Origin of the sequence: Streptomyces viridochromogenes (genome assembly GCF_001270495.1) — a bacterium.
GTDB classification, from domain to species: domain Bacteria; phylum Actinomycetota; class Actinomycetes; order Streptomycetales; family Streptomycetaceae; genus Streptomyces; species Streptomyces viridochromogenes_A.
Genome location: NZ_LGUR01000233.1, coordinates 1 through 54,627 on the forward strand (window position 1 = coordinate 1; position 54,627 = coordinate 54,627).

General features: G+C 69.7%; 52 protein-coding genes. 22 read left to right on the top strand and 30 right to left on the bottom strand.

Translation table 11 applies throughout. From position 1 onward, the window contains the following. Both ADK36_RS35560 and ADK36_RS35565 read left to right on the top strand, forming a co-directional pair. Positions 1 to 2,460, top strand: a 2,460-nt coding sequence (locus ADK36_RS35560; RefSeq protein WP_053200509.1) for a dolichyl-phosphate beta-glucosyltransferase, incomplete at its 5' end; no start/stop codon positions are given. A gap of 27 nt (positions 2,461 to 2,487) precedes the next feature. Continuing rightward, the gene (locus tag ADK36_RS35565; RefSeq protein WP_048585685.1) at positions 2,488 to 3,138 is read left to right on the top strand and encodes a hypothetical protein; all 651 of its coding nucleotides are present in this window, start codon (positions 2,488 to 2,490) and stop codon (positions 3,136 to 3,138) included. 10 nt (positions 3,139 to 3,148) lie between these two features. On the opposite strand, the gene ADK36_RS35570 is transcribed toward ADK36_RS35565, so the two are convergent. Then, complete coding sequence (locus tag ADK36_RS35570; RefSeq protein WP_048585686.1) at positions 3,149 to 3,439, bottom strand: hypothetical protein; 291 nt, start codon at positions 3,437 to 3,439, stop codon at positions 3,149 to 3,151. Positions 3,440 to 3,578: 139 nt separating this feature from the next. Continuing rightward, a complete protein-coding gene (locus ADK36_RS35575) occupies positions 3,579 to 4,862 on the bottom strand; it encodes an adenylosuccinate synthase (RefSeq protein WP_048585687.1) in 1,284 nt (427 codons plus the stop codon). A gap of 196 nt (positions 4,863 to 5,058) precedes the next feature. Here ADK36_RS35575 and ADK36_RS35580 point away from each other — a divergent pair, with 196 nt between their 5' ends. Further along, positions 5,059 to 5,919 carry a diacylglycerol kinase family protein gene (locus tag ADK36_RS35580; protein ID WP_048585688.1) on the top strand — a complete coding sequence of 287 codons (861 nt, stop codon included), beginning with the start codon at positions 5,059 to 5,061 and terminating at the stop codon, positions 5,917 to 5,919. Positions 5,920 to 6,072: 153 nt separating this feature from the next. On the opposite strand, the gene ADK36_RS35585 is transcribed toward ADK36_RS35580, so the two are convergent. After that, a complete protein-coding gene (locus ADK36_RS35585; protein WP_048585689.1) occupies positions 6,073 to 6,567 on the bottom strand; it encodes a GbsR/MarR family transcriptional regulator in 495 nt (164 codons plus the stop codon). Positions 6,568 to 6,640: 73 nt separating this feature from the next. Between ADK36_RS35585 and ADK36_RS35590 the strand changes: the two genes are divergently transcribed. Both ADK36_RS35590 and ADK36_RS35595 read left to right on the top strand, forming a co-directional pair. Next, on the top strand, positions 6,641 to 7,573 hold the full coding sequence (locus tag ADK36_RS35590) for an ABC transporter ATP-binding protein (protein WP_048585690.1): 933 nt from the start codon (positions 6,641 to 6,643) through the stop codon (positions 7,571 to 7,573). Further along, entirely contained in the window at positions 7,570 to 9,174 is a 1,605-nt protein-coding gene (locus ADK36_RS35595; protein WP_053200511.1) for an ABC transporter permease, read from the top strand. The genes ADK36_RS35590 and ADK36_RS35595 overlap by 4 nt, the downstream gene beginning before the upstream one ends. Positions 9,175 to 9,337: 163 nt before the next feature. Here ADK36_RS35595 and ADK36_RS35600 read toward each other — a convergent pair whose 3' ends face one another. The 9 genes from ADK36_RS35600 to ADK36_RS35640 form a co-directional block, all read right to left on the bottom strand. Continuing rightward, positions 9,338 to 10,543: a cytochrome P450 gene (locus tag ADK36_RS35600; RefSeq protein WP_053200513.1), complete on the bottom strand. Its 1,206-nt coding sequence runs from the start codon at positions 10,541 to 10,543 to the stop codon at positions 9,338 to 9,340. A 140-nt stretch (positions 10,544 to 10,683) separates the two neighbouring features. Beyond that, on the bottom strand, positions 10,684 to 11,217 hold the full coding sequence (locus tag ADK36_RS35605; protein ID WP_234330004.1) for a hypothetical protein: 534 nt from the start codon (positions 11,215 to 11,217) through the stop codon (positions 10,684 to 10,686). A 204-nt stretch (positions 11,218 to 11,421) separates the two neighbouring features. Further along, entirely contained in the window at positions 11,422 to 12,087 is a 666-nt protein-coding gene (locus ADK36_RS35610) for a response regulator (protein ID WP_048585701.1), read from the bottom strand. Next, complete coding sequence (locus tag ADK36_RS35615) at positions 12,084 to 13,418, bottom strand: sensor histidine kinase (RefSeq protein WP_053200515.1); 1,335 nt, start codon at positions 13,416 to 13,418, stop codon at positions 12,084 to 12,086. Before ADK36_RS35615 ends, ADK36_RS35610 begins: the two co-directional genes overlap by 4 nt. Positions 13,419 to 13,542: 124 nt before the next feature. Next, positions 13,543 to 14,217, bottom strand: coding sequence for a response regulator (locus ADK36_RS35620; protein WP_048585703.1), 675 nt, complete (start codon positions 14,215 to 14,217; stop codon positions 13,543 to 13,545). Next, positions 14,214 to 15,581: a sensor histidine kinase gene (locus ADK36_RS35625; protein WP_048585704.1), complete on the bottom strand. Its 1,368-nt coding sequence runs from the start codon at positions 15,579 to 15,581 to the stop codon at positions 14,214 to 14,216. Before ADK36_RS35625 ends, ADK36_RS35620 begins: the two co-directional genes overlap by 4 nt. Further along, positions 15,574 to 16,806: an acyltransferase family protein gene (locus tag ADK36_RS35630; RefSeq protein ID WP_053200516.1), complete on the bottom strand. Its 1,233-nt coding sequence runs from the start codon at positions 16,804 to 16,806 to the stop codon at positions 15,574 to 15,576. The genes ADK36_RS35625 and ADK36_RS35630 overlap by 8 nt, the downstream gene beginning before the upstream one ends. After that, complete coding sequence (locus ADK36_RS35635) at positions 16,799 to 17,833, bottom strand: alpha/beta hydrolase (protein ID WP_078950857.1); 1,035 nt, start codon at positions 17,831 to 17,833, stop codon at positions 16,799 to 16,801. Before ADK36_RS35635 ends, ADK36_RS35630 begins: the two co-directional genes overlap by 8 nt. A gap of 160 nt (positions 17,834 to 17,993) precedes the next feature. Beyond that, positions 17,994 to 18,944 (bottom strand): alpha/beta hydrolase, encoded by a 951-nt coding sequence (locus ADK36_RS35640; protein ID WP_053200518.1) that lies wholly within the window; start codon positions 18,942 to 18,944, stop codon positions 17,994 to 17,996. A 221-nt stretch (positions 18,945 to 19,165) separates the two neighbouring features. Between ADK36_RS35640 and ADK36_RS35645 the strand changes: the two genes are divergently transcribed. Beyond that, complete coding sequence (locus ADK36_RS35645; RefSeq protein ID WP_048585707.1) at positions 19,166 to 19,768, top strand: TetR/AcrR family transcriptional regulator; 603 nt, start codon at positions 19,166 to 19,168, stop codon at positions 19,766 to 19,768. 72 nt (positions 19,769 to 19,840) lie between these two features. Here the strand turns inward: ADK36_RS35645 and kynU are convergent, their stop codons facing one another. From kynU to ADK36_RS47090, 11 genes are all read right to left on the bottom strand, one after another. After that, on the bottom strand, positions 19,841 to 21,025 hold the full coding sequence (gene kynU / locus ADK36_RS35650) for a kynureninase (protein WP_048585708.1): 1,185 nt from the start codon (positions 21,023 to 21,025) through the stop codon (positions 19,841 to 19,843). Then, positions 21,018 to 21,890 (bottom strand): tryptophan 2,3-dioxygenase family protein, encoded by an 873-nt coding sequence (locus ADK36_RS35655; RefSeq protein ID WP_048585709.1) that lies wholly within the window; start codon positions 21,888 to 21,890, stop codon positions 21,018 to 21,020. The genes kynU and ADK36_RS35655 overlap by 8 nt, the downstream gene beginning before the upstream one ends. A 146-nt stretch (positions 21,891 to 22,036) precedes the next feature. Beyond that, complete coding sequence (locus ADK36_RS35660; RefSeq protein ID WP_048585710.1) at positions 22,037 to 22,450, bottom strand: DUF3151 domain-containing protein; 414 nt, start codon at positions 22,448 to 22,450, stop codon at positions 22,037 to 22,039. A 406-nt stretch (positions 22,451 to 22,856) separates the two neighbouring features. Further along, positions 22,857 to 24,329: an MFS transporter gene (locus ADK36_RS35665; RefSeq protein WP_048585711.1), complete on the bottom strand. Its 1,473-nt coding sequence runs from the start codon at positions 24,327 to 24,329 to the stop codon at positions 22,857 to 22,859. 108 nt (positions 24,330 to 24,437) lie between these two features. After that, positions 24,438 to 25,460 carry a class II fructose-bisphosphate aldolase gene (fbaA, locus tag ADK36_RS35670; protein WP_048585712.1) on the bottom strand — a complete coding sequence of 341 codons (1,023 nt, stop codon included), beginning with the start codon at positions 25,458 to 25,460 and terminating at the stop codon, positions 24,438 to 24,440. 173 nt (positions 25,461 to 25,633) lie between these two features. Next, entirely contained in the window at positions 25,634 to 26,182 is a 549-nt protein-coding gene (pyrE, locus tag ADK36_RS35675) for an orotate phosphoribosyltransferase (protein WP_048585713.1), read from the bottom strand. A gap of 22 nt (positions 26,183 to 26,204) precedes the next feature. Next, positions 26,205 to 27,002 carry an aldose epimerase gene (locus tag ADK36_RS35680; protein ID WP_048585714.1) on the bottom strand — a complete coding sequence of 266 codons (798 nt, stop codon included), beginning with the start codon at positions 27,000 to 27,002 and terminating at the stop codon, positions 26,205 to 26,207. Positions 27,003 to 27,150: 148 nt separating this feature from the next. After that, positions 27,151 to 27,993 (bottom strand): SRPBCC domain-containing protein, encoded by an 843-nt coding sequence (locus tag ADK36_RS35685; RefSeq protein ID WP_053200541.1) that lies wholly within the window; start codon positions 27,991 to 27,993, stop codon positions 27,151 to 27,153. Positions 27,994 to 28,099: 106 nt separating this feature from the next. Continuing rightward, the gene (locus ADK36_RS35690; protein ID WP_048585715.1) at positions 28,100 to 29,767 is read right to left on the bottom strand and encodes a polyamine aminopropyltransferase; all 1,668 of its coding nucleotides are present in this window, start codon (positions 29,765 to 29,767) and stop codon (positions 28,100 to 28,102) included. Between the two features lie 87 nt (positions 29,768 to 29,854). Further along, entirely contained in the window at positions 29,855 to 30,412 is a 558-nt protein-coding gene (locus ADK36_RS35695) for a DUF2617 family protein (RefSeq protein ID WP_048585716.1), read from the bottom strand. A 408-nt stretch (positions 30,413 to 30,820) separates the two neighbouring features. Then, positions 30,821 to 31,087 (bottom strand): hypothetical protein, encoded by a 267-nt coding sequence (locus ADK36_RS47090; RefSeq protein WP_078916614.1) that lies wholly within the window; start codon positions 31,085 to 31,087, stop codon positions 30,821 to 30,823. A 1,036-nt stretch (positions 31,088 to 32,123) separates the two neighbouring features. On the opposite strand from ADK36_RS47090, the gene ADK36_RS35700 reads away from it, so the two are divergent. Together ADK36_RS35700 and ADK36_RS35705 are read left to right on the top strand one after the other, a co-directional pair. Next, positions 32,124 to 32,585: a hypothetical protein gene (locus tag ADK36_RS35700; RefSeq protein ID WP_159029299.1), complete on the top strand. Its 462-nt coding sequence runs from the start codon at positions 32,124 to 32,126 to the stop codon at positions 32,583 to 32,585. An 81-nt stretch (positions 32,586 to 32,666) separates the two neighbouring features. After that, positions 32,667 to 33,857, top strand: coding sequence for a pyridoxal phosphate-dependent aminotransferase (locus ADK36_RS35705; RefSeq protein ID WP_048585718.1), 1,191 nt, complete (start codon positions 32,667 to 32,669; stop codon positions 33,855 to 33,857). Positions 33,858 to 34,102: 245 nt separating this feature from the next. Here the strand turns inward: ADK36_RS35705 and ADK36_RS35710 are convergent, their stop codons facing one another. Both ADK36_RS35710 and clpB read right to left on the bottom strand, forming a co-directional pair. Continuing rightward, positions 34,103 to 34,630 (bottom strand): YbjN domain-containing protein, encoded by a 528-nt coding sequence (locus ADK36_RS35710; protein WP_048585719.1) that lies wholly within the window; start codon positions 34,628 to 34,630, stop codon positions 34,103 to 34,105. A gap of 193 nt (positions 34,631 to 34,823) precedes the next feature. Next, positions 34,824 to 37,421, bottom strand: a complete 2,598-nt coding sequence (clpB, locus tag ADK36_RS35715) for an ATP-dependent chaperone ClpB (RefSeq protein ID WP_048585720.1) — start codon at positions 37,419 to 37,421, stop codon at positions 34,824 to 34,826. Positions 37,422 to 37,540: 119 nt separating this feature from the next. Here clpB and ADK36_RS35720 point away from each other — a divergent pair, with 119 nt between their 5' ends. Beyond that, on the top strand, positions 37,541 to 37,954 hold the full coding sequence (locus tag ADK36_RS35720) for a pyridoxamine 5'-phosphate oxidase family protein (RefSeq protein WP_048585721.1): 414 nt from the start codon (positions 37,541 to 37,543) through the stop codon (positions 37,952 to 37,954). 208 nt (positions 37,955 to 38,162) lie between these two features. Here ADK36_RS35720 and ADK36_RS35725 read toward each other — a convergent pair whose 3' ends face one another. Continuing rightward, complete coding sequence (locus tag ADK36_RS35725) at positions 38,163 to 38,498, bottom strand: hypothetical protein (protein ID WP_030053980.1); 336 nt, start codon at positions 38,496 to 38,498, stop codon at positions 38,163 to 38,165. A 289-nt stretch (positions 38,499 to 38,787) separates the two neighbouring features. On the opposite strand from ADK36_RS35725, the gene ADK36_RS35730 reads away from it, so the two are divergent. Both ADK36_RS35730 and ADK36_RS35735 read left to right on the top strand, forming a co-directional pair. Beyond that, positions 38,788 to 39,828, top strand: a complete 1,041-nt coding sequence (locus ADK36_RS35730) for a helix-turn-helix transcriptional regulator (RefSeq protein WP_234330005.1) — start codon at positions 38,788 to 38,790, stop codon at positions 39,826 to 39,828. Positions 39,829 to 40,242: 414 nt separating this feature from the next. Beyond that, positions 40,243 to 41,211: a helix-turn-helix transcriptional regulator gene (locus tag ADK36_RS35735; protein ID WP_053200545.1), complete on the top strand. Its 969-nt coding sequence runs from the start codon at positions 40,243 to 40,245 to the stop codon at positions 41,209 to 41,211. Here the strand turns inward: ADK36_RS35735 and ADK36_RS35740 are convergent. Further along, positions 41,174 to 42,220 (bottom strand): helix-turn-helix transcriptional regulator, encoded by a 1,047-nt coding sequence (locus tag ADK36_RS35740; RefSeq protein ID WP_078942890.1) that lies wholly within the window; start codon positions 42,218 to 42,220, stop codon positions 41,174 to 41,176. The genes ADK36_RS35735 and ADK36_RS35740 overlap by 38 nt on opposite strands. Before the next feature lie 694 nt (positions 42,221 to 42,914). Between ADK36_RS35740 and ADK36_RS47095 the strand changes: the two genes are divergently transcribed. From ADK36_RS47095 to ADK36_RS35760, 5 genes are all read left to right on the top strand, one after another. After that, positions 42,915 to 43,103 (top strand): helix-turn-helix domain-containing protein, encoded by a 189-nt coding sequence (locus ADK36_RS47095; RefSeq protein WP_234330006.1) that lies wholly within the window; start codon positions 42,915 to 42,917, stop codon positions 43,101 to 43,103. A 128-nt stretch (positions 43,104 to 43,231) separates the two neighbouring features. Then, positions 43,232 to 43,657, top strand: a complete 426-nt coding sequence (locus tag ADK36_RS35745) for a hypothetical protein (RefSeq protein WP_053200522.1) — start codon at positions 43,232 to 43,234, stop codon at positions 43,655 to 43,657. A 367-nt stretch (positions 43,658 to 44,024) separates the two neighbouring features. After that, a complete protein-coding gene (locus ADK36_RS35750; RefSeq protein WP_159391241.1) occupies positions 44,025 to 44,897 on the top strand; it encodes an ATP-binding cassette domain-containing protein in 873 nt (290 codons plus the stop codon). Then, positions 44,894 to 45,790 carry an ABC transporter permease gene (locus tag ADK36_RS35755; protein ID WP_053200526.1) on the top strand — a complete coding sequence of 299 codons (897 nt, stop codon included), beginning with the start codon at positions 44,894 to 44,896 and terminating at the stop codon, positions 45,788 to 45,790. The genes ADK36_RS35750 and ADK36_RS35755 overlap by 4 nt, the downstream gene beginning before the upstream one ends. After that, positions 45,787 to 46,968, top strand: coding sequence for a DUF418 domain-containing protein (locus ADK36_RS35760; protein ID WP_053200528.1), 1,182 nt, complete (start codon positions 45,787 to 45,789; stop codon positions 46,966 to 46,968). Before ADK36_RS35755 ends, ADK36_RS35760 begins: the two co-directional genes overlap by 4 nt. 90 nt (positions 46,969 to 47,058) lie before the next feature. On the opposite strand, the gene ADK36_RS35765 is transcribed toward ADK36_RS35760, so the two are convergent. Both ADK36_RS35765 and ADK36_RS35770 read right to left on the bottom strand, forming a co-directional pair. Further along, positions 47,059 to 47,244, bottom strand: coding sequence for a DUF397 domain-containing protein (locus ADK36_RS35765; RefSeq protein ID WP_053200531.1), 186 nt, complete (start codon positions 47,242 to 47,244; stop codon positions 47,059 to 47,061). 5 nt (positions 47,245 to 47,249) lie between these two features. Next, positions 47,250 to 48,131 carry a helix-turn-helix domain-containing protein gene (locus ADK36_RS35770; RefSeq protein WP_053200547.1) on the bottom strand — a complete coding sequence of 294 codons (882 nt, stop codon included), beginning with the start codon at positions 48,129 to 48,131 and terminating at the stop codon, positions 47,250 to 47,252. A 265-nt stretch (positions 48,132 to 48,396) separates the two neighbouring features. On the opposite strand from ADK36_RS35770, the gene ADK36_RS35775 reads away from it, so the two are divergent. The 6 genes from ADK36_RS35775 (at position 48,397) to ADK36_RS35800 (ending at position 53,023) form a co-directional block, all read left to right on the top strand. Then, positions 48,397 to 48,843 carry an ATP-binding protein gene (locus ADK36_RS35775; protein ID WP_053200533.1) on the top strand — a complete coding sequence of 149 codons (447 nt, stop codon included), beginning with the start codon at positions 48,397 to 48,399 and terminating at the stop codon, positions 48,841 to 48,843. A 64-nt stretch (positions 48,844 to 48,907) separates the two neighbouring features. Continuing rightward, positions 48,908 to 49,255 carry a hypothetical protein gene (locus tag ADK36_RS35780; protein ID WP_053200534.1) on the top strand — a complete coding sequence of 116 codons (348 nt, stop codon included), beginning with the start codon at positions 48,908 to 48,910 and terminating at the stop codon, positions 49,253 to 49,255. Next, positions 49,252 to 49,506, top strand: a complete 255-nt coding sequence (locus tag ADK36_RS35785; protein WP_053200536.1) for a type II toxin-antitoxin system RelE family toxin — start codon at positions 49,252 to 49,254, stop codon at positions 49,504 to 49,506. The genes ADK36_RS35780 and ADK36_RS35785 overlap by 4 nt, the downstream gene beginning before the upstream one ends. 187 nt (positions 49,507 to 49,693) lie before the next feature. Further along, positions 49,694 to 51,238 carry a circularly permuted type 2 ATP-grasp protein gene (locus ADK36_RS35790; protein WP_048585723.1) on the top strand — a complete coding sequence of 515 codons (1,545 nt, stop codon included), beginning with the start codon at positions 49,694 to 49,696 and terminating at the stop codon, positions 51,236 to 51,238. Further along, entirely contained in the window at positions 51,235 to 52,167 is a 933-nt protein-coding gene (locus ADK36_RS35795; protein WP_048585724.1) for an alpha-E domain-containing protein, read from the top strand. The genes ADK36_RS35790 and ADK36_RS35795 overlap by 4 nt, the downstream gene beginning before the upstream one ends. Position 52,168: 1 nt before the next feature. Continuing rightward, a complete protein-coding gene (locus tag ADK36_RS35800; protein ID WP_048585725.1) occupies positions 52,169 to 53,023 on the top strand; it encodes a transglutaminase family protein in 855 nt (284 codons plus the stop codon). Positions 53,024 to 53,057: 34 nt separating this feature from the next. Here ADK36_RS35800 and ADK36_RS35805 read toward each other — a convergent pair whose 3' ends face one another. After that, complete coding sequence (locus tag ADK36_RS35805; RefSeq protein WP_199830319.1) at positions 53,058 to 54,191, bottom strand: sugar ABC transporter substrate-binding protein; 1,134 nt, start codon at positions 54,189 to 54,191, stop codon at positions 53,058 to 53,060. Between the last annotated feature and the right edge of the window lie 436 nt (positions 54,192 to 54,627).

Here is a 54,627-nt window from a genome sequence, read left to right on the forward strand (position 1 = left end):
TCTCTCTCCGTAGTCATCCCCGCCTACAACGAGGCACACCGCCTCCCCCGCACCCTCGACGCCCTCACCGACCACCTCGCCGCCGGCACCGGCCGCTGGGGCGAGTGGGAGATCGTCGTCGCCGACGACGGTTCCACCGACGCCACGGGCGATCTCGTCACCGCCCGCCAGGACCCCCGTATCCGCCTGGTCACCGCCCCCCGCAACCGCGGCAAGGGCCACGCCCTCCGGTTGGGTGTCGCCGCCTCCCGCGGGCATCGTGTGCTCGTCACGGACGCCGATCTCGCGACGCCGGTCGAGGAGCTGGAACGGCTCGACAAGGCGCTCTGCGAGGGCAACGCCGCGGCGATCGGCTCCCGTTCGGCGCCCGGCGCCCGGATCGGCGACCGCCAGCACCGGCTGCGCGAACTCCTCGGCCGCGCGGGGAACTTACTCATACGCCGTACGGTCGTCCCGGGCATTCGCGACACCCAGTGCGGCTTCAAGCTCTTCGACGGCGACCCCGCCCGCGCGGCCTACGCCGCCTCCCGCGTCAACGGCTGGGCCATAGACGTGGAGGTGCTACGGCACCTGCGGAGCGCCGGCCTGAGCGTCGCCGAGGTCCCCGTCCGCTGGTCCCACCAGCCCGGCTCGAAGGTCGGACCGCTGGACTACGCCCGCGCTCTCACCGAGTTCACCCGCATCGCCCTGCGTGGCCTCCGCCCCGCCGACGTCTTCGCCCCCTTCCTCTTCCTCCTCATGTCGGTGGCCCTGTACTCCGGCCGTTTCTTCGACCCGGCCCACCGCTACCTCCCCGACTCCCTCCGCGACCAGAACCAGTGGGAGTGGTTCTTCGCGGTCACGGCCGACAACGTCGCCCACTTCCGCAACCCCCTCTTCTCCGAACTCCAGGGCTTTCCCGACGGCGTGAACCTCATGGCCAACACGGTCATGCCGGGCCTGTCCGTCCCCCTCACGCCCCTCACCCTGCTCGCCGGGCCCGCGGTCAGCCTCAGCCTGGTCATGACGCTGGGCCTCGCCGCCACCGCGGCCGCCTGGTACTGGCTGATCGTCCAGCACGTCGTACGGGGCCGGATCGAGGCCTTCCTCGGCGCGTCCCTGGCCGCCTTCGCGCCGCCCATGGTCAGCCATGCCCACGCGCACCCGAACTTCGTGGTCCTGTTCATGATCCCGCTGATCATCGACCGCGCCCTGCGCCTGTGCACGGGTACCCGGGTCGTCCGGGACGGGGTGGTGCTGGGCCTGATGACGGCGTACCAAGTCCTCCTCGGCGAGGAGGCGTTGCTGCTGGCGGCGCTGGGCATGCTGCTGTTCGCCGGCGCCTATGCCGTCGTACGCCCCGATACGGCACGGGAGTCCTGGCGGCCGCTGGTCAAGGGCCTCCTCATCGGTGCCTCGGTCTGCCTCCCCCTGGTCGTGTATCCGCTGGTCTGGCAGTTCTCCGGGCCGCGGAGCTACACGGGCATCGAGCACAACCCGCGCTCGTTCAACAGCCCCCTCGCCCTGCTCTCGTTCGCCGAGCGGTCCTGGCTCGCGGGCGACGCGGAGACGGCGAACGCCCTGTCCTTCAACACCACCGAACAGAACGCCTTCTACGGCTGGCCGCTGGTCCTGCTCGCCTTCGCGATTCTCGTACGGCTGTGGAAGCGGGCCCTGGTCAGGGCGCTGGCGTTCACAGCGGTGGCGGCGGCCTTCCTGTCCCTGGGGCGGGAGTTCCGCATTCCGCTGACGGACATCACACTCCCCGGCCCCTGGAAACTCCTCGCCGACCAGCCGTTGTTCGAGGCGGTCATCGAGAGCCGGGTCGCGATGGTCTGCGCCCCCGCGCTGGGCCTGCTGCTCGCGATCGCCCTGGACCGGCTGCTGGCGGCCCACCGCCTGCGGACGCGCTACGTCGGTCTGCTGGGCGTCGGCCTCGCCCTGCTGCCCCTCGTCCCCGCCCCGCTCAAGGCCGTCGACCGCACCGCCGTGCCCGCCTTCATCGCGGACGGGACCTGGACCTCGTACGTCCGCGAGGGGGAGTCGCTCGTGCCGGTGCCGCTGCCTGATCCCGGCGACGCCGAGGCGCTGCACTGGCAGATCGAGGCCGGCCTCGGCTTCAAGCTCCCCGGCGGCTACTTCAACGGTCCCTACGGCGACGAACGGGTCGGCATCTACGGCGCCGAGCCCCGCTTCACCTCCAACCTGCTGCGGGACGTACGCAACACGGGCGAGGTCCCGCCGGTCAACGCGTCCTGGCGGGACCAGGCCCGGGCCGACCTGGCGTACTGGCGGGCGGGTGTCCTGGTGCTGACCCCGCAGCCGAACGACGGCGCCCTGCGCGAGACCGTGGAGAAGCTGGTGGGCGGACCGGGGAGGTGGGTGGACGGAGTGTGGGTATGGGACCTGCACGAGCGGGGACTTGCCCGAGGTCCGCACGAGGGGGTCCGCCCCCGAGCCGCACCGATTACCCTTCCCTGACCAACGTGCTATGCGAGGAGCCCTCTTTTGGCCTGTGACCTGTGGCTGGTACCGCTTGTCGACGTGTTGTGCCACACCCCCGACAACCCCTTCGCCGAGGAACTCGCGCAATACAACAAGGTGCTCGCCGAGGCCGCGCTGCCGCCGGTGCCGGTGTACCAGTACATGCCGGGCCTGTCCGGTGACGTCGCCCCGGTCGCGGGCTTCGACTACGACGCGCTGCACTTCCTGCGGCGCGCGTATCTGCTCCAGGTCTGCGGTCTCCCGGTGACCCCGGTCGACGATCTGGGCGGCGACTACGAACAGCTCCTGGAGATGTTCGAGGCCACGGCCAAGCAGTCGCACCTGGTCTGGCACTACGACCACGCGGGGGCCTACGTCCCCGTCGACTTCCCGAGCCCGCTCTCCAACGACGAACTCCTGGCGGGCGGCGGCCCGTTGGGGTCCTCCCAGTCACTCCTGCGCGAGCTGGAGTTCGTGGCCCCGGTCATCGGCATCGACCCGGCGAACCCCCCGGCGGCCCCCCAGGCCCCGCTCGCCCCCACCGCCCTGGAGGAGCCGGCGGTCCCCGCCCCCTTCGACCCGAGCCCCTTCGCCCGTGAACGGCACGTGTGGCTGGGACTGCACGCGGCGGCGACGCGAAGCCTGGCGCAGGGCTCGATGATCGTCTTCAGCTGAGCCCTCCGCCCTACTTCAGCTGGGACAGGCCCTTCTGGACGTCGTCCAGGTTCATCACCGGCGTGTAGTTCACCTCGGCACCGAACCTCTCGAAGAGCGGCTCGGTGAGCGGCGGCATCTGGGAGGAGTCCTGCATGTCGAAGACCAGGAACATCGTGCGGACGCCGGCGTCGGCCGTGAAGTAGGAGGACTCCGGCTTGAATGCCCCGACGATCTCCTGCATCACCTGGGGCATCTTGCCGCTGCGGATGATGTCGTTCGTCTTCTCGGTGTCGAGATGGGCCTGGAGCAGCACACGCATGACGCACCTTCTTCTGATCGCTGCCGAACCGTACGGCTCCACGCTATGAGCGGCGCAGGCACTTCGCCCGCTCACTGATCCATCAGAAGGAAGGGCGCCCCTGGCAGGGGCGCCCTTCTCGGCTCTCAGGTACCTCGGCTCACAGGAACGAGTTGATCTCGATCGTCTCGTCCCGGCCCGGACCCACGCCGATCGCGGAGATCGGCGCGCCGGACATCTCCTCCAGCGCCTTGACGTACGCCTGGGCGTTCTTCGGCAGGTCGGAGAAGGACTTGGCCTTGCTGATGTCCTCGCTCCAGCCCGGCAGCATCTCGTAGACCGGCTTCGCGTGGTGGAAGTCGGTCTGGGAGTACGGGAGCTCCTCGACGCGCTTGCCGTCGATCTCGTACGCCACGCAGACCGGGATCTGCTCCCAGCCGGTCAGGACGTCCAGCTTGGTGAGGAAGAAGTCGGTCAGGCCGTTCACGCGGGTCGCGTACCGGGCGATCACCGCGTCGAACCAGCCGCAGCGGCGGTCACGGCCGGTCGTCACACCCCGCTCGCCGCCGATACGGCGCAGCGCCTCGCCGTCCTCGTCGAAGAGCTCGGTCGGGAACGGGCCGGCGCCGACACGGGTCGTGTACGCCTTCAGGATGCCGATGACCCGGCTGATCTTCGTCGGGCCGACGCCGGCACCCGTGCACGCACCGCCCGCGGTGGGGTTGGAGGACGTGACGAAGGGATAGGTCCCGTGGTCGATGTCGAGCAGAGTCCCCTGGCCGCCCTCGAAGAGGACCACCTTGTCGTCCTCCAGCGCCTGGTTGAGGACCAGGACCGTGTCGGCGACGTAGGGCTTGATCTTCTCGGCGTAGCCCAGCAGCTCCTCGACGACCTGCTCGACGGCGATCGCGCGCCGGTTGTAGAGCTTGGTGAGGATCTGGTTCTTGGCGTCGAGGGCCGCCTCGACCTTCTGGGTGAGGATCGACTCGTCGTAGAGGTCCTGGACTCGGATGCCGACGCGGTTGATCTTGTCGGCGTAGGTCGGGCCGATGCCGCGACCGGTCGTCCCGATCTTCCTCTTCCCGAGGAAGCGTTCCGTCACCTTGTCCACCGTCACGTTGTAAGGCGTGATGATGTGCGCGTTTCCGCTGATGAGGAGCTTGGACGTGTCGACGCCGCGCTCGTTCAGACCGCTCAGCTCGGAGAGCAGGACCGACGGGTCGACGACGACACCGTTGCCGATGACCGGGGTACACCCCGGGGACAGGATTCCGGAAGGGAGCAGGTGGAGGGCGTACTTCTGATCACCCACGACTACCGTGTGGCCGGCGTTGTTGCCGCCCTGGTAGCGCACCACATAGTCGACGGATCCGCCTAGCAGGTCCGTCGCCTTTCCCTTGCCTTCGTCACCCCACTGAGCACCGAGCAGCACAAGTGCGGGCACGCGCGTACACCCCTTCCGGGCGGGGCATGTCCAAGGTCAGGGGTGTACACGGAGGGTCTCCACCATGTACACCACGACAGGTCGCGACCGTCGTTGGCCGTGAACCGTCGGACCGGATGGCCCCGGAATAGACGAAGCCCCTGGCGCAATAGCGCAAGGGGCTCTTGCACAAAGATGCTACCCGAGGAAGCGAGGCATGGCCGAGGTGGCGACTTTCGCGATGTCCGATCAGCTGCTGGTGGTGATCGATCCGGCTGCCCGGCGGACGGACGGGGAGTCCGTCAGGATCGCGAAAGACGTGCTCAGCGCGGGTGCGGCGACGAAGGTCTGCCTGCCGGACGATCCGGACGAGTTCGCCCGCGCGCTGACCCGCAGGGGGTCGCGGCGGCCCGTGGTCATCGGCGACGACCGGGCGCTGACCCGTGCGGTGACCCTGCTGCACCGGCAGCGGGAGCTGGCCGAATGCGTGCTGTCGGTGGTGCCGGTGGGCGCTGCCCTGTCGCTGGCCGAATCCCTGGGGGTGCCGACGGGGGCGGTGGCGGCGGCCCGGGCGGTGCTGGACGGCGTGGAGCGGCGCCTGGATCTCCTCGTGGACGACAGTGACGGCGTGGTGCTGGGCGGGCTGCGGATCCCGCCGATACGGGACCCCGCCGCGCCGGACGGGGCCACCGCGGTGGGGGCGGGTGCGGGGCGGCCCTGGTTGCGGACCTGCCAGTCGCTCGTACGGACGCTGGTGCCGGCCCGGGGGGCCTCCCCGACCGCATCGGGGCCGTCCCGGCTGCGTGTCGAGGTCGACGGGGCGACCCTGGTGGACCTGGACCAGCCGGTGGAGGCGGTGTCGGTGGCGCCGGGCGCCGACGGGGTGGCCGAGGTGGAGGTCCGCCCGCTCTCGGTGGGCGCGGAGGCCACGCCACTGCTGGCCGCGGGGCGGACCGTGACCGTGTCGGGGGCGCATTTCCGGTACCGGGCGGACACGGAGGTGTCGGGGCCGGTGCGGACGCGGACGTGGGTGGTTCGGGAGGGGGCTTGGGGGCTTACGGTGCCGAGTTCTTCGTAGTGGGGCCCTCGGGGGCCTGGAAGCCGCTGGTGACGAGAGCGAAGCCGAACGGATCAGGGATGCAGAGCTTCTCGCCGAACGGCTTGGTGAGGCTTTCCTCGTATCCGCGGGTTGCTCACGCTGCCGTAGTCGATCTCTTCAGACCCAGCGGCGTCATGCGCCGAACATCTTTTCCCGGCGCTCCCGCCACCGCTCCATCATCGCCGCGACCTCCCCCTCGACGAACTCGAAGAAGGCCAGCGTCTCGGCCATGCGCCGACCCGCCGGGGTGTCGGCGCCGAGGCTGCTGACGCCCTCGCGCAGAGCCGCCTCCCACCGCTTGAGGACGGCCTCGCGGTTGGTCAGGGCCTCGTACCACTGGTCGCCGCGCACCCGGTAGCGCTCGCGGCGTGAGCCGGGCTCCCGTTCCCGGGACACCATGTGCGTCTGGGCCAGGTAGCGCACCGCTCCGGAGACCGCCGCGGGACTGATCTGCAGCTGTTCGCCCAGTTCGGCGGAGGTCATCACGCCCTTGTCGGAGGAGAGGAGCGCGGCGAAGACCCGGGCGGCCATACGCTGCATCCCGGCCTCGACGAGCTGCGCCGCGAAGGACTCGACGAACTTCGACACGGACTCGGCGTCCCGCCCACCACCTGCTGCTTCCGTCATGGGCTCATCCTATCCGCGCTTCATACGCTTCCTTAACTTCACAAATTTCTGAAAGAAGCGTACGTTCTGAAGAATGACGAAGGCAATCACCGTCTCCGGACTGCACAAGTCGTTCGGCAGGACGCATGCGCTCGACGGCCTCGACCTGGACGTCGAGACCGGCGAGGTCCACGGTTTCCTCGGCCCCAACGGCGCCGGCAAGTCCACCACCATCCGCGTCCTGCTCGGCCTGCTGCGCGCCGACTCGGGCGGCGCGCGGGTACTCGGGCGCGACCCCTGGACGGACGCGGTGGAGGTGCACCGGCGTATCGCCTACGTGCCGGGCGACGTGACCCTGTGGCGGAACCTGTCCGGCGGCGAGGTCATCGACCTCTACGGCCGGTTGCGCGGCGGCCTCGACACGGGGCGGCGGGCGGAGCTGATCGAACGCTTCGAACTGGACCCCACCAAGAAGGGCCGCACCTACTCCAAGGGCAACCGGCAGAAGGTCGCCCTCGTCGCCGCGTTCGCCTCCGACGTCGACCTGCTGATCCTCGACGAACCGACCTCCGGTCTGGACCCGCTGATGGAGGAGGTCTTCCAGCGCTGCGTGGAGGAGGAGCGCGACCGAGGCCGCACGATCCTCCTCTCCTCCCACATCCTCAGCGAGGTCGAGGAACTCTGCGACCGGGTCAGCATCATCCGCAAGGGCCGGACGGTCGAGAGCGGTTCGCTCGCCGACCTGCGCCATCTGACGCGGACGAGCGTCACCGCCGAACTGGCGGGCCCGCCCAACGGGTTGTCGCACCTGCCCGGGGTCCACGACCTCGCCGTTCAGTCGGTCGAGCGGGGTCAGGGCAGCCGCGTCCGCCTCCAGGTCGACACCGACGAACTCGACGCCGTGCTCCGCTCGCTCAGCGAGTCCGGCGTACGGTCGCTGACCTCGACGCCGCCGACGCTGGAGGAGCTGTTCCTGCGGCACTACCAGGCCGACGCGAGCGAGGACATGAGCGAGGTGGCCAGGTGACGGCCACGGCTTTCGCGGTACGCCGGGGAGGCACCCGCCAACTGGCCGGCACCGCAACCCTGTTGCGCTTCGCCCTGCGCCGCGACCGGGTGATGATCCCGGTCTGGGTGGCGGTGAACGCGCTGATGATCCTCTCCATGCCGAACACGCTGGAGAACCTGTACGACACCCCCGCCGACCGCGCCAACCTCGTCCAGGACACCGCGGCGAACGCCTCCTTCCGCGCCCTGATCGGCCCGGTCTTCGACGACTCGATCGGCGCCCTGACGGCCTGGCGGGTCGGCGTGTACGCGGGTGCGGTCGCTGCGGTGCTGAGCATGCTCCTCGTCGTACGGCACACCCGGGACGAGGAGGAGAGCGGGCGCCAGGAGCTGGTGGCGTCCGGGATGGTGGGCCGCAGGGCCTCCCTGACGGCGGCACTGCTGACAGCGGCGGTCGCGAATGCCGTACTGGCACTGCTGGTTGCCGCCGGCCTCACGGCCCACGGCGCCCCCGGCGCACTCGCCCTCGGGCTGGGCCTCGCCGGAGTCGGCATGGTCTTCGCCACGCTGGCGGCGATCGTCGCCCAGTTCACGGAGAGTGCACGGTTGGCGCGAGGGCTGACGGCGGGGCTGGTGGGCGCCGCGTTCGTGCTGCGCGCGGCGGGCGACTCGGCGAGCGATGACGGTTCCTCGGCGCTGACCTGGGTGTCGCCGCTGGGGTGGCTGGAGAACCTGCGGGCCTTCGCGGGCGAACGGTGGTGGGTGCTGTCGCTGTTCGTGGCGGCCGCTTTGGTACAGGGAGTGGTGGCATACGAACTGGCCGGGCGCCGGGACGTCGGCATGAGCTTCCTGCCCGCCCGGCCCGGGCCCGCTCTCGGCCGCCTCGGCTCGGCGGGCGCGCTGGCCTGGCGGCTGCAGCGCGGCAGCGTCCTCGGCTGGAGCATCGGCTTCTTCCTCGCCGGGGTCGTCTACGGCGGGCTGACCGACGGGGTGGCCGACCTGGTCGGGGACAACGCGAACGCGCGGGAGATCTTCGAGCGGATGGGCGGGCGGTCCGGGATCACGGACGCCTTCCTGGCATCGATGGTCGGCATGCTCGGCCTGATCGCCGCGCTGTATGTCGTGGGTTCGGTGCTGCGGCTGCACGGCGAGGAGACCTCGATGCGCGCGGAGCCTGTGCTGGCGAACGCGGTGGGCCGCCTGCGCTGGGCCGCGGGCCACCTGGTCATCGCCTTCGCCGGCTCCGCCCTGATCATGCTGCTGGCCGGCCTGGGCTTCGCCGTCGGCTACGGCAAGGAGGTCGGACCGATCCTGGGTGCGTGCCTGGTCCAGCTCCCGGCGGTGTGGGTCGTCGGCGGACTGGCGGTCCTGCTGTACGGGGTGCTGCCGCGGGCAGCGATGGGGGCGTGGGGTGTCGCCGGGGCGGTGCTGCTGATCGGCTGGGTCGGGCCCGCGCTGGATGCTCCGCAGGTGGTGCTGGATCTGTCGCCGTTCGGGCATCTGCCGAAGTTGCCGGGTGGGGGGATGGAGTGGGGGTCGGTGGTGGTGCTCACCGGGCTCGCGGTGCTGCTGGTGGCCGGGGGGCTGGTGGGGTTGCGGCGGCGGGATGTGACGACGTGACGGGTCGGCGGGGGTGACGTGGGGGTGTCTCGCCCCCGCCCCCCTACCCGCCCATCCCTTGAAGGGGCTCCGCCCTTCGACCCCGCCAGAGGGCTCCGCCCCCTGGCCCGACCCGAAGGGCCTCGTCCTCAAGCGCCGGACGGGCTGAAAATGCCTGGGCCGGCTATGCTGGCTCGACCCTCAGGCCCTCCAGCCCCCGGATCACAAAGTTCGGCTTCCGCTCCGGCTCCGCCGTCAACCGTAGGGTCGGGGCCTGTTCCAGCAGGGCTGTCATGGAGGCCGCCAGTTCGATGCGGGCCAGCGGTGCGCCGATGCAGTAATGGATCCCGGCGCTGAAGGAGATGTGCGGGTTCTCCTTGCGGGTGAGGTCCAGCCGGTCGGGGTTCTGGAACACCCCGGGGTCGTGGTTCGCGGAGCCGAAGAGCATCGCGATCTCCGCACCCCGCGGGATCGTCGTGCCGTCGATCTCGATCTCGTCCAGGACCCAGCGTTCGAAGAGCTGGAGCGGGGTGTCGTAGCGCATCAGCTCCTCGATCGCGGAGGGGATCAGGGAGTGGTCGGCGCGCAGGGCCGCCAGCTGGTCGGGGTTGCGGAACAGGGCCCACCAGCCGTTGACCGTGGCGTTCACCGTGGCCTCGTGGCCGGCGTTCAGGAGGAGGACGGCCGTCGAGATCATCTCCTGCTCGGTCAGACGGTCGCCCTCGTCGTACGCGGCGATCAGGCCGGAGATCAGGTCGTCGCCGGGTTCCTCGCGGCGGGCGGCGATCAGCTCCAGGAGGTACTCCGAGAACTCCACCGACGCGCGGACCGCCTTCGTCGCCGTGTCCTCCGACGGGTTCAGCTCGTACATCCCGCAGATGTCCGCCGACCAGGGCCGCAGCTGCGCCCGGTCCGACTCCGGGATGCCCAGCATCTCGGCGATCACCGCGACCGGCAGCGGCTCGGCCACGTCCGTCAGCAGGTCGCCGCCGCCCGCCTCCACCAGGCCGGACACCAGATCGCCCGCCAGTTGCCGCACATACGGCTTCAGCTGCTCCACCGTGCGCGGGGTGAACGCCTTCGACACCAGCCGGCGGATCCGGGTGTGGTCCGGCGGCTCCAGGTCGAGCATCCCGTGGTCGTTGAGGACGTGGAACGGCTCGTGCTCCGCCGGCGGCGCCGTCCGCCCGAAGTCCTCGTGCGTGAACCGGTGCTGGTACGTCCGCCCCAGCCGGCGGTCACGCAGCAGCGCCGAGACGTCGGCGTGGTGCGGGATGAGCCACTGACCGGTGGGCTCGAAGTGGTGCACGCGGCCCTTGGCACGCAGCTCGGCATAGGCGGGGTAGGGGTCGGCGAGGAACGCCGGGTCCCAGGGGTCGAAGGCTGCCATGAACGGACGCTAGCCCGGGGGTGGGGGGTCTGACCAGGGGTGTCTCGACGCCGCATGAGGCGCTGAGGCCCGGCAAGGGCAACGCGGCCGGCACTACCCTCCCCCGGCGACACCGACCGCGCCCTTGGAAATGCACCCGCTCAGACGACCGGCGATGCCTTGAACGGGTAGGTCTTGTCGCCTGCGCCGTCGTTGTTCCAGTTGAGGTGCAACTCACCGTCGCCCAGTCCCTTGCTGGAACCGATCCGGTAGCTGATGGTGCCCGTGGTGTACGAGCCCTTGTAGTCGCCGCTGGAGTTGCTGTTCTCCATCTTGGCCTCGATGGCCCCGTAGTTCCCCGACTTCTTCACCGGGTCGGTGCCGGACTGCGACTTCTTGATCTGGACCTTGAAGTAGGCGTCGTCGAAGATCGAGGTGTCGTCGACCGTGGCACGCTCCGCCCCGGACCAGGTGATCTTGGCGTAGCTGTAGACAGTGGAGCCGGAGCGCTTCGCGCACACGGACACGGTGACGTTCCAGTTGTCGGGCCAGGGACCCGAGTACGACGGGTCGTCGATCGACTGGTCGCTGCTGGTGCACTTGTAGGAGGCGGCGGCCGCCGGGGTGGCGGTCGCGACGGCCGCGGTGCCGGCCAGGGCGGCGACGATGACCGCGGCGGAAGCGGAGCGCTTCATGCGCATGCTGTGCCCTTCGCTGAGAAGTGGGGTTCCGGGCTGCAGATGGCTGTGGTGGGGGACCCGACGGGTCAGGGACGACCACTGACGAACAATGGTTCGCGTCCCGTGCAGCACTCATGATCTAACTGGGTCCCACCAACAAACCGCCAACAGATCACACCGCAGAGCACACCGCCGAGCACACCGCGCCCGGAGCACCCCCTACCCCGGCGTCACAAGCCGCGCCTCGTACGCGAACACCGCCGCCTGCGTACGGTCCCGCAGCCCCAGCTTCACCAGGATCCGGCTGACGTGGGTCTTGATCGTCGACTCGGCGACCACCAGCCGCTCGGCTATCTCCGCGTTCGACAGGCCCTGCGCGATCAGCACCAGCACCTCCGTCTCCCGCTCCGTCAGTTCCCCGTACGCGGCGTGCGCGGAGGACATCAGACGCGGGGAGTCGGACAGCTTCGAGAACTCCGTGATCAGCCGCCGGGTGACGGAGGGCGCGAGGAGGGCCTCACCGGCCGCCACCACCCTGACCCCGTCGGCGAGCTGGCGGGCCGAGGCGTCCTTCAGCAGGAAGCCCGAGGCTCCCGCGCGCAGCGCCTGGTACACGTACTCGTCGAGGTCGAAGGTGGTCAGCACCAGCACCTTGGACGTGGTGTCGGCCGCGACGATCTCCCGGGTCGCCTCGATGCCGTTCAGCTCCGGCATGCGGATGTCCATCAGCACGACGTCGGGGGCGAGCTCACGGACCCGGTCCACCGCTTCGCGTCCGTTGACCGCCTCGCCGACGACCTCGATGTCCGGCATCGCGTTCAGCAGGACCGAGAAGCCCTCGCGCACCATCATCTGGTCGTCCGCGATCAGTACGCGGATGGTCATGAGCCGTCCTCTGCCGTCGTGGCGACCGGCAGGAACACGGCCACCTCGTAGCCGCCGTCCTCCGTCCGGCCCGCCGTCATCTCGCCGCCCAGCATGCTGACGCGCTCCCGCATCCCGGTGATGCCGTGTCCGGCGCCCGGTGAGGGCTTCAGCAGGGCCGACGCGGGCGGCGGGCCGTTGACTATGCGCAGGCCGAGGCCGCCGAGGACGTACCCGATCTCCACCCGGGCGCTCGCGCCGGGCGCGTGCCGCAGGCTGTTGCTGAGTGCCTCCTGCACGATCCGGTACGCCGACAGCTCCACGCCGGGCGGCAGTTCGCGCACCGCGCCGATCGTCGCCTTCTCGACGCTCAGTCCCGCGTCCCGCACGTTCGCCAGCAGCCCTTCCAGGTCGGCGAGGGTGGGCTGCGGGGCGTCCGGGGCCTCGTAGTCCTCGGCGCGGACGACGCCCAGGATGCGGCGCAGTTCGGTGAGCGCCGCCACCGCGTTCTCCCGGATGGTGGCGAAGGCCCGCTCCAGCTCCGGCGGCGGGTTCTCCACCCGGTAGGGGGCGGCCTCCGCCTGGATGGCGACCACCGACATGTGGTGGGCGACCACGTCGTGCAGCTCACGCGCGATGGTGGTGCGCTCCTCCAGCAAGGTGCGCCTGGAGCGCTCCTGCGCGGTCACGGTCTGCTGGGCGGTGACCTCCTGCCTCGCTTCCCTGCGTATGTGCCACAGGGCGACGCAGAGCAGGGCCATCGCGGAGACGACCATCATGGGGCCGGTGTTCGTGCCGTAGTAGCCACCGCCGACACCGGCGTCCGCCAGGAGGCCGTACGCCCCCGTCACCCCCCACATCCATGCCGCTGTGCGGGGCCTGGTGCGAACGGCCACGACTGTCAGCACGGTCAGATGGCAGACGAGGCTGCCCGGCATCCACGGCCACTCGCCCGCGCCGCCGATCACCGCGACGACCGGGGTGGCGGCCATGGACAGCCAGAACGCTCCGACGGGCCGCGCCATGGTCAGCAGAATCGGGATCGCACAGAGCGGACCTACCAGCAGGGCCGGCCCAGTGGTGTCGACACTGCCTATGAACAGGGCGAACAGTGCCGCCGTGGCGATCACGGCGTGCGGTGTCCAGGCCGCGTGCTCCCGCAGACGGCCGGGCAGCCGGCGAGTCAGCGGGCCGTCGACCCGCATGCGGGGCATCGGACGGTAGGCGAAGGCGTCGTGGAGCAGGTCCTGCCGCAGCCCTTGCAGGGCGTCCGCGGCGAGCCGGAACTCCGGGCTGCGCGGCTTGGCACCGTCGCCCGGTGGCGGCTTCTGCGTGTGAGTCGTCTCGGTCACGTACAGAACGGTAGGCGCAAGGCGCTGTCGAGGTCGTCCCCAGTGAGAGGGGTTCCGGCAGGTCCGTCTCAGGTACTACGGGTATCGACGCTGGTGGCGCCGGGCCTGGCGGCCCTGCCCGCGTTCAGCGTCCCGACGGCCGCACCAGACCCGACTCGTACGCGAACACCGCCGCCTGCGTCCGGTCCCGCAGCCCCAGCTTCACCAGGATGCGGCCCACATGGGTCTTCACGGTCTGCTCGGCCACGACGAGCCGCTCGGCGATCTCCGCGTTCGACAGCCCCTGCGCGATCAGGGCGAGGACCTCCGTCTCGCGCTCGGTCAGGTCGCCGACGCGTTGCTTGAGCGGAGCACGGGGCCGCTTGACCAGACGGGAGAACTCGGCGATCAGCCGCCGGGTGATGCCCGGCGCGAGCAGCGCGTCGCCGGCCGCCACGACCCGTACCGCCTCGGCCAGCTGGTCGGCGGAGGCGTCCTTCAGCAGGAAGCCCGAGGCGCCCGCGTGCAGCGCCTCGTACACGTACTCGTCGAGGTCGAAGGTGGTCAGCACCAGCACCTTGATCTCCGGTGTGGCCGTGGTGATGCGGCGGGTGGCCTCGATGCCGCCGAGCTCGGGCATGCGGATGTCCATCAGGACGACGTCGGGGGAGAGCTCGGCGACCTTCGCGATCGCGTCCAGGCCGTCGACCGCCTGGCCGATCACGTCGATGTCGGGCTTGGTGTTGAGCAGCACGGAGAATCCCTGCCGGACCATCTGCTGGTCGTCGGCGATGAGTACGCGGATGGGGCTGCTCGTCATGCGGTCGGTTCTCCTGTCATGGATGGGACAGTCGGCGGGGTCTCGCCGCGCGGGAGGAAGGCCGAGACCGCGAAACCGCCCTGCTGGGTGGGGGCCGCGGTGAGGTGGCCACCGAGCATCATCGCTCGCTCGCGCATGCCTAGCAGGCCGTGTCCCGCGCCGGGGGAGGGCGGAACGGTCTGCTGTGGACGGGAGTTGACGACACCCAGGTGCAGTCCGTGGAAGTCATGGGATATCTCGACGCGCACCTCCGAGCCCGGTGCGTGCCGCAGGGCGTTGCTGAGCGCCTCCTGGATGATCCGGTACGCGGACAACTCCACTCCCGTGGGGTACTGGTGAACCTCACCCCTGATGTCGGTGACCACGTCCAGTCCGGCGGCACGGGTGTTCTCGATGAGGACGTCGAGCCGGTCGAGGGTGGGCTGCGGAGTGTGCGGGGCGGCGCCCGTGCCGGCCTCGTCGAGCGAGCCGGGCCCGTCGGGGTGCTCGGAGCGCAGGACGCCGAGCACCCGGCGCAGCTCGGTCAGCGCCTCCAGCGCGTTCTGCCGGATGCCCTCAAGGTTCTCCTTGAGCTCCTGGGGCGGATTCTCGACCAGATGAGGGGCGACCTGCGCCTGGATGGAGATGACGGACATGTGGTGGGCGACCACGTCGTGCAGCTCGCGAGCGATACGGCTGCGCTCCTCCAGTACGGTGCGCCGGGCCCGCTCCTCGGCGGTGATGGTGGACTGTCTGCCGAGTTCGGCACGGGCTTCCCGGCGTCCGCGCAGCGCCATGCCGAGCACCACGGCGATCGCGAACAGCGAGACCGCGAGCACCCCCGTACGCACACTCCCCGGCGCGCCCAGCAGGCCCTGAAGGACGTAGGTGACCAGCACGGACAGGGCGAGCGCCTCCGCGGACACCCGGGTGGGCACCCGAAGGGCGAGCAGCAGCAGCACGAGCAGGTGCGCGATGAGCCCCGCCGACGTCCACGGCCAGGTGAAGTCCTGCGCGTCACCGGACAGCAGCCGTTGACGCACAGCGAGGGCCCCGACCACGGTGGCCGCCATCGACAGCCACCACGCCGGGACCGGCCGCCACATGGCGAGTACCACCGCGCCTCCCTGCGCGATGGCGACCGGGAAGGCGAGCCCGAGGACCAGCCCTCCGTTGTCCTGGAGTTGTGCGGTCTCGCCGAGCGTGATGCCGAGCGCGGCCAGGCACAGCACGCCGTGCGGCAGCCAGCGCAACCACACGGAGGGGGGCAGCGGGTCCGCCCTGAGGGTCCACAGGTCGTCGCGCAGCACCCGCAGCCAGCGCCGTACTCGGCTCGCGAACGCGTGCTGGGTCCCCGTCTCCGTCACATGACCAACCCTAGGCATGGTGTCGTGCCTCCGTTCCACTTCCTTGAGCAGCCGGGTGGGATCGGACGACCTTGGACGGACGGCCGGTCGGGCGGCGAGGGCCCTGTTCGTACGGGCGGAATGCCGTCCAGCAAAGGGCCAGCGCCAGGGTGAACAGGGGGAGCCAAGCCAAACGGGCCGCCACCCAGCCCAGGTTGTCGGGAACGGTGTGCAGGCCGGGGAGGTGGCCCGCCGGCAGGAGCGTGGCCGTGGCCGCCATCAGGGCCGTCTGGTGCCAGAGGAAGATCGTCATCGCGGAGAGGTTGAGCAGCGCCACCACCGCCCAGGCCAGGGGGCGGCGCATCGCGCGGCGCAGGGGCTCGCGCAGGAGCAGCGCCAGGCCGCACTGGGCCAGGCCGAAGGAGACGGCGGCCAGGGTCGGTGGGTTGAGGTTGGAGACGTCGGCGCCGGAGACGCCGACCATCGACGCCGGGTAGCCCGCCAAGGCGACCAGCCCGGCCGTCGCCACGGCGCCGCCCGTCAGCAGGACCCAGCCCGCGCGGCGGCGCTCCAACTCCCCCCGGGTCCAGGCCGCGCCCAGGGTGTACGGCACCAGCCAGCCGGCCGCCACGTTCACCCAGCCGAGCCAGGCGGGGGCGCCCAGGCCGAAGCGGAGGAGGTCCACATGGAGGACGACGGCCAGGGGCCACAGGGGGTTGAGGCGGAGGAGAAGGGGCGTGGCCGCTGTCAGCGCCGCGAAGGCCAGGAGGAACCACAGCGGGGACAGGGCCAGTTTGACCAGGGTGCGGACCGTGTCGATGTCCGTGCCCGAGAGGAGCAGCAGGGCCGACACCACTGTCCACAGGGTGAGGAAGGCCGCCACCGGCTTGAACAGGCGGGACATTCGGGACCTCAGCCACTGCCCGTACGTCGTGCCGCGTGCCCGCGCCGAGGTGTAGCCACGGGTCGCCACATGACCGCCGACCAGGAAGAACACAGCGAGGGTCTGTAAGACCCAGGAGATCGGGGCCAGCCAGGGCATGTGCTGGAGCGGGCTCGCGGTGTGCAGTGCCGCTCCGCCGCCTTCCGCCACCAAGGCCGTGACCAGCCAGTGGCCGAGCAGGACGCCGAGGACGGCGAAGGCGCGCAGGGCGTCGACGGCCCGGTCCCGGTCGGCGGGGGTGGCGGCATCGACCTGCTCGGCGCCCTGGCGCACGCCCTGCCATGTGCCTCGGAGGCGCGCTACCGCCGTCGGCTCAGCCATGGGTCGCCTCCGGAGTCTCGCCCAGCACGATGCGGGTCAGGTTGGCCAGGGATGTCGAGCCCGGCCTGAAGTAGTCGCTGTGGCCGCCGTCGCCCGCGGCGAAGACGCGGGCCGCCCAGACGCGTGCCGGGGTGTGCAGGGCCGCGGCGGTGTCCGCACCGGTGCCGGGGCTGCCGACCAGGGCGATGTCGTCGACGTCCAGGTGGGAGGCCGCACGCCCGCAGACCACCGAGCCGTAGGAGTGGCAGAGGAGGGAGATGTCCGGCCGTTTGCCGGCCGTCCCGGCGCGCTGCCCGGCCGACCCGGTGTGCTCGTCGGCCGGGTCGGCGGCCGTGAGGGCGCGCAGCTGCCGTATGAACTCCCGCAGCTTCGGGGCCGCCTCGTCGGCTCGGTCGGTCGTCGTGACCGTGGTGCTGACCGTGGCCGGTGTTTCGTAGCCGAGCCAGGCCACCACCGCGGTGCGAGTGCCGTGCGGTGCCTCCCGGGTGAGCCGTTCGTGCAGGGCACCGGCGGCGTCGCGGAAACGGTCGTACGTGTCGATGGAGGTGTCGGAGCCCGGGACCAGGACCGCGATGCGGTCGGCGTGCGCCAAGTCGCCGAAGACCTCCGTCGCCAGGCCGGAGCCACGGCCGTCGAAGGAGAGGAATCGGCGGGACGGGTCGGCCATCGCACGGTCCGCGGTGGCGCGTTCGCGGTCGCCGTGGGCCGCGGCCATGCGGGACGCCTCGGCGGCGTTGGCGCGGTTGGCCGCGTACGTGTAGTCCAGCGTCGCCGCCGTCACCGGCGTGGCGAAGGCGGCCGGGGCCGGGGCGGGTATCTCGGGGCGGACCGCACCGGACAGCGGGACGACCACGGCGCCGGTGATCAGGGTGGCGAGGAGGGCTCGGCGCAGTCTGTGACCGCGGCGGGCCTTCCTCGACCGGCTCGGCCCGCCCGGCTCGTGCGCCTTGCCCAGAGCATTCGCGCTACGCGGCGCATTCGCCCTGCCCGGCACCTCAGCCTCGGCTGCCCCCGTGTTACGCCCCATGGTCGTCTTCCCTCCCAGTCCGCCCGGCCATCGGGCTTGTCTGGATGGGAAATTACGGATCCGGCGTCGTCGTCCGCGTCACGCCAGGGAGCTCACCTGCGACGTAGCTCTCAGGTATTACGGGTATGCAGGGGGCCACCCCCGCGCCTACCGCCCCACCTCACCACGCCAACTGGGCGATCTCCTCCACCACCACCGCGCACGCGTCCGCCGCCGGATCGATCAGCGGAAAGTGACCGACGTCCTCCAGCAATGTCAGACCGACCACCTCCCCCGCCTTCGCCGCCTCGTCCGCGTACGACTCGGCGACGGCCTGCGGGACGACGGTGTCCGTGCGGCCCTGGACGAGGGTCGTCGCGATGCCGGTCGGGAGCAGGAGCGCCGGGTCGGCGTACGGCTGACGTTCGGCGAGCTCCACTTCCCCGCCCAGGAGTTGGCGCACGGCGCCCCCGCAGACGTCCAGCTTGTCGGCGACCGTGAAGTCGGCGATCGGGGCCAGGGCGACCACACCGCGTAGCGGCGCGGGGCGGTCGGTGCGCCAGGCGGCGCCGACGGGGAGGACATGGCGGGCCGCCGCCCAGAGGGCCAGGTGGCCGCCGGCCGAGTGGCCGGTGAGCACGGTCCGGCGCGGATCGGCCTGTGGAAGGGCTTCCCGTACGAGTGCGGGCAGCGCGTCCAGCGCGGCGGCGATGTCGTCGAAGGTGTCCGGCCAGCGTCCGGCGACCGGACCGCCGCCCGCACTCGAATCCGCCCCACCCTCCACACTGCCTGCGTCACCCGCGCTCGTACGGGAAGCCCCCACGCCTCCCACGCCTTCCGCGGCGCCCCGCCGGTACTCCACATTCGCCACGGCGAACCCCCGCCGCGCGAGGAAGTCCGCGAACGGCGTGACATGCCGCCGGTCGTACGGCGCCCGCCACGCCCCGCCGTGCAGGACGACGACCAGCGGGACCTGCTCGCCCGGAGCGACCTCGCCGCGCGGTGCGTAGAAGTCGATCACCTGGTCGGGATGGTCGCCGTAGGAGGCGATGGCGTCGGGATCGACGGGCGGGTGCGAGAAGGCGGACTCCTCCTCGGCGGCGGCCCGGGCTGCTGCGACGTCGTCGGGCATGCTCCAACCTCTCAGCGGCGAAACGGTTTTGGAGGAAAGCGGGGGTGGCGGACCAGGTGGGGATTCGGCCGTTGGCGGGGACGGTACCAGGCGGGTGACGTGCGTGGACACGCGGATGTCACGCTGGGTGAGGGGTAAACGGTTCTACTGTTTCGTTACGCTGGAAGCCGCACTTCAGGTGCGCACCCCACCCCACCCCCACATGCACCAAGGAGGCCGATATGTCCGCCGAACCCGGCACCGTACGTCCCGGAGGGCGCACCGCGCGTGTCCGTGCGGCCGTGCTGCGAGCGGCCGGGGACGTCCTGGTGGAGCAGGGTTTCGACGGTCTCGACCTCGCGGACGTCGCCCGCCGTGCCGAGGTCGGCAAGACGACCGTGTACCGGCGCTGGGGCTCGGTGACCGGACTGGTGGCCGACCTGCTCGCCGACATGGCCGAGCAGTCCCTGCCGCGCGAGGAGACCGGGTCCGCGCTGGGGGACCTCCGGGCCAACGCCGCACTGGTGCGACGGACGTTGGCGGACCCCCGGCAGGGCGCGCTGTTCCGAGCCGTCATCGCCGCGGCGACCTGCGACGAACGTACGGCGCAGGCGCTCCGCCGGTTCTATGAGGTACGGGTGGCGGAGTGGGCGCCCTGCGTGGAACAGGGCGTGGCGCGAGGGGAGCTGCCCGTCGGGACGGACGCCGACGCCGTCGTACGAGCGGTGTCGGCGCCCCTCTACTACCAGTTGCTGACGACCGGGGTGATCCCCGACGCCCCCGCCGCGGAACGCGCCGCGCGGGCGGCACATGCGGCTGCCGTGGCGGGGGTGTACGTCGGTTAGCGGGCGCCCACCGGATGCCCCCGCCTCGGATGGGCCCACCGGGTGCGCCCCCGGGCCCCCTGGGCCCCCGGGCTACAGCACCTGCGCCAACACCCGCGCCGCCCGCTCCACGTCCGCGAACCCGACGTACAACGGCGTGAACCCGAAGCGCAGCACGTCAGGGCGGCGGAAGTCGCCGACCACGCCCCGCTCGATGAGCGCCTTCATCACATCCCCGGCGCCCTCGCACCGAAGCGCCACCTGGCTGCCGCGCTCCGCGTGGGCCACCGGAGTCACCGACTCCACGCGCCCTTCGGGCACATAGGCCGCGACGCACTCCAGGAAGAAGTCCGTCAGCGCGAGCGACTTGGCGCGCACTGCCTTGATCGACACACCGTCCCAGACCTCCAGCGCCGCCTCCAGGGCGAGCATGGAGAGGATGTCCGGCGTGCCGACGCGGCCGCGCAGCGCGCCCTGTGCCGGTGCGAAGTCGCCGCGCATGCCGAAGGGGTCGGCGTGGGAGTTCCAGCCGGGGAGCGGGGAGTCGAAGCGGTCCTGAAGGCCCTGGCGTACGTACAGGTACGCCGGTGAACCGGGGCCGCCGTTGAGGTACTTGTACGTGCAGCCGACCGCCAGGTCGACCCCGTGCTCGTCCAGCCCCACCGGCAGCGCGCCCGCGCTGTGGCAGAGGTCCCAGACGACGTACGCCCCCGCCGCGTGCACGGCGGCGGTGAGGGACGGCAGGTCGTGCAGCCGGCCGGTGCGGTAGTCGACGTGGTTCAGCAGGACGGCCGCCGTACGGTCACCCAGCGCCCCCGGCACCTCGGCCGGCGTCACCGGCCGCAGCGTCCGGCCGGTCATCCGGGCCGCCGACTCGGCGATGTACCCGTCGGTGGGGAAGGTGGTCGCGTCGACGAGGATCTCGTCGCGGTCGTCTCCGGCGAGGCGCACGGCCGCCACAAGTGCCTTGAAAACATTGACACTTGTCGAGTCGCCCACCACGATCCGGCCCGGCGCCGCCCCGACCAGCGGGGCGATCCGGTCGCCGATCCGCTCGGGCGCGGTCCACCAGCCGCTCTCGTCCCAGGAGCGGATGCGCAGCTCGCCCCACTGCCTGCGGACGACGTCCTCGACACGGCCGGGGACGTTCACGGGGAGGGCGCCCAGGGAGTTCCCGTCGAGGTAGACCACCTCGTCGTCGAGCACGAACTGCTTGCGGGCCGCGGCCAGTTCGTCGGCCGCGTCCAGCGCGTCCGCCTTGGACACGAGCTCAGACATGGGACCTCGCCGTCCACAGCTCCGGGAAGACGTTCTTCCGCGCGCGCTTCTCCAGCCAGGCCACCCCGGCCGAGCCGCCCGTGCCGGACTTGGCGCCCATCGCGCGCCGGGTGGCGACGAGGTGGTCGTTGCGCCAGCGCCACACCAGCTCGGCAACGTCTGTCAACGCCTCGCCGAGGCGGGCGAGTTCGGCGTTCTGGTCACCGGCGTAGATGTCGGTCCAGACGGCTTCCACCGCCTCCGACGGCTCGTACCGCTGCGACACGTCGCGCTTCAGCACGCTCTCCGGGATCGCGTGGCCGCGCCGGGCGAGGAAGCGCAGCACCTCGTCGTAGAGGCTCGGCTCGTGCAGGGCCTTCTCCAGTTCCGCGTGGACGCGCGGGGCGCCGCGGTGCGGGACCAGCATGGACGCGGACTTCTCGGCGAGCAGGAACTCCATGCGGCGGTACATCGCCGACTGGAAGCCGGAGCCCTCACCAAGGGCGCTGCGGTACGCGTTGAACTGGGCCGGCGTGAGCTGGCCGAGCGGCTTCCAGGAGGCGTTCAGGGCGTCCAGTTCCCGTACGGAACGCTTCAGGGCGTCGATCGCCACGCCCGGCCGGTCCTCGCGCAGGGCGCGTGCCGCGGTCTCCCACTCATGGACGATGACCGTGAACCACAGCTCCATGACCTGGGTCGTCACCAGGAAGACCATCTCTCCGGGGTCGTCGGAGAGGGTGTGCTGGAGGTGGGTGAGCACGTCCGCCTTGACGTAGTCCTCGTACGGCGTCGTACCCGCGAAGTCGAGATTCGGGGTCTCGGGCTCCTGAGTCTCCGTCGACGTCTCCACGGACGTCTCCACGGGCTTGTGAGCCTGCTGGGACATTGCTGTCTCCTGTGTAACTCCGGGTAGCGGTCCGCCCTGCCGTTATCGGCAAAGGGGCCCCGGTCCCCACCCGGCAATCCTCAGGTATCCCCTGGGACGGCGCAAGGCCCGCCTGTGTCACACCGGCGGGCCTTGGACCGGACCGGCTAGCCCAGGGTCTGGGCCGCCGTCGGCGAGGAGTCCTTCAGGAACTGCGTGCAGCGCTCGTACTCCTCCTGCTCACCGATCGATCCGGCGGCGCGGGCGAGGGCGTGCAGGGCGCGCAGGAAGCCGCGGTTCGGCTCGTGCTCCCAGGGGACCGGGCCGTGGCCCTTCCAGCCGCTGCGGCGCAGGGAGTCCAGACCGCGGTGGTAGCCCGTACGGGCGTAGGCGTACGACTCCACGACGCTGCCCCGCTCGAACGCCTCGTCGGCCAGCTGGGCCCAGGCCAGCGAGGAGGTCGGGTACTTCGCGGCGACGTCCGCGGGGGCGGTGCCGCCGGCGAGGAGCTCGCGCGGCTCGGGGTCGTCGGGGAGGTGGGTCGGGGGCGGGCCCCCGAGGAGGTTTTCGTGAATGGCCATGGGTTCAAGTGTGAGCCATCACCGGGGCCCCCGTGCGCCGTGTCCACGCCCCCGCTGCCCCTACCCGTCCCATCCCAGGGGCTCCGCCCCTTCGACCCCGGTTGTCTTTCGGGTGCGGGCGGCAGGGGGCCGGTCGCGCCCACGCGGCGGAGCCGCACATCGATACAGTCCCGCGCCCCTTCTGGGGCTCCGGCTCCGCCCCAGACCCCGCTCCTCAAACGCCGGAGGGGCTGGATTCGCAGGGAGCTTCGCCCTCACGGGCGCCAGGGGTCACTTCTCGGCGCCGGTCCAGGCATCTTCAGCCCGTCCGGCGTTTGAGGACGAGGCCCGCAGGGCCGACAGCGGGGGTCTGGGGGCGCAGCCCTCAGGGACGGGACGGGTAGGGGCGGCGGGGGCGAAGAACCGCCTATCCGCCCAGCCGTCCCTTACTCCGCACCCCCTCCAGCGGCGGCGCCGTGATCGACCCGTGGTGGAGGCACTCCGGCTTGCGGCAGTCCGGCGGCAGCGGCCGCACCGTCGCGAAGGCCACCGCGGCCCCGACGACCAGCGCGCCCGCACACCACACCATCGCCAGCTCGAACGAGTCGTCGAAGGCGGCCGGCGAACGGTACGCCTCCTCCCCCATCCCGGCGAGCAACGGCAGCGCCGCGACCGCGACCAGCCCCGCCGCTCGGGCCGCCGCGTTGTTGACGCCGCTGGCCAGGCCCGCACGGGCGGTGCCGACGGAGGCCAGGACCGTGGCGGTCAAGGGCGCCACCAGGGTGACCATGCCGAGGCCGAGGACCAGCAGGGCTGGCAGCACGTCGAGGAGGTACGAGGCGTCCGGGCCCACCCGCAGCATCAGCAGCATCCCGGCCGCGCACAACAGCGGCCCCACCGTCAGCGGGATGCGCGGACCGATCCGGTCGGCGAGGGCGCCCGAGCGGGCCGAGAACAGCAGCATCAGGGCGGTCGTCGGCAGCAGGGCCGTACCGGCGCCGAGAGCCGAGTAGCCGACGACGACCTGGAGCTGGAGGGCGCCGAGGAAGAAGAAGCCGCCGAAAGCCGCGTAGACGCACAGGGTGACGAGGTTGACCGCCGTGAACTGGCGGGATCTGAAGATGTCGAGCGGCATCATCGGGTCGGGGCGACGCCGCTCGACGGACACGAAGGCGACCCCGGCCGCCACGCCCGCGACCGCCGTGAGGGTCACGACCAGCGAGCCCTCCTGGGCCTCGATCAGCGCGTAGGTCACCAGGGCGAGGGACAGTGCGCCCAGCACCGCGCCCAGTACGTCGAAGCGGGCGCCGTGCGCGCGGCCGTCCCCGGACTCGGGGACATGTCGTACGGCGATCGGCACGCACAACAGCGCCACCGGCACATTGAGCAGGAACACCCAGCGCCAGCCGGGCCCGTCCACCAGCCAGCCGCCCAGGAACGGGCCCACCGCGGCGCCGATGCCCCCGAAACCGGACCACAGGCCCACGGCCCGCCCCCGGTCGTCGGGATGGAAGGACGCCTGGATGAGCGCGAGCGAACCCGGCGTGAGGAGCGCCCCGCCGATCCCCTGCAACGCCCTGGCGGCGACGAGCGTCCCGGCGTTCGGGGCGATCCCGCACAGCAGCGAGGCCGCCGCGAACCACACGACACCCACGACGAAGATCTTGCGGCGCCCGTACCGGTCCCCCAGCGAGCCGCCCAGCAGGATCAGCCCGGCCAGCGTGAGCATGTACGCGTTGACCGTCCACTGGAGCGCCGCGAGGTCGGCGTCGAGGTCACGGCCGATGCGCGGAAGGGCGACGTTGACGACGGTCGAGTCCAGCATCGCCATGCTGGAGCCGAGAACGGTGGTGAGCAGGATCCACCTGCCCCGCGGTGAGGCCAGCCGGACGTCGGGCATGCCCCCAGGTATACAGCGAGCCCGGCGCCGCAGACAGGCGCCGGGCTCGGAAGTTCCCGAGAGGTCCCGAGAGAGACCCGGAGAACTACTCGATCTACTACTGATCCACTACTTGATCTTCGTGCCCGTCGAGCGCAGGTTCGAGCAGGCCTCCGTCACGCGGGCGGCCATGCTCGCCTCGGCGAGCTTGCCCCAGGTCCGCGGGTCGTAGGTCTTCTTGTTGCCGACCTCGCCGTCGACCTTCAGGACACCGTCGTAGTTCTGGAACATGTGGGCCGCCACCGGACGCGTGAAGGCGTACTGCGTGTCGGTGTCGATGTTCATCTTGACGACGCCGTTCTCCAGCGCGGTCGCGATCTCCTCGGCGGAGGAGCCGGAGCCGCCGTGGAAGACGAAGTCGAACGGGGACGCCTTGCCGTACTTGGCGGCGACGCCGTCGTTCAGCTCCTTCAGCAGCTCGGGGCGGAGCACGACGTTGCCCGGCTTGTACACACCGTGGACGTTGCCGAAGGAGGCGGCGAGCAGGTAGCGCCCCTTCTCACCGAGGCCGAGGGCCTCGACGGTCCGGATCGCGTCGTCGACGGTCGTGTACAGCGAGTCGTTGATCTCGTGCGAGACGCCGTCCTCCTCGCCACCGGTCGGGGTGATCTCGACCTCAAGGATGATCTTCGCGGCGCGGGCGCGCTCCAGCAGTTCCTGCGCGATGGACAGGTTGTCGGCGAGGGTCTCGGCGGAACCGTCCCACATGTGCGACTGGAACAGCGGGTTCTCGCCGCGCGCGACGCGCTCCTCGGACACGGCGAGCAGCGGCCGTACGTACCCGTCGAGCTTGTCCTTCGGGCAGTGGTCCGTGTGCAGGGCGACGGTGATGTCGTACTTCTTGGCGACGATGTGCGCGAACTCGGCCAGGGCGACCGCGCCGGTGACCATGTCCTTGCTGTGCTGGCCGCCGAGGAACTCCGCACCACCCGTGGAAATCTGGATGATGCCGTCGCTCTCCGCCTCCGCGAAGCCGCGCAGGGCCGCGTGCAGGGTCTGGGAGGAGGTCACGTTGATGGCCGGGTAGGCGAACTTGCCTGCCTTCGCCCGGTCGAGCATCTCGTTGTAGACCTCGGGGGTTGCGATGGGCATCTGTCCGCTCCTTGGAGTGTGCGGGTTGACGTACTGCGTTACTGCTTGCTTCTTACGGCCCTGACCTAGACCTTGGGGGGTGCGACGTCATCGTCGGCCCCATCTTTCCAGACGAACCGGGATGCTCCGAGCGCCTGTCACCAGCCGAGACGGCCGCCGGTTCGGGATCTCGGTCAGTCCAGGCCGAGTTCGTCCTTGGAGTAGGCGAAGAGATAAGGCACTTGGGCCCCCTCCTGGATCTTCTCCGCGGCGCCGGTGGCCCGGTCGACGATCGTCGCGACGCCGACGACCTCGGCGCCCGCCTCCCGCACGGCCTCCACGGCGGTGAGCGGGGAGCCCCCGGTGGTGGAGGTGTCCTCGACGACGAGCACGCGCCGCCCCGCGATGTCGGGCCCCTCGACCCGCCGCTGGAGCCCGTGCGCCTTGGCGGCCTTCCGTACGACGAAGGCGTCCAGCCGCTTTCCGCGCGCGGCGGCGGCGTGCAGCATGGCGGCGGCGACGGGGTCGGCGCCCATGGTGAGCCCGCCGACCGCGTCGAACTCCAGCTCCTCGGTCAGGTCGAGCAGCACCTGCCCGACCAGCGGAGCGGCCTCCCCGTCAAGAGTGATACGCCGGAGATCGACGTAGTAGTCGGCTTCCAGCCCCGAAGACAGGGTCACCTTGCCGTGCACCACGGCCTTGTCCTTGATCTGCTGCAGCAGCTCGCCACGTACGTCAGTCATGCGGCCAGCTTAAGGGCCCCGCTCACAGCCGCCGCCAGCTCCAGACGGTCGTGGCCTCGAGCGGCTCCAGGGGCGTGACCAGGCGAGGCAGGGTGTTGAGCCCGTTGGGCGGCCCGGTCTGCGGCTCGACGCAGACGGCGGCCTCCTGCTCGTCGTACACGACGACCCACTCGTCCCGGCTGGTCACCTTCAGCTCCAGCTGCCCCGGCCAGGTGAGCGTGACGTCGACACCCCCGGGCATCCCGAAGCAGTCGTCCCAGGGCCCGGGGAGGGGGGCGATCCGGTTCCCGGTGGGAAGGTGATCGTCCCCGCGCTCCTCCTGCCACTCCGGGCTGAAGTCGAGACGGACATCCTGCGCCCCCTCCCCGCCGAGGTTCCGGTTGAACCAGGGATGCCAGCCGATCTGGGCCGGGAAGGACGTCTCGTACGTCTCGACGGACATGGTCAGCGTGAGGCTGTCCGCTCCCAGCCGCACGATCTGGGTGACACGGCCGGCGTAGGGCCACGGCTCGACCAGGTCGTACGTGATGACGGCCTCGTCACCGACGACCCGGGCGACCTTCCAGTCACCGTCCCGGGCCGTGCCGTGGATGGCGTGCGGCGGCGCGTTGAGCGGCAGCTGCCGCACGACGGCACCGTCCAGGAACCGTCCCTCCCGGATCCGGCCGCACCAGGGGACCATCGGAAAACACCCGAACCGCTCCCCTTGCCGCAACAGCTCCGTCCCCGCGACCCGCAGCCCCCCGACCCGCCCACCGTTCCCCGGCAGCACGTCCACCTCCGCGTCACCCGCGGTCAGCGTGATGTGTTCGCTACTCACGGGACGACCCTACTGGGGCGATCACGGGGAGGGGCCGGCCATTTCAGCCCGTCCGGTGTTTGAGGACGAGGCCGCAGGCCGATGGGGGTCCAGGGGGCGGAGCCCCTTTCAAGGGATGGGACGGATAGGGGCGGCGGGGGCGAAGAACTCAGCGCCGCCGCCGGATCACCCGACTCACCACGATCGCCGAAGCCAACACCACAGCCGCCGCCGGAGCAGCCCACCGCAACGTTGACCCCGGCACCACCGTCTGCGGCGCGGGAACCGGCGCATACCGCCCCCGCGGCGGCGCATGATCCACTTCCTCCGCACTACGCCCGATCATCGTCCGCCGAGCATGAGCCGCCTCAGCAACGGGAGGCTCACCGGCACCGGCGTCGGCATCCGCGGGGGCGCCCACTTCAGCCTCCGGCTCAGGCGCCGCAGGCCCAGGCGCCGCAGGCCCAGGCACCGCGTCGTCATCCGCATCCGGCGTCGTCTCGAAGTCGCTGGTGACCCGAGTCTCGAACTCCCCGGGAGCCAAGCCCTCCTGGGCGTCGTCAGCGTCCCCCTCCTGGCCCGCCACCACCCCCAGCTGCTCCCCGAAACGGTTCAGCAGCCGCCCCACGGCCGACCCGACCGCTTCCGCAGAGAACTCCGCAACGCGCCCGTCCGCGGAAGCCGACCCCTCGAACCGCACCGTGGCGCCCGGGCCCTCGTCGGCATCGGCCTCCCGAACCCACACCGTGAGCGCGAGCTTCACCGACCCGGTCCCCCGCGCCTCGGTGGCGTCCCCCTCGACGGCGTACGAACCGTCCTCCCGCGCGGACACCCGCGCGGCACCCCGATACGTGATGGTGTGACCACCGACCCGCACCTTCAACCGCCCGGCAACGGGCTCGGCCCCGGCGTCCTGCTGGAGCCCGGGGACCGCCCGGGCCACCCGCACGGGATCGGCCAGCACCTCCCTGAGCCGCTCGGCCGCAACCGGAACGAACACCTCATGCTCCATGAGGCCCGAGCCTACCCAGCATGGCGCGAAGCGCACCCACACATCAGGGGAATCTCCCCGGCCGCCCTCCCGTCGGGCGTATGCTCCCCGCCCCGCCCGCGGCACCTCAGTGCCGCGAATACCGCGGATGCACCAGCGTCGACGCAGGCACCCCCCGGACCCGCGTCTCCTCCGCCGCCCGTGCACCCGCCGCCAGCCCGGCCCGCGAAAGCGTCCCGACCCGCGGCGAACCCTCCCCCGCCCCGAGCCGTAGCGCCGGACGCTCCCCCCGGCCCGCCAGGAGGAACCCCCAGTCGTACGGCGCTCGCGTCGGGCCCGCCGAGCGGTCGGGCCCCGCCGTGAAGCCGGAGTCACGGCCTCCGGTGCTGGAGCCTCTGACGCGGTACACGGCGGTGCGCAGCCCCGCGGCGCGCAGGGTCGTGTCGACCGTCCAGAAGACACGAGGGCGGGAGGAGACCGGCCCGGCGTGGACGGCCAGGCGGCCGGCCGGGGTCAGGACGCGGCGGGCCAGGCCGTAGAACTCCTGCGAGTACAGCTTCGTACTGGCCGTGATGCCAGGGTCGGGCAGGTCCGAGATGACGACGTCGTACGTCTCCGGGGGCGCCACCCGCAGCCAGTGGAAGGCGTCGTCGGTCATGACGTGGACGCGGTCGTCGTCGTACACATGCCCGTTGAGCCGGGACAGCGGAGCGTCCCGGCGCGCCAGCCGCACCACCCCGGGGTCGACCTCGACGACATCGACCCGGTGCACCCCCGGATGACGCAGCACCTCCCGCGCCGCCAGCCCGTCGCCGCCGCCCAGAATCAGCACGCGCGTGTGCTCGCCGCTCATCGCGGGGTGGACCAGCGCCTCGTGGTAGCGGCGTTCGTCGCGGCCGCTGACCCGCAGGCGGCCGTCGAGGAACAGGTCGAGCGGACGGCCGTGGGTGCCGCCGGTGATGACGACCTCCTGGACGTCGGTCTGGACCGCCACGCGCACCTCCCGCCCGTACACCGCGTGCCGTGCCGCCCGTTCGAAGTCGTCGACGAGTACGGCGGCCGAGGCGAGGACGCCGAGCACGGTGACGTTGGCGATCACCAGCAGCCAGCGGGCACGGCGCGTGAGGTCCCGCCGGAACAGGCCGAGGACGAGCGCGCCGCCCACGACGGCGTTGACGGCGCCGGTGATCAGGGCCGAGGTCAACTGGCCCAGCAGGGGCAGGAGAAGGAACGGGAAGGCCAGGCCGCCGACGAGCGCTCCGACGTAGTCCGCGGCGAACAGGTCGGCCACCGCGCCGCCCGGGTCCTGGCGCCGGATGCGCTGGATCAGCTCCATCAGCAGTGGGATCTCGGCGCCGATCAGCAGGCCGATGGTGAGGGAGAAGGCGACGAGGAGACAGCGGGGGCCATTGGCCCACATTCCGCCCCAGCCGCCGGTCCAGGCGAAGACGGCGTACAGGGCCAGCGCGCTGGAGCCGCCGACCAGGGCGAGGACGGCCTCGATGGCGCCGAAGCCGGCCGCCGCGAGCGGGCGCAGGCGCTTCGCGACGAGGGAGCCGACACCCATCGCGAAGACCATGACGGACAGGACGACGGAGGCCTGGGTGACCGAGTCGCCGATCAGGTACGAGGCGAGGGCGACGAGTTCGAGCTCGTACACCAGTCCGCAGGCGGCGCAGACGAAGACGCCCGCGAGCACCAGGAACCGCCCCGTGCCCGGCCGGACCGGGAGCCGCGCGGGGCCGCCCCAGGGCGGCGGGGCACCGGGCGGGGCGGGGGCGTGCGGCTCGATCACGCTGCCGACGGTACGTTACGGCTAGGGCACGCTGGGTCACCCACACGTGTGTTGTTGACGCGGGGGACGTTTGCCTCCGCGCCCTGATCAGATGCCGGACGAGCTGAAGGAACCGGACCGACCCCGAGGCGCACCCGTGACCATCCGCACCCCCACCCTCGTCCGCGTGGCCACCAACTGCCCGTCCTGCGGATACGCGTGCCAGGTCCGCCAGTGCATCTGCCCCTCGTGGTACTGGGCCAGCATCGCGGTGAAGGCGTGCGGGCTGCCGGGGAACACTCCGGCGAGGCCGTGCGGATGGTCGGCGACCAGGGCCAGCAACTCCTGTGCCCGGCCCGCGAACTGACCCGGCGACAGCACCTCCACGCGGGCCGCGAACTCGTACTCCCAGTCCCCCACCCGCTTGGCCACTCCGAGCGGCAGGGGCGTGCTGCTGCCGGGCATACAGGCCACCGTCTCCGAACAGATGCCGCGCTCCTCCTCCAGAAGCACCTGGTGGGACGCGCCGAGCAGTCTCAACTGAAGCTTCGCCCCGGTCAGTTCGAGGTCGAGGGCGGCCAGTGCGGGCAGCGGTTCCCGCCCCAGGGCCCAGGCGAGGTCGGTCGCGCGCGTGTCGGTATAGGCGGTGTTCAGGGTCCTGAGCATGGGTCGGCTCCGCAAGCACGCAAAGAAAGGGAGTGAGGGAGGTGTCGGTCTCCGGCGGCGCACCCCGGCCGACACCGGGAGGACGGCCCGGTCAGCCCAGTCGGCCGGTCAGAAGGGGTGTCCGCGGGACTCCGAGGGGCTGCGTTGGTGAATTTCACTGAATCATGAACTGCGGCGCCGTCACAGCGTTTTTACCCAAGTTCGTAGGGTTTCCATCCCTCAGAGGGCTTATCAGCTCAACTGTTCAACTCCGGCGTACGCCGGGGCGCACCCGCCCTCTGCAAGAGCCGTATGAAAAGCCGTACATGGGGGCGCGCGGAAAGCGGCGAAGCGGGGCCGGTAACCAGATACCGGCCCCGCTCCGTCCGGATGCGGTTCCCCCTTCTCGGGGAGCTCAGCTGCCCCGTGTCAGCTGCCTCCGCCACCACATCCGCCCCCGCCGCCGCCTCCGCAGGACGACCCGCCGCCGCAGGACGACGAGCCGCCTCCGCAGGACGAGCCACCCGAGCCGCCGTCTCCCCCGCCGGCCCACCAGCTGCTGCCGCCCCCGCTGTCGTGCGAGTGCGCCCGGCGACCGTGCGAACGGTGGGCCGGACGTGCGCTGCGGCGCGCGACGGACACGACGATCACGACGAACATCACTGCGACCAGCGCCCCCACGATGATTGTGGCCATGGCGTCAGCCTCCTTCCGATCCCCCGAAGCGGACCGAGGCGTCCCCCCGTGGGCGCCTCCCGCTCGGTGCGTGGGAGGGAGATGCCCGTCCGTCTCGTGACCCAAAGCAGAGTTGAGGAACTTCAGAGGCTTCTTGGCGAGGGTGACCGAGGCAGCTGTCCCAGGCGAAAGAGCCTGTCGGTACGGCCCTGGATTCGCCACCCTTCGCTACCCGTTCGCTAGACTTTGCGCTACCCATGCAACGCGCTGACCTGCGTAAACGGTGAGCGCCAGAAATATTCGCATGGCTTCGCCACTGACCGCCAGGCTTTTGCGCCACCCCGCTGACCTGCGAAAACGTGCATCAGCACAGGTAATCGCAGGCAGGGCGGCTGTAGTATCAAGGTCATATCCGGAGCAACCGCCATGGCTCTCGGACGAACGCTGTGCGCTCTCGAACACCCAAGACTCCCGCGTGATCCACGAGTGCCTGGCCCCGGATCCACCCGGAGCCAGACCTCGCGCGCGGGGCATTGTGAGCCCGGCCGACTAGATCCCGGCCGGGCTCACTCAGCACCCGTCCGAATCGGCCGGAGCGCCCGATCCCTTCACCAGGTCAGTGAAGGAACCGTTCAGCGCACCCCGCGATGGCAGTGACCGCTCCGAGGACCACCACCGCCAACTCGATCCAGTCCCTCTTCGGGCGTCGGCGGCGCTTCCTCTGCTTGGGTCGCCCCATCGTGCCGGCTCCTGTCTGTCGTTACCTCCAACTGAGCGCACAAGCGATCCAGTTGGCTCCTGGCCGAGTCGAGCCAGGGAGCCGTGCGGAGACAGAAGCCGTTCTCGCAACCTACCTGGGGTGTGGGTGACGAGGGACTGTTCGCCACGGTTCGCCAGGGTTCGCCAGATGGTCTGCCACCGAGTAGGGCGCCTTGGCTATGACTTGGTGACCTGCGTGACGAGCCGCCCCGAGAATCGTCGAAGCGACCGGGCAGCCTCGTTACTGGATCTCCGGGCGCGGGTAATGCCCCGGTACTTCCGATCCGGGGGGACCGAAGTGACCGACATATTCGGGCTGATCGCGGCCATCGGGGTTGTGGCGTCCTTGCTCGTGTCGGCGTGGCAGACGCGTGAACTCACACGACAGACAAGAATCAGCAACGGCGTCGCGGGTGCGGCCGCGATCTACAACGGAATGGAACGGCTGCACCACGTCGAGAGCCTGATCGCGGCACAGCCCGAGCTACATGTCTGCTTCTTCGGGGGCGCTGCTCTTCCGAGGCAGGAGGACGCCCGTGCCCGGGTTCTTCTCATCGCCGCGATGCTCGCCGACACGGTGAACTACGGCCTGATGATCAACGCGCTCAACCCCGAGATGAAGGGATACCGGGGGTGGCAGTCCTTCGCCCTGAGGCTGCGCGACTCGGCTCCCGTCCTGGTTCACGTGGTGAACGAGCATCCACACTGGTGGCCGGCGCTCTCCTCCCACTGGGCAGCCCACCCGGCGACGGGCGGCTGACCCGGGCGGGCGGCGCCTCGCAGGCCGGCGCAGCCGTTCCTCGTGAACGTGAGTTGAGGAACTCCAGACCTTGGGCGGAGGATGGCCGGCATGACCTCCACCAGCCGCCCCCTGCTCAACCGCCGCCTCGCCGAGTTCGGGACGACGATCTTCGCCGAGATGTCCGCGCTGGCCCTGAGTACCGGGTCCATCAACCTGGGCCAGGGCTTCCCCGACACCGACGGGCCCGAGGAGGTCCGTGAGGCGGCCGTGCGGGCCCTGCGGGACGGACGCGGGAACCAGTACCCGCCCGGCCCCGGCGTCCCAGAGCTGCGCACCGCGATCGCCGCCCACCAGGAGCGGCGCTACGGACTGTCGTACGACCCCGACACCGAGGTCCTGGTCACCGCGGGCGCCACCGAGGCCATCGCGGCCACGCTGCTCGCGCTGCTGGAGCCGGGCGACGAGGTCATCGCCTTCGAGCCGTACTACGACTCCTACGCGGCCTCGATCGCCATGGCGGGCGGCACGCGCGTGCCGGTCACCCTGCGCCCGCACGAGGGCAGCTTCCGCCTGGACCTCGACGAGCTGCGCGCCGCCGTCACCGACCGCACCCGGCTGCTGCTCGTCAACACCCCGCACAACCCCACCGGCACCGTCCTCACCCGTGCGGAGCTGGCGGCGATCGCCGAGCTGGCGGTCGAGCGGGACCTGCTGGTCGTGACCGACGAGGTGTACGAGCACCTGGTCTTCGACGACTCCGAGCACCTGCCGCTCGCCACCTTCCCGGGGATGCGGGAGCGGACGGTGACCATCGGGTCGGCAGGCAAGACCTTCTCCTTCACGGGCTGGAAGGTCGGCTGGGTGACTTCGACGCCCGGCCTGGTCACAGCGGTGCGCTCGGCGAAGCAGTTCCTGACGTACGTCGCGTCGGGGCCGTTCCAGTACGCGGTCGCCGAGGCGCTCGCCCTCCCCGACAGCTACTTCTCGGCCTTCCGCGAGGACATGCTGGCCAAGCGGGACCTGCTGGCGGCGGGTCTGACGGAGGCGGGCTTCGAGGTCTTCCGGCCCGCGGGCACCTACTTCATCACCACCGACATCCGCCCCCTCGGCGAGAGCGACGGCTTCGCCTTCTGCCGTGCGCTGCCGGAGCGGGCCGGGGTGGTCGCCATTCCCAACGCGGTCTTCTACGACCACCGGGAGGCGGGGGCGCCGTTCGTACGGTTCGCGTTCTGCAAGCGGGCGCAGGTCCTGGAGGAGGCGGTGAAGCGGCTCAAGTCGCTGGCGGGCTGAGTCCACCTCGCCTGGAGAGTTGTCCACAGCCTGTGGACGGGGCGCGCGCATCCGGCGCCTCCATGGCCGCGATGGCGCCGACGGCACCGACAGCACCGACAGCACCGACGGCGAGAGCCCGGCCCGGCACGCGGCCGTGGTGGCCGGTGCCCTGGCCGGGCTCTCCCTCACCCACGGCGCGTGTCCGGTCATGCTCGCCGGTACGCCGCCGTGGGCCACGCCTGCTGTCGCCGCTGGTCGCCGGCTTATTCGTCGTCTTCCTCGGGCTTCTCCGCCTCGTTGATCTCCTGCTCCAGGCCGAGCTGCTCGACGAGCCACTTGTCGAACTCGATCGCGGCCCGCACCCAGCTGACCGTCGACGAGACGAAGTGCTCCAGAGCCACACCCGTGCCGATCAGCATCTGCGCCTCGCCGATCAGGCGGACGGTGCCGTCGTCATGCGTGTGGCTGTAGACCTTGGGCCACAGGGTCCGGCGGTTCCAGTCGTCGATCGACTCCAGAAGCTGGGGCTTCTCGTCGATCTTGTGGGGCCGGTCGTAGAACGTCCGCACCGAGAAGACCTGCTGGTCGTCCTCGCCGCGGAACATGAAGTACGTACGGAACTGCTCCCACGGCGCCGCGAGGTCACCCTCGTCGTCGACGACGTACTTCAGCTCCATCTGGTCGAGGAGCTGCTTCACGAGGTCCTGATCCGGGACAACGGGGCCGGGCGGCGGCCCGGGCTGCGGCTGCTGGCCCCCGAAGTTCGGAATCGAGGACGGGTCGATGCTCACCGTGATTTTCCCTTCGTACGGATTCCGCCATCCTCCCCCATGCGGGGAGGGGCGTGGCAAGCCCCGCCGGGGCTGTCTGCCCTCGGCTGACTCGATCCGGTCACTCCTGTCGGGTACCCGGACCTACCGGGTACCCGCAATCACGGCGTCCTGCCGGGTCACAGCGACTTTCCGGGCCGCGGGGCCTTCCGGGTCACAGGGTCTTTCCGGTCGCCGGCCCGACGATCAGGCCGTCCCCGAACGCGTCCACGCGCACCGTGTCGCCGTCCTTGACCTCGCCCGACAGGATCTCCTTGGCCAGCCGGTCGCCGATGGCGGTCTGGACCAGTCGGCGCAGAGGGCGGGCGCCGTAGGCCGGGTCGTTGCCCTCGTCGGCGAGCCAGGCCAGGGCCTCGTCGGTGATCTCCAGGGTGAGGCGCCGCTCGGCCAGCCGCTTGGCGAGCCGGTCGATCTGGAGCCGGGCGATCCGGCTCAGCTCGTCCTTGGTCAGGGCCGAGAAGACCACGAGGTCGTCGAGCCGGTTGAGGAACTCCGGCTTGAAGGAGGTGCGGACCACCTCCAGCACCTGCTCCTTCTTCTCCGCCTCGCTCGTGACCGGGTCGACCAGGAACTGGCTGCCCAGGTTGGACGTCAGCACCAGGATGGCGTTGCGGAAGTCGACCGTACGGCCCTGGCCGTCCGTCAGCCGTCCGTCGTCCAGCACCTGGAGGAGGATGTCGAAGACCTCGGGGTGCGCCTTCTCGACCTCGTCGAGGAGCACCACGCTGTACGGCCTGCGCCGCACCGCCTCGGTGAGCTGGCCGCCCTCCTCGTAGCCGACGTACCCGGGGGGCGCGCCGACCAGCCGGGCCACGGTGTGCTTCTCGCCGTACTCCGACATGTCGATGCGGACCATCGCCCGCTCGTCGTCGAAGAGGAAGTCGGCGAGGGCCTTGGCGAGCTCGGTCTTGCCGACGCCGGTCGGGCCGAGGAAGAGGAAGGAGCCGGTCGGGCGGTCGGGGTCGGCGATGCCGGCGCGGGTGCGCCGTACGGCGTCGGACACGGTCTGCACGGCCTCCGTCTGCCCGATGAGCCGACGCCCCAGCTCCTCCTCCATGCGCAGGAGTTTCTGGGTCTCGCCCTCCAGGAGACGCCCCGCGGGGATGCCGGTCCAGGCGGCGACGGTGTCGGCGATGTCGTCGGCGCCGACCTCCTCCTTGACCATGGTGTCCTTGGCGGCCTCCTCCTCGGCCTGCGAGGCGGCCTCCAGGTCCCGTTCCAGGGTGGGGATCTCGCCGTAGAGCAGCTTGCTGGCGGTGTCGAAGTCGCCGTCGCGCTGGGCGCGCTCGGCCTGTCCGCGCACCTCGTCGAGCCGTTCCTTGAGCTCACCGACGCGGTTGAGGGACTCCTTCTCCTTCTCCCAGCGGGCGGTCAGACCGCGCAGCTCCTCCTCCTTGTCGGCGAGGTCGCGGCGCAGCTTCTCCAGCCGCTCGCGGGAGGCCGGATCGGTCTCCTTGCCGATCGCCAGCTCCTCCATCTTCAGCCGGTCCACCGACCGCTGGAGTTCGTCGATCTCGACGGGGGAGGAGTCGATCTCCATCCGGAGCCGGGAGGCGGCCTCGTCGACGAGGTCGATGGCCTTGTCGGGCAGGAACCGGGAGGTGATGTACCGGTCGGAGAGCGTCGCGGCCGCCACCAGCGCACTGTCCGCGATCTGCACCTTGTGGTGGGCCTCGTACCGCCCCTTCAGACCGCGCAGGATCGCGATGGTGTCCTCGACGGTCGGCTCGGCGACCAGGACCTGCTGGAACCGCCGCTCCAGGGCGGGGTCCTTCTCGATCCGCTCGCGGTACTCGTCGAGGGTGGTGGCGCCGACCATGCGCAGTTCGCCGCGGGCGAGCATCGGCTTGAGCATGTTCCCGGCGTCCATGGCCGAGTCGCCGCCGGCACCGGCGCCCACGACGGTGTGCAGCTCGTCGATGAAGGTGATGATCTGCCCGTCGGAGTCCTTGATCTCCGCGAGCACGGTCTTCAGCCGCTCCTCGAACTCACCCCGGTACTTGGCCCCGGCGACCATGGCCCCCAGGTCGAGCGCGACCAGCCGCTTGTTCTTGAGGGACTCGGGCACGTCCCCCTTGACGATCCGCTGGGCCAGCCCTTCCACGACGGCGGTCTTGCCCACGCCCGGCTCACCGATGAGGACGGGATTGTTCTTGGTACGGCGGCTGAGCACCTGCACGACCCGCCGGATCTCCTGGTCCCGCCCGATGACGGGATCGAGCTTGCCCTCCCGCGCGGCGGCGGTGAAGTCGGTCCCGAACTTCTCCAGCGCCTTGTACTGCCCCTCGGGGTCGGCGGTGGTCACGCGCCGCCCGCCACGGGCCTTCTGGAAGGCGTCGAGCAGCTTCTTCGCACTGGCGCCCTGCCGGGTGAGCACCTCACCGGCCTGGCCGCCCTTGGCGGCGATACCGATGAGCAGGTGCTCGGTGGAGAGGTACTCGTCCCCGAGCTCCTTGGCCCGTGCCTGGGCGTCCGCGATCACGGCGAGCAGCTCACGGTTGGGCTGCGGGGGCGCGACGGTGGATCCGGTCACGCTGGGCAGCGCGGCGAGCGCCTTGTCCGCGCCGGCCCGGATGGATGCCTGGTCGGCGTCGACGGCCGCCAGCAGATCGACGACGTTCTCGTTGTCCTGCCCCTGGAGCAGAGCGAGGAGCAGATGGGCGGGGGTGAGGTCCGCGTGTCCCTCGGTCAGGGCCCGGTTGCTGGCCGCGTTGATCGCGTCCCGGCTCCTGTTGGTCAGCTCGGCGTCCACGTTGGCGTTCTCCTCCTGGCGTCAGCCTCTCCCAGTACTGACTGAGTCAGCGTACACAAAGTTGAGTCTATTCCGCTCAAGGTAGTCGGGGGAGGTGGACGGCGGCTAGGTTCCGGGTCATGGCCGCACACCCACAGGACCCGGGCGCGCCGGACGCGCCGTACCTCACCTTCTGGCAGGAGAAGCACGTCTGCACCCTGACCACCCTGCGCCCGGACGGCACCCCACATGTCGTACCCGTCGGAGTCACATACGACCCCGAGGCGCGGCTGGCTCGAGTGATCACGAGCAAGTCGAGCGCGAAGGTACGCCATGTACTGGCCGCCGGCCCCGACGGGGCACGGGTCGCGGTCTGCCAGATGGAGGGGCGGCGATGGGCGACGCTGGAGGGCCGGGCTTCCATCCGGACCGAGCCGGAGCAGGTCGCGGACGCGGAGCGGCGGTACGCGGAGCGATACGGGCGGACCCCCAGGCCGAATCCGGAGAGGGTGGTCATCGAGATCGCGCTGACCCGGGCGATGGGGCGGGGGTGACGCCGAGGGCCGCGGACGGGGCGGCTGGACGCCGGACGGCCGCATCCCGGGCGGCCGGATACCGGGCGACCGGTTTCGGCCACCGCCTCAGCAGGCGCATGAAGGGAAATGTCCCCGCAAAACTGCAGCGGCGTCACCGTGTTCAGGTCACGGTGACGCCGCTGCGGGGGGAAGCACCTGAGCGATCTGTTACGACGGGGGAATCGCGTCAGGCACTGCGGGGGGTGGCTGAGATGGTCCTTGGGGCCGGAGCCTCCGGTTCCACCAGACGGTGGTCGCGCTGGTCGAGGTTGACGAAGATCATTCCGTATCGGATGGCACACCGCACAGGCTGCGGCGCCCCCCGAGGCCGCCGCAGACACCGGTACGCCCGCACGTCCTCGTCCTCGTCCCGCGTGACGACGACCGGCTCGCCGAAGACGGTCACCATCAGTGAGTCACCGGCGTGGGGGATCGCGGTGACCAGGTCGATGAAGTGCCAGCCGGAGCGGTAGGCGGTGGCCATTTCTCTACGGAAGGAGCGGTCGTCGGGTGGCGTCGTCATCGCGATCAGTCCCACCTGCTGTCCATGGGGACCGGCGTTTCACCGTCGGCCGCGACGACCACGGACTGCACGCCACCCACCTTGTGCACGTCACTTGTCACACCGGAGAGGCCTGCCACAGTTCCGAAGGCCGCAACGGCGGAGAAGGCGGCAACAAGTACCGAGCGAAGCATTCTCTTACGCATAGTCGGCTTCGTCCTCACTTGAAGGTCCCCTCTTCCCCCGTCGGATAAGACGATGGCTCATTCAGGCACGTCATGGCCACACAATCGATGCATCATGTTCCTGCATGTTCAGGACCCTGGGGGGTGGAGATTTGGCAACAAGTGGGACTAAAGCGACACATCCCCATGCGGTGACCGAGCTGTGTGAGGATGGAAGCCGCCTATATGCGACCGCTCTGCGCAACGGCCGCATTCTGCGGTCGGATGTGGAAGCTGCTCCGTGTCTGACGGAGTTCGCCCTCCTTCACCCTGATCCCGACGACGCGAAGTGGCTGCGCCCCGTTCCCCCCTCCGTCGCCCTGGCCCGGCGGCTCAACCCGATAGAGCGCGAGATCACGGAACAGCGGCGGATGTCGATCGCACTCGCCGAGGTCTTCGAGCCATTCATGAGCCTCGGCGCCCAGGACGCCGCTCCCACTCATTCGATAACAGTGCTGGAGGGTCTGGACCGCATCAACGCGGCGCTCGATCTGGCGACGGTCCAGTGCCGGACCGAGATGCTCACAGTCCAGCCGAGCGGCCGCCGCAGCCCCGAGAACAGGCTCCTTGAGGCGTTGGAGCGCGACAAGCCACTGATCGAACGTGGGGTGCGGATCCGGACTCTGTACCAGCACACAGCCAGATACATACCCGACCGGCTGGCCTACATGGACCAGTTCACCCAGGGCAAAGTGGAGTACCGCACCATCGACGAACTCGTCGAGCGCCTCATCGTGTGCGACGAGAGCGTCGCTTTCATCCCCATCCGTGACGACCGCCAAGTGGCACTGGAACTCCGTCATCCGGGCCTGGTCCGCTACCTGATCAAGGTCTTCGAATTCATGTGGGCACGCGCTGTGCCGCTACAGGCGGGCACACCCTACGAGATCGACCCGGACGGCATCACCGACATCCAGCACTCCATCGCCAAGCTCCTCGTGGAGGGCCACGTCGACGAGGCCATAGCCCGCCGTCTGGGCATGAACGTGCGCACTTGCCGAGCCCACATAGCCAAGTTGGCCACCGCACTGGGGAGCGGCAGCCGCGCCCAGCTCGGCTACCTCATCGCCCAGTCCGGAATTCTGGATGATGATCACTCGGTGCCGAAGAACAGGGACCCCTCGTGACCGAGGCACACCGGCACGGAGCGGAGGAGGTACGTGAGGCATGCCTGCGCTTGCCGGTAGCACCCTTGATCGCCCTGCACCAGATGCTGCGAGCGTGCACGGAAGCTGGGCCGGGGCGGCGACATCCGCACCCTCTACCATGACCCCCTGTGCCACTCGCCCGCCTGATCGCCCGTTACGGACAGTTCGTGGACGATGTCCAGGTTCGCATCCTCGACGAGGTCTCCGAACGACTCCTCGTCATCGACCACACCGTCGCTTTCATCCCTGCGCGCAGGACCGCACCCTGGCCCTGGAAATCCGCCATCCCACGCTGGGCACTACCGCCGCCCTCAGCAGCGAAAGCGGAGCACAACTCCGCTATCTCATCGGCCAGTCCGGAATCCTCGAACAGGAGCAGGCCAGCCAGTGAACATGACGTCGCACCCGGAGCACGGCGCCGAAGACCTTTGTGCTGCCGGCGCAAGCCTGTACGAGCAAGCCCTGCACGACGGACGCATCCCCGCCGAGGACGCCGCGCCAGCCCCATGCCTACTCCAACTCGGTCTGCTGCACCCCGCCCTCGATAGCCTGGACTGGTTGGAACCGGTCTCACCCGTTGTCGCGCTGCACCGACTGCTGAACGCATCCGAACAGCGGATCGCCGACGAGCGCTGTCGGGGGGAACGACTGGCCGAGGCGTTTGAGCCCCTGATGCGAATCAACGGACGCTACACAGCGGCGACGGAAACGCCAACCATTGCCGTGCTCAGCGGGCGACGGATCAACCCGGTGATCGAGCAGGTCATGGCCACCGCCTCCGAGGAACTGCTCGCGATCCAGCCCCACCAAGACACTCCGAAGCTGACGCTCGGGGCGGCCCTGATCCGCGACCAGGCCCTGCTGGACCGGGGCGGCCGTATCCGTACCCTCTACCAGCACACCATGCGCCACGCTCCCACTGTCCTCGCTCGTTACGAGCAACTGCGGGGCAACGCCGAGGCCCGCACCCTCGACGAGGTCACCGAACGCCTGCTCGTCATCGACAGGTCCGTCGCCTTTATTCCGGTCAGCAAGGCACCATCGGTCGCGCTGGAGGTCCGCCATCCAGCCCTTGTCTCCTTCTTCGTGACTACCTTCGACCGCCTCTGGAACCTGGCCACGCCCATGTACCCCAAGGCCGTCCAGCAACCTTCGTTGAACGGCATCACGCCTCGCCAACGCGCCATCGCCAACCTCCTCGTCGAAGGCCACACCGACGCCGCCATAGCCGACCGCCTCGGCCTGAACATCCGCACTGCCCGCGTTCACATAGCCAAACTCGCTGCCACCCTGGGAAGCAAAAGCCGCGCTCAACTCGGCTACCTCATCGGACAGTCCGGGATCCTTGATCAGGCAGGCTGACTGACGGCGTCGGCGCGACGTCTGCGGCCCTCGGCGGCCTGTCCAGGCCTGCCTTCGCGATGCGAACGCCGAGTTGCGTCCGGCTTGCCGCGCCCAGAGTCTCCGAGAGCCGGGCGATGTGGGCACGGCAGGTGCGGACGCTTATGCCGAGCCGTTCCGCGATCACCGCGTCCTGGTGTCCCTCCGCCAGAAGCGCGGCGATGGACTGCTCCCGATGAGAGATGCCCTCAATGCCCGTGTCAGGGAGGGGCGCCGTAAGCGGGATCGCCAGGCGCCAGAAGCGCTCGAAGACCGTCACCAAGTAGTGGACCAGGGCCGGGTGGCGCAGCTCCAGCGCCATCGTGCGGTCCGCATTCGCGGGGATGAAGGCGACCGTACGGTCAAAGACGATCAGCCGGTCGATCACCTCGTCCAGCGTGCGCGCCTCTACCGAATCACCCATCAGCTCCAGGTAATTGAGCAGGCCTTGACCGTGCCGTGCCACGTGCGTGTACAAGTCCCGCATCCGCACGCCGCGTCCGCGCAGCGCCAGGGCCCGGTGCAGGCCCTCCGTCAGCTCGTGCTCGGGGCGGATGCCGCCGGGCTGTACCGTCAACACCTCCGTTGCACACGCCTGAGTCGCCTCGTCCAGCGCGGCCTGGATGCGGGAGGAGCCGTCCAGCACACGGATCGCCATTCTCTCCACGCCGGCCACCTGCGGCTGCAGTCCGAGCCCGGCGTACCACTCGAACGCGGCCACCGCCGAGCCCATCCGCCGCTGGCTCGCGCTGACCTCGTCGTACACCCCGCGCAGCAGCCGGGTCATGACCTCCTGCGGGGACGTCGGCACCAGCCAGTCCATGTCATCCGGGTCCGGATGCAGCAGCGCCAATTCCAACAGACAGGGCACCGCCTCGGCATCCTGACGCGGCACTCGGCCCCGCCGTACGGCCCGGGAATACACGCGATCCCCAGCCTCGCACAGTCGGTCAGCACCGTGTGGATGCTCGTCCCTTCCGCGCTCGGCCATCTCCCACCCCTGGCTACCGTCTCTTGCCGCACACGATCCGTTGTCCCTGTGCAGCACGCTCACAGCGTCAACAGGCAACCGCCTATGACTTCCGCAGCGCAACTATGCGCAGAGGGGCCTGCCACCGCAACACGGCCCGGACCCTGACTCCGCACGGCCTACCCAGCCCCACGAACCAAAGGAGGTCACAGATACAGGGTTATGCACCTTTTAGCCCCCTCCGCTTTAGGCATGTTCATCATCATGAGGCTACCTGCCCATGCGCATGCCATGCATGATGGATCAAGCGGCGGCATACACAAGGTTCACTGGCAAGCCGCACGTTTCTGTAGCGCAGATCAAAGGGAGAACGCGATCCCCAGCCTCGCGCTGTCGGTCGGCGCCGCAAGGACGCTCCGTTCAGCGCAAACTCGGCTCTGCCGGACGCCAGGTTAGGCGCGCAGAGCCTTGATCAGCGCTGCACTTGAAACTGATCCTTTAAGCATCAACGGGGAAGGTGAGCACCACTTTGACCAGGTGGTACAGCAGCCAATTGTCCGACAGGACCGACATCGGATTCCAGACGGAGGGGAGCGAGACCTCGGGGGAGGGAAATATCTCGCCACTCACCTCGCAGGAGATCCGAACCAAAAGAGCTCACCCCTTGTCTTCACGCGTCTCCAATATCGATCAACTGACAGATCGCGAAAGACAGGTGCTCTCACTTCTCGCCGACGGGCCGTCAAATCGAGCACTCGCCCGACAGCTCGACATCGCAGAGCGCACAGTGAAAGCTCACGTGACGAATCTGATGCGAAAGCTCGGAGTCGAATCACGGCTCGAGGCGGCCTTGCTTTCCAATCTACACGCAGACAAGATCAACCCCTCGGGGCAATGCCCTTGAGGGCAATACCCAAAGGGCCAATAGAATAAATCTCTCCCTGCCCGCCACCATGAATCCTGCCAGCCGGAAGGACCGGCGGAAGGCGATGCGAAAGAGCGCGCCTGGAACAGGATTAATAGGGAGGGAATGTGCGCCAGAAGACGCGCATGATCGCTGCTTCGATGGTGGCCGCAGTGGCCCTGGGGATTGCCGCACCTGCGGCGTCGGCTGTCGAAGCCAACCGCACCGTTGCCACCGCGACGTCGCGGTCGGCCGCAGTGACGCCGGCGCCGCAGGCGGAGTCGTTTCCCCAGGTCGAGCTGAGCTCGGAGTCCGCGGCCCGGGCGGAGGGAGAACGAGCCGCCAGGGGCAAGCTCGGGGCCCTGAAGGAACTGCTCAAGAAGAGCCCGGCGCTCTTCAAGGCGGCTGTGAAGGCTGCGAAGAGGGGGGCGGCGGCCTTCGAACGGTGGGTCAATAGCCTGTCGAACTTCAACCCTGTGAAGTGGGCGATCAAGGCGGCGCCGGGCGTCGTCATCAGTGAGCTGATTGCCTGGCTGGCCGACCAGGTCATCTGATTCAGACATGGTTCTCCTCCCGGGCCTTCCGGGAGGAGAACCGCACCGCGAGGGGAAGTACCTATGAAGAAGCCGCGCGGACAAGTAGCCGCGGACAACATATGGGGATCGGCTGCGCTCTTCGTGTGCGCTTCCTTCATTGCGTTTGTTTTCATCCGCTCGGAGGGAGCCAGGACGACAGGCTGGGTCCTCTACTGGTGCGGCTGGATCGGACCAGCGAGCATGGCTCTTTGGTGTCTGGCCAAGCGAAGGAGCCCAGGCGTCGGTGGCGCTTTCTCGTTCGCACTGCTGATCACATCCGGTCTTCTCTTCTGGTTGAACCATGGCTGAACCAGAGACTCCCCCCTCACTCGTGTCTGCACGCGGATTGACCAAGGAATTCCATGGCCGCCGCGTACTTACCGACGTATCCCTGGAATTGCCTACACATACCGTGACGGGATTTTTGGGAGCAAACGGAGCAGGAAAGACCACAGCAATTCGGATGATGCTGGGTCTGTTGCAGGGGGGCGGCGAAACGCTGTTCATGGGGCGCCCTCTGGCCCAGTGGCGCGGTCCGGCCGGGGTCGTCGGCGCGGTCCTTGGCGGGGTTTCCGGGCACCCCAAACATTCGGTGCAGGCGCACTTGAAGATGGTGGCCGCCGGTATCGGAGTCCCGAGTGAACGCGTGGTCGAGGTCCTGAACTGTGTCGGCATGCATGAGGCGACCGGACTCCGTCTCGGCGGTCTGTCTCTCGGGATGGCCCAGCGCGTGGGAATAGCGCAGGCACTCCTCGGAAACCCGCGAGTACTGGTCCTCGACGAACCAACCAATGGACTCGACCCGCATTCAGTGCATTGGCTGCGAAGCTTCCTTCGGGCCTTCGCCGATGCCGGGCGGGCAGTCCTGCTTTCAAGCCATCAGCTGGCCGAGATGGAGCAGCTGGCCGACGGGGTCGTCGTACTCGCAAGAGGGCGAGTCGTCGCCAGAACGTCCATGTTGGACCTCTCCAGAACCACGCACGGGCGTGTCGGGGTTCAGAGCCCCACGCTCGACAAGCTGACGGCACTGGTCGAGCAGCGGGGCGGAACTCTCCATATGACCGCTCCGGAAACCGCTGAAATCACGGGGCTGTCGAGATTCCAGGTCGGAGACATCTCGGCTGAGCACTCGGTGCCGCTGCACTGGCTGGATGAGCGTCCAGCCTCGCTGGAGGAGTTCTACTTGTCCGTTGCTGATCAGGAGTACCAGAGCCGATGACTGCGGTGGTGGCCAGCGATGGCGACAATGCCACACCAGACCGGACGGTCCCGGTCCTCCCCCTGGCCGGGACCGTCCTCAAGCGTGCGCTGAGCTTCGAAGGGATGAGGCTGAGGGGTCTGCGCTCGACCTGGGTGGCCCTCGTGGCTCTGGCTCTCCTGAGTCTGCTCAATGGCCTTCTGCTGCCGATGGAAGCGGCCGATCCGAGGGGCGAAGAGCAGGCCACTGTCGAAGTCGCTCGGCTCGTCGACGCCTTGCAATTCAATGCCATTGCGATGCAGTTGCCCCTCAGCGCGTGGCTCTTGGTGTTCGTTCTGGGAACCGGCCCCATCACCACGGAGTTCAGCCACCAGACAGCACGGACAGCCTGGTTGACCGTGGGCAACCGCGGTCTGTCGTATGCGGCCAAACTCCTTGTGGGAGCAGCGGGCACCCTGATCAGCTCTGCCGCTGGTCTCGCCTTGAGCGCCATCGTGGGGTCGGCGGCCCTTACGGTGACGGGGCTTGCGCAGCCCGACTGGTCCACGTCCTGCGGACCTCTGCTGCGCTACCTGATCGTCATGGTGTTTCTGTCCGTTCTGGCCGGAGGCTTGGCCGGATTGGTTCGGAGCCGACTGCTGGCAGTGCTCACACTCACCCTGTGGCCACTCCTGCTGGAACGCCTCTTCGGCCTAGCGCTCCAACGGATCCCGGGTGTGGGCGAGATCCAGATGTGGCTTCCCTTCGCTGCGGCCCGAGCAGCGATGAACGGTGCGGAGAATCCGGACGGCTTCACCAGGGCACTGATCGGCAGTGACCTGGCTCCCCTGACAGGTCTCGGAGCGTTCTGTGCCTACGCAACCGTCATCGCATGCTGTGGATGGCTGGCCTATAGGCGGAGGGAGGCCCCATGAGCCTGAGCACCCCGGTGGCCGTCCGACGTGTGCCCGCCGTCGACGCACTGCGCGGATTCGCGCTGCTCGGCATCCTCATGGTGAACAGCACGCAGATCATGAATCCCTATGTGTCGGAAGGGGTTCGTGAGCCCGGCGCCGCCTTAGTGGACGACTTCGCCCTGTGGATGGTGATGGCGCTGGCGGCCACCAAGTTCTACCTGCTGTTCTCATTCCTGTTCGGCTACAGTCTCACCCTGCAGATGACCTCGGCAGCTCGTGATGCGGCGAACTTCACGGCACGCAACCTGCGTCGGTCGCTGGGTCTGCTGTTGCTGGGACTGGTGCACGCCGTACTGCTGTACAACGGCGACATTCTCATGACCTACGGCCTCCTCGGACTCGTCCTTCTATGCGCCCGACGGATGTCACCGACGGCCGCCGCCGGGACTGCCGGCTGGATTTACGGCGTCTTCGGCGTGTTCCTCACGGGAGTGGGCGCACTTGCGGCCGGGGTACAGGACGAGAGCGGCGCACATCAGGAGAAGATCGCAACGGCTGTGGCGGCCTATCGCGGCGATGCGGCAACGGTCCTCCAAGCAAACGTGGACCGACTGCCCGATGCCGTCCTTGGCATTCTCATCATGGCCCCCGGGGTGCTCGCCGCCTTCTTCCTCGGGCTGGCCGCAGGCAAGCGAGACCTGCTCGCCCACGACCGTACGAGCCGCTCTCAGCTGATCCGGATCACGACGATCGGGCTGGTCATCGGAGTCCCTGGGGCCGTCTTCTTCGCTTCCACATCCCAGGGACCGCTGGATGGGCAATGGCAGTTCCTGGGGCTCGGCGTGGGCATGCTGACGGCTCCCGCGCTCTCGGCCGCGTACGCCTGTTTGTTGCTGCTCCTGCTGCGCTCGTCTTGGGGGGAGCGGACCGTGCGGCTATTCGCCCCTGCCGGTCGCATGGCGCTGACGAACTATCTGGTGCAGTCCGTGATCATGGTTGTCCTAGCCACCGCATACGGTTTCTCACTTTATGGGCGTGTGGGTACTGCTGCGCTGATGGTTCTTGCATGCACCGTGTACTGCGCCCAACTCGCCCTCTCCAAAGCATGGTTGGGGCTATTTCGGCACGGGCCGGCTGAGTGGCTGCTCCGGGCGATCACCCTGGCGGGACTGCCACGAGAGCGTGCGGGTCGGTGACATACACGTCATCACCCGGCAAGGGGATGCCATATGCGGATTCTTCCCAGTCTCCCGCCAGGGAGCGAGCAGCGTGACGACGCGATTGGGCTAACCCCTCCCTACGTACACGGCGAACTCCACCCACGCCTCCGCGGCGAGCCGGAGTATCGGGCCGTCCAGGTCCTTGGAGTCACGGATGGCGACGGTGCCGGGCATGTTGCGGGCGACTTCGACGCATTCGCCGTGGGCGTCGCCGCTGCTGTGCGTGGACTTCTGAAAGTCGAACTCGGACACTCGGCCTACATCTCCTTGCGGATGCCGTTGATGAGGTTGAGGGAGTCGCGCTGCGCCAACCCCAGCCGCGTGATGCGCTCGAAGATCGCATTGTGGCGTGCGGCATCGGCCTCGCTCTCCAGCCACACCTTCGTCGAGAGAGTATCCGCCTGTACGAGATCCAGGGCGCCCGGCTCGGCAAAGGAGACCACGGTGAAAGCACTGGTCATCCCAGGGTGGGCGCCCGCACCGAACGGGACAACCTGCACGCACACGTTGGAGAGCCGAGCCGCTTCGAGAACGTGGTCCAACTGGGCCCGCATGACGTCCCGTCCACCAACCAACTGACGCAGCACCCCCTCGTGCAGCACCGCCACGAGCGACAACGGGCGCTCACCGGTCAACCGCGCCTGACGGGCAATCCTCGCCTCCACGAAGGGCTCGATCGCCTCGGGATCTTCCCAGGTGCCATTGCCCACCGCGAGGGAGCGGGCGTAGTCGGCGGTTTGCAGCAGGCCCGGGACGAAGGAGAGTTGCCAGGTGCGGAGCTGCGTGGCGATGTCCTCCAGTGCGACGTACTCCATCTGTGCCTTCAGCTGGGGGTACTGATGCCACCATCCCTGAACCTTGCGTCGATCTCGGTCGGCCTTCGCAAGAACCAGCAACTTCTCGATCACGGCTTCATCGGTCACGCCGTACAGATGACATAGCGCCCTGATATCAGGGTCACGCAACGGCACCTGCCCGCGCTCGATCTTCGCCACCTTCGCGGTCGACGCCGTGAGCGCCTCGGCGGCATGTGATTGAAGGAGGGAACACGACTCCCGCATCCGCAGCAATTCTCCGCCCAGCCTGCGGCCCAGAACGGTTGTGACCGTCTTCCCGCGGTTCGGGTCTCTGCCCGCCATGTCGCACTCCCTCCCGATGAGCTGCCCAGTCTGAGGGCCCGACGCAGTCAACCTCAACTCCAGGGACAGTATGTTTTCTGGCCGAACCAGTTGCTGGCCAGTTCCTCAGGGCGCTACGTTCGGTACTCAATCGCCCACCTAGTGACACCAGTTGGCGGAAGTGCACCATGCTGCCCACTCCGGGGCCGTACGGCAGAGCCACCTCCCCCCACCCACCTGGCGTCCACCTCGGGCACTTCGACCTCGCACAAGGAGGTGCGCTCTCGTGACCGACTCCTGTCCTCCCCACCACCCCAAAAGCCCCAATACCTATGACCGTTACAACGCCGTCAACTACACCCCGCTCCCCCGCAACATCCCCCGCGCCCGCAGACACGTCGCCCAACTCACCGCCGACCGGGGGCTCCCCCACGCCGCCCGCGACGCGGCCCTGCTGGCCAGCGAGCTGTGCACGAACGCCCTGCTGCACGGCTGCCTTCGCGACCGCCTGTTCCGGGTGGAGACGTCCCTCAGCGCCAAAGCCCTGCGCGTCGCAGTCACCGACCCGAGAGGCGAACGGCTCCCGTACTCCCGCCCCTTCACCACCGACGACCAGTTCGGCCGGGGCCTGCTCATCGTCCGCACGCTCGCCAACCGCTGGTCGGTGGAGAAACTCACCGTGGGCAAGACGGTCTGGGCGGAACTCGACATCCCCGGGAGCCCTGATGCGTAGCCTGCTGATCCGTCTCCGAAGGTGCCGCACCGGTACCTTGGCCGCACGGCGAAGGGAGACACAGATGGCGATCAAGTGGCAGGACGCGGTGGCCGAGGCTCGGGAAGCCACCGGCTTCACGGGCGAGGTCATCCAGCGCACAGTCGACGGCATCGGGGCTGCCCTGCGCCTCGACCACCGCGCCGACTTCTACACGGAGCTGGGCGCCCTTGCAGACTCCGGCGGCTTCGACGCGTTCCTCAATCACTGGTGGACCCAGGCACTCGCCGACTCGGCGGCGGACGTGGACGCACGCGGCCAAGCGATCGACTTCGCCGACGTGGCCGTGTCCCTGTACGCACGCGCCACGGACGGCCCCACGTCCACCCAGGCCGAAATCGAAGCCCTCGTCACCGGAGCGGAAGCACCTTGAGCTACACCATCATCTGGGAAAGGCCCGCTTCCGACGGTCTCAAACGGCTCAGGGCCCGTGACGGCGACGCCGTGAAGCCACTCCTCAAAGCGATCAACGCGCTCGCCGACCATCCGGAGCCCACCGCGAGCAGCAAGCTCGGCGGTACCAGCCTGCGGCGGTTACGCGTCGGTGTCTACCGGGCCACGTACGAGATCGACGGCTCCAGGGTGTCGATCAAGATCCTCATGGTCGGCAGCACCCCTCTCTGACCACAGCAAGGACACGGGCTGCCCCCACCGCAAGAGTCGACTGGGGCAGCCCTCCCTTCGTAGTACCGCCAGTTAGCCGGCCGAAGGCTCGCTCGGCGAGCCCCCCCCCGGACGCCACCCTTCCGCGTGCACCTCCCGGAAATCTCCCAGTGATCGCGGTGTTACAGACCCCGCTTAGCGTCAGGCCATGGCGGACATATTTGACGCGTACGCGTTGGCCGACGCGTGGGACGAGATGTTTGAGCGGCCGGGTGAGGTCAGGACCGCCTATGAGCCGGTGCTGGCGGCACTTCAGCCGATCGAGCCGAGTGAACTGCGCTTCCGGGCCGACCAGATGGCCCGGGCTTTCACCGACCGGGGCGTGACGTACGCCTTCGCGGGCGAGGAGCGGCCCTGGCCGCTGGACCTCGTACCCAGGATCCTCGACGCGCTCGAATGGGATCTCATACAACGCGGGGTCAGCCAGAGAGTCAGGGCCCTGGAGGCCTACCTCGCCGACGCCTACGGCCGCTGCCGCGCCTTCGAGGACGGCGTCGTGCCCTGGCGGCTGCTGCTCAACTCCCCCCACTTCCACAGAGCTGCCCATGGGGTGGAGCCACCGGGCGGGGTGCGGATCCATGTCGCCGGGATCGACCTCGTACGGGACGAGGCCGGGGACTTCCGGGTGCTGGAGGACAACGTTCGCGTGCCCAGCGGCGTCTCGTACGTCATCGAGAACCGACGTGCCATGACCCGGATCTTCCCCTCCCTCTTCGCCGAGCAGCATGTGCTGCCCGTCGACGGGTACGCCCAGCGGCTTCTCGCCGCGCTGCGGGCCGCCGCGCCCGACGGGACCGACGATCCGCGCGTCGTCGTCCTCACCCCGGGACCCAACAACGCCGCCTACTTCGAGCACGCCCTGCTCGCCCGGCTGATGGGTGTGCAGCTCGTCGAGGGCCACGACCTCGTGTGCCGCAACAACCGCGTGTGGATGCGGACGACGCGCGGCGAGGTGCCCGTTCATGTCGTATACCGGCGGCTCGACGACGACTTCCTCGATCCCCTCCACTTCCGCCCCGACTCGGTGATCGGCTGCCCGGGCATCATGGGCGCCGCCATGGCAGGAACCGTCACACTCGCGAACGCGGTGGGGAACGGCATCGCCGACGACAAGCTCCTCTACACCTACGTCCCGGATCTCATCCGGTACTACCTCGGCGAGGATCCGATCCTCCCGAACGTCGAGTCCTACCGGCCCGACGAGCCAGGGCAGTTGGACGCCGTACTCGACCAGATCGAGCAGCTCGTCATCAAGCCCGTCGACGGCGCCGGCGGCCAGGGCATCGTCATCGGCCCCAAGGCCGACCCGGACACGATCGAACGCACTCGCAAAGCAGTCATCGCCGACCCGCGCGGCTTCATCGCCCAGCGGCCGGTCGCCCTGTCCACCTCCCCCACCCTCGCGGGCGAGCGCATGGCACCGCGCCACATCGATCTGCGGCCCTTCGCCGTCAACGACGGCAACGATGTCTGGGTGCTGCCCGGCGGCCTCACCCGGGTTGCCCTCCAGGAGGGCAACCTGATCGTCAACTCCAGCCAGGGCGGCGGCTCCAAGGACACCTGGGTGCTGGCCGAGGGCCCGTCGGAGTCACCCGTCCCGCTCAGCGCCGGCGATCCGCTCGCTGTGGCGCCACGGCAGCTCGGACCCGACGGCACCCCCACCGTCGTACAGGAAGGGGCGCAGCAGCAGTGAACGACGTGATCCTCTCCCGTATCGCCGAGGCCCTGATCTGGACCGGCCGGTATGTCGAGCGCGCCGACGCCACGGGCCGCATCCTCGACGCCTATCTGCACCGCATGCTGGAGGACCCCTGGCGCGACGAGGACGTGGCCTGCCGATCGCTGTACGCGATCCTCGGCATGGATGCCGGTGGTCAGCCGGTGGACATGCAGCAGGTGCTGGACCAGCTGGCCTTCGACGCCCGCTCGACCGGCTCGATCGAGGGCGCGCTGGGCGCCGCCCGGCTGAATGCCCGCAGTGCCCGGGAGGCGGTGTCGTCGGAGATGTGGGAATGCCTCAACTCCACCTGGCACGCCCTCGCCGACCAGCGCCTGGCCGCACGGCGGACCGGACCGTACGCCTATCTGGAACTCGTACGACGCCGAGCGGCCCTCTTCTTCGGGCTCGCCGACTCCACGATGAGCCGGGACGACAGCTGGCGCTTCGTCGTCCTGGGCCGCAGCCTCGAACGGGTGGACATGACCGTACGACTGCTGTCGGTGCGGGTGCTGGACGCCGCGCACGCGCCCGACTGGCCGACCCTGCTGAGCGCGTCCGGCGCGGACGAGGCGTACGCGCGCGTGTACGGCGGTTTCGGCGACACACCGAGGGTGGCCGAATTCCTCCTGCTGGACCGTGACTTCCCGCGCTCGGCGCTGCACGCGCTGACCACGGCGGAGGAGTGCCTCACGGCGCTGGGCCGCCCCCGCCACGACCCGGCGCGCCGCCCGATCGGCCGGATGCGCACCCGTCTCGAATACCTGGACACACACGCGCTGGAAGAACAACTGCCCCTGCTGCTACGGGACTTGCAGCAGGCGTGCATGGCCTCGGCGGACGCGGTGGCCGACCGGTTCTTCCCGTACCAGGGGCCCGTCGAGTGGGCCCAGGAAGGAGCGTGAGATGACCGCTCAGGTAACTCGCCGTCTCCGCATCAAGCACATCACCCGCGTCTCGTACGCCCAGCCGGCCGCGTCCTCGCACAACGAGGTCCGGATGACCCCGCTCACGCTGCCCGGCCAGACCACCCTGGACGCCCGGGTCACCGTCAGCCCGGCGTCCACCACCTGGTCGTACTGGGACTACTGGGGCACCCAGGTCACCGGCTTCGACCTGATGGACCCGCACGCCGACCTCACCATCACGGCCTCCAGCCTGGTGGAGACCCACCCGCCGGGCCCGCTCCCCGAGGCGCCCACCTGGCGGGAGCTCACCGAGACGGTCGCGTCCTCCCGGCTGCTGGAGTTCGCGGGCCCGACCTCCCGTACGACGGTCCCCGGCCCGCTCGTCGAGAAGGCGCGGGAAGCGGCGGCCGGTCTCGATCCGCACGAGACGGCGATCGCGGTGTCGCTGCTGGTCGCCGACCGGGTGTCGTACCTCCCCGGCACGACGAGCGTGAACACCTCCGCCGCCGAGGCCTGGGAGCAGTGCGCGGGCGTCTGCCAGGACATCACCCACCTCACGATCGCGCTGCTGCGGGGAGTGGGCCTGCCCGCCCGCTACGTCTCCGGATACCTCCACCCCGAGCGGGAGGCGGAGCTGCACCGGCCGGTCGCCGGGCAGAGCCATGCCTGGATCGAGTACTGGGCGGGCGACTGGTGCGGCTACGACCCCACCAACCGGACGCGGGCCGACGAGTCCCACGTCGTCGTCGGCCGCGGGCGGGACTACGACGACGTCACCCCGCACAAGGGGATCTACCGGGGGGTGCCCGGGGGGCCGCCGGAGGTGACGGTGGAGTTCACGCGGGTGGCGTGAACGGTCCGAGGGCCCGTCGCGCGAGGGGCGGGCCCTACTTGCCGAGCCCGATCTCCGCGCAGTCGGCCTTGTACCTGGTGGTGCAGATCTCCGACACCTTGTAGATCCCGTCGGCGACGACGGTCTGCTTGATGTTCTTCTGGGTCAGGGCGACCACGGGGACCAGCAGGGCCGGGATCCCCTTGTCGGTCGGGCTGTCGACCTGGTCCTGGGTGAGGGAGTCGAACTGGATGTCGTGGCCCTGGACCTTGGCCACGGCCATCTCCGCGGCGCTCTCGGCCTCCTGCGGGTACGACTTGTACACGCTCATGTACTGCGCGCCGGACAGGATCCGCTGGACCGCGTCCAGTTCGGCGTCCTGCCCGGTGATCGGCGGCAAGGCGGTCACGCCCGCGGCCTCCAGGGCCTTGATGACACCGCCGGCCATGCCGTCGTTGGCGGCGTAGACGCCCTTGATGTTGTTCACGCCGACGTCCTTGATCGCCTGGGCCATGTTGGCCTCGGCGTTCTCCGGCTTCCAGTCCTTGGTGTCGTAGGACTTGGCGATGCTCACCGCGCCCTTGAGCTCGGAGAGTGCGCCCGCCTTGAACTGCTTGGCGTTCGGGTCGGTGGGTGAGCCGTTCATCATCACGATCTTGTCGGACGAGTCGACGCCCGAGCCGCCCATGGCATCCAGCAGGGTGCGGGCCTGGACCTCGCCGACCAGTTCGTTGTCGAAGGAGACGTACGCGTCGATCGGTCCCTCGGCCAGGCGGTCGTAGGCGATGACCGGGATCCCGGCGTCCTTGGCCTTCTGCACCCCGCCGGCGATGGCATGCGCGTCGACGGCGTCCAGCAGGATCACGTCGACCTGGTCGTCGATCATCTTCTGCAACTGCTTCGCCTGCTTGGCCGCGTCCGCGTCGGCGTTCAGGTAGACGACCTGGCCCTGCTTGTCGGTGAGCTCCTGGACCTTGCTCCGGATGATGGGGTAGTCGAACTTGTCGTAGCGCGTGTTCGCCGTCTCCGGCAGCAGCAGCCCCACGGTGATGTCATCGCCCTTGGTCGGACTCGCCTCGCTGCTGTCGCCCGTGACGCCCAGGGCCCCGCACGCGCTCAGCGCGAGGGTCATCGTGGACGCGGCGGCCACGACTGTGGCGGTACGGCGCAGGGGGCGCAAGGGACGCATACAGGAGCTCACTTCTGGTGCTTTCGGGACACGGGCGCGCCATTGCGCCCAGATGTCTGAAAAGACAACGCGCCCGCAACACCGGGCGTCAAGCGGAACTACTTAACGAGTGCGCAACACCACGCTCCGCTGAACATGTAAAGACATGACGGAACGTCTCCAAACGCCCGTTACACCTCCTCCACCAAAAATCGATCAAGAAACTGGTTGAGACCTGCACAACCAACGCCATTCCTCGCGAGTCGTGATCACGACAGCTCCCTCAGCGCTGCCCCGCACTCGACCAGAGGATCGAATGAACCCAGCCAGACGTACGACCGCCGCAGCCGCGACGACGGTCGTGCTCGCCACCGCCGGCACCCTGCTCACCACGGCCCCCACCGCCTCCGCCGCCGTGACCTGCACCTCGCCCGTCTTCAAACGCCAGTTCTTCGCC

What these genes read in the sequence shown, in the direction of transcription:
- ADK36_RS35570 (WP_048585686.1), bottom strand. Translation starts at nt 3,439, where the DNA reads ATGCGTGTGCTGCTCCAGGCCCATCTCGACACCGAGAAGACGAACGAC.
- ADK36_RS35580 (WP_048585688.1), top strand. Translation starts at nt 5,059, where the DNA reads ATGGCCGAGGTGGCGACTTTCGCGATGTCCGATCAGCTGCTGGTGGTG.
- ADK36_RS35585 (WP_048585689.1), bottom strand. Translation starts at nt 6,567, where the DNA reads ATGACGGAAGCAGCAGGTGGTGGGCGGGACGCCGAGTCCGTGTCGAAG.
- ADK36_RS35590 (WP_048585690.1), top strand. Translation starts at nt 6,641, where the DNA reads ATGACGAAGGCAATCACCGTCTCCGGACTGCACAAGTCGTTCGGCAGG.
- ADK36_RS35600 (WP_053200513.1), bottom strand. Translation starts at nt 10,543, where the DNA reads ATGGCAGCCTTCGACCCCTGGGACCCGGCGTTCCTCGCCGACCCCTAC.
- ADK36_RS35605 (WP_234330004.1), bottom strand. Translation starts at nt 11,217, where the DNA reads ATGAAGCGCTCCGCTTCCGCCGCGGTCATCGTCGCCGCCCTGGCCGGC.
- ADK36_RS35610 (WP_048585701.1), bottom strand. Translation starts at nt 12,087, where the DNA reads ATGACCATCCGCGTACTGATCGCGGACGACCAGATGATGGTGCGCGAG.
- ADK36_RS35620 (WP_048585703.1), bottom strand. Translation starts at nt 14,217, where the DNA reads ATGACGAGCAGCCCCATCCGCGTACTCATCGCCGACGACCAGCAGATG.
- ADK36_RS35625 (WP_048585704.1), bottom strand. Translation starts at nt 15,581, where the DNA reads ATGCCTAGGGTTGGTCATGTGACGGAGACGGGGACCCAGCACGCGTTC.
- ADK36_RS35630 (WP_053200516.1), bottom strand. Translation starts at nt 16,806, where the DNA reads ATGGCTGAGCCGACGGCGGTAGCGCGCCTCCGAGGCACATGGCAGGGC.
- ADK36_RS35635 (WP_078950857.1), bottom strand. Translation starts at nt 17,833, where the DNA reads ATGGGGCGTAACACGGGGGCAGCCGAGGCTGAGGTGCCGGGCAGGGCG.
- ADK36_RS35640 (WP_053200518.1), bottom strand. Translation starts at nt 18,944, where the DNA reads ATGCCCGACGACGTCGCAGCAGCCCGGGCCGCCGCCGAGGAGGAGTCC.
- ADK36_RS35645 (WP_048585707.1), top strand. Translation starts at nt 19,166, where the DNA reads ATGTCCGCCGAACCCGGCACCGTACGTCCCGGAGGGCGCACCGCGCGT.
- kynU (WP_048585708.1), bottom strand. Translation starts at nt 21,025, where the DNA reads ATGTCTGAGCTCGTGTCCAAGGCGGACGCGCTGGACGCGGCCGACGAA.
- ADK36_RS35655 (WP_048585709.1), bottom strand. Translation starts at nt 21,890, where the DNA reads ATGTCCCAGCAGGCTCACAAGCCCGTGGAGACGTCCGTGGAGACGTCG.
- ADK36_RS35660 (WP_048585710.1), bottom strand. Translation starts at nt 22,450, where the DNA reads ATGGCCATTCACGAAAACCTCCTCGGGGGCCCGCCCCCGACCCACCTC.
- ADK36_RS35665 (WP_048585711.1), bottom strand. Translation starts at nt 24,329, where the DNA reads ATGCCCGACGTCCGGCTGGCCTCACCGCGGGGCAGGTGGATCCTGCTC.
- fbaA (WP_048585712.1), bottom strand. Translation starts at nt 25,460, where the DNA reads ATGCCCATCGCAACCCCCGAGGTCTACAACGAGATGCTCGACCGGGCG.
- pyrE (WP_048585713.1), bottom strand. Translation starts at nt 26,182, where the DNA reads ATGACTGACGTACGTGGCGAGCTGCTGCAGCAGATCAAGGACAAGGCC.
- ADK36_RS35685 (WP_053200541.1), bottom strand. Translation starts at nt 27,993, where the DNA reads ATGGAGCATGAGGTGTTCGTTCCGGTTGCGGCCGAGCGGCTCAGGGAG.
- ADK36_RS35695 (WP_048585716.1), bottom strand. Translation starts at nt 30,412, where the DNA reads ATGCTCAGGACCCTGAACACCGCCTATACCGACACGCGCGCGACCGAC.
- ADK36_RS47090 (WP_078916614.1), bottom strand. Translation starts at nt 31,087, where the DNA reads ATGGCCACAATCATCGTGGGGGCGCTGGTCGCAGTGATGTTCGTCGTG.
- ADK36_RS35705 (WP_048585718.1), top strand. Translation starts at nt 32,667, where the DNA reads ATGGCCGGCATGACCTCCACCAGCCGCCCCCTGCTCAACCGCCGCCTC.
- ADK36_RS35720 (WP_048585721.1), top strand. Translation starts at nt 37,541, where the DNA reads ATGGCCGCACACCCACAGGACCCGGGCGCGCCGGACGCGCCGTACCTC.
- ADK36_RS35725 (WP_030053980.1), bottom strand. Translation starts at nt 38,498, where the DNA reads ATGACGACGCCACCCGACGACCGCTCCTTCCGTAGAGAAATGGCCACC.
- ADK36_RS35730 (WP_234330005.1), top strand. Translation starts at nt 38,788, where the DNA reads ATGTTCAGGACCCTGGGGGGTGGAGATTTGGCAACAAGTGGGACTAAA.
- ADK36_RS35735 (WP_053200545.1), top strand. Translation starts at nt 40,243, where the DNA reads ATGACGTCGCACCCGGAGCACGGCGCCGAAGACCTTTGTGCTGCCGGC.
- ADK36_RS35740 (WP_078942890.1), bottom strand. Translation starts at nt 42,220, where the DNA reads ATGGCCGAGCGCGGAAGGGACGAGCATCCACACGGTGCTGACCGACTG.
- ADK36_RS35755 (WP_053200526.1), top strand. Translation starts at nt 44,894, where the DNA reads ATGACTGCGGTGGTGGCCAGCGATGGCGACAATGCCACACCAGACCGG.
- ADK36_RS35760 (WP_053200528.1), top strand. Translation starts at nt 45,787, where the DNA reads ATGAGCCTGAGCACCCCGGTGGCCGTCCGACGTGTGCCCGCCGTCGAC.
- ADK36_RS35770 (WP_053200547.1), bottom strand. Translation starts at nt 48,131, where the DNA reads ATGGCGGGCAGAGACCCGAACCGCGGGAAGACGGTCACAACCGTTCTG.
- ADK36_RS35780 (WP_053200534.1), top strand. Translation starts at nt 48,908, where the DNA reads ATGGCGATCAAGTGGCAGGACGCGGTGGCCGAGGCTCGGGAAGCCACC.
- ADK36_RS35790 (WP_048585723.1), top strand. Translation starts at nt 49,694, where the DNA reads ATGGCGGACATATTTGACGCGTACGCGTTGGCCGACGCGTGGGACGAG.
- ADK36_RS35800 (WP_048585725.1), top strand. Translation starts at nt 52,169, where the DNA reads ATGACCGCTCAGGTAACTCGCCGTCTCCGCATCAAGCACATCACCCGC.
- ADK36_RS35805 (WP_199830319.1), bottom strand. Translation starts at nt 54,191, where the DNA reads ATGCGTCCCTTGCGCCCCCTGCGCCGTACCGCCACAGTCGTGGCCGCC.